We start from the raw sequence: 56,774 nt of genomic DNA on the forward strand, positions 1-56,774 counted from the left end.
CTCCACCACACCCCCATCGGCGTCCTGCGCAGCGTCGAACGACCCGTCTACGACACCCTCATGTCCGACCAGCTCGACACCGCCATCGAACAACATGGCAAGGGAGAACTGGACACGCTCCTCGCCGGCAAGGACACCTGGACCGTCGTGGGCTGACCCGCATCTCCGTATCGTGGGCCTCGGCGGCCTGTGTCGGCCTCCTCGAACAGAGAGGCCCATGGCGTGCACCCGCTCACCGACCCGATGACCGCCGCAATGGCCGAGATCCCCGGCGGCACCGTCGACCTCCGGGACGACCGCCGGGGCACCCGCTGGCAGGCGGAGATCGCGCCGTTCCTGCTCGGCCGGTACCCGGTCACCGCCGGACAGCACGGAGCCGTCACCGGAACGGACCCCGCCCCCTCGGCAAGCGGTGCCGCGCCCGTCACGAACATCAGCTGGCTCGACGCCGTCGAGGTGTGCAACCTGATCTCGGTGCGGGCCGGGCTGGACCAGGCCTACTCCCACGACGTACGGAGCGGGGAAGTGACCTGGGACCGGACGGCCGACGGCTACCGCCTGCCGACCGAGGCCGAGTGGCAGTACGCCTGCAAGGCGGGGACCACCGGATACCGGTACGGCGGGATCGACGAGATCGCCTGGTACGACGCCAACTCCGGGGGCCGCGCCCACGACGTCGGCGGCCGGACACCCAACGCGTGGGGGCTGCACGACATGCTGGGCAACGTCTGGGAGTGGTGCTGGGATCTCTACGACGAGGAGGTCTACGGCGCGTACCGCATCTTCCGCGGCGGCGGCTGGGCCGAGTCGGAGCGGGGCTGCGGCGCCACGGTACGCCGCCGCAGCCACCCCACGTTCGCCATCGACGACCTCGGCTTCCGGCTGGCCCGCGGTGCGGCCTGAGGTCCGGTGGGCCGGAGTGCCGCGCTACGCGGTGGAGCCCATCAGCGCGGAGGCCGCGAGGAAGTAGCCCACGACGAGGGCGGTCTGCAGGACGACAACGCCCCACGGGTGGGCGTGCCACCAGGCGAGGCGGACACGGGGGAAGGCGCTCCTCAGCTCCTTGAGCGACGAGGCGTCGGATGCCGACACCGGTACGTTCCGCAGACGTCGCGTGAGCCGCTCCACGTCCGCCTGCTGCCAGGGCCGCAGGTCGAGCACGTACGGGCGCGTCACCGCCGAGGTGATGACCACACGCCCCGGCGTCGGGGTGAGGGGCCCGGCGCCGAAGACGATGGGATGCAGACCGGTCAGGAACTCCACGGGGACGGAGTAGAGAGCCGCACCGAAGGCGTTGTCGACCCGGAGTTCGTCCCCGATCACCGTGATCTGTGCCAGGGAGGAGCGCAGCGCCATCATCACGACGGTCGCCAGCAGGGGTAGGACGATCAGCACGAGCATCGGAACGAGCCAGCCGATGCCGAACTCACCGATCGTCAGGGCTCCCAGCGAGCACAGAGCGGGAACACCGATCACTCCGTAGAGTGCCAACCGCCTGCGGTAGATCGCGTTGTCCGGCCGCACCACGATGCGTGCGCCTGTTCCCGCCATGACATCCCCCCTGGATCCCCCTGGCCCGACCGCGTCATCATGACCCCGATTCCCACTCGATGACAGAGGGGCGGCGCACCGGGCGGCGCGAAAAACCGTACGGACGATCGACACCAGGTGAGGTACGTTCCTCTGGTCCGAAGGGGGGCGAAGTGGCGAAGCTCAACCAGATCATCGCCGTGGAAAAGGGTGTCAAGAGCAAGTCGCTCCAGGACATCACCGCGGCACACCACAAGGTGCAGAAGCCCGTACAACTGGCCGGCATCTCGCGTACGTACCAGCCGAAGGACGAGGAGGGCGAGCAGCTGCCGCCCGAATCCACGCGCGTACAGGTCAAGACCGAGGACGTGCTGCGTGAGATGTCCGCGTCGCTGACCCGGCTGTTCGACGTGACCGCCACCAAGGACTGGGCCAACTGCTCCGCCCGCGCGGACGTCACCGTCGACGGACGGACGATCGTCCGCGAAGTGCCGGTCAGCTACCTGCTGTTCCTGGAGAAGCAGCTCACCGACCTGCACACCTTCGTGAAGAAGCTCCCCGTGCTCGACGCCTCCGAGTCCTGGTCGCTCGACCCGTCGACGGACTGGTGGAAGACCGACCCGGTCCGCACGATCCGGACGAAGAAGGTCCCGCGCAACCACGTCAAGGCCGAGGCGACCGAGAAGCACCCGGCGCAGGTCGACGTGTACTACGAGGACGTGCCGATCGGGTACTGGACGACCGTGAAGTTCTCCGGATCGCTTCCGGCGAAGCGGGTGAACGAGCTGCTGGAGCGGGTCGAGAAGCTGCAGCACGCGGTCAAGTTCGCCCGCGAGGAGGCCAACAGCGCCGAGGTCACCGACCAGCGGGTCGGCGACGCGGTGTTCGGCTACCTGTTCGGCTAACACCGGACGCAGGTAGCATCCACAGACGCCCCCGCGCACAGTCGTGGGGGTGCGCAGCATCACGCGGCCGGTTGAGGTCCGGTCCGTGTGACGAGCGCAGACTGAAACTGACGTTCAGCCTGAAGACGCGGCACAGGTGAAGGTTCGAGTCCTTCCCCCGGCACCACCGGCCGGGGTGGCCCAACATGGCAGAGGCAACCGCGATCACACTCAGACTCTCGCTCAAGCTTCAGTATCGCCACCGACTGCCAGATCGACCGAGTACGGACGAACACCGTTGAATGCTGGTTCGAATCCGGCCTGCACCTCTTCATGGCGCGGTAGTTCAATGGAAGAACGCGACGGTCTGACGACTGATCCGCACTCTTAAACGGCGCTGGCAAGCGCAATTGGGTGGCATCCCCAGGGGCCCGGGAGCTGGATACGACTCCCGGGCTCCGCCACGTCCGGGCCTCGGCCGGCAGGGACGGGCGACATACCCGGGTACGGAGTGCGGTCATCATGGCGATCCGGATCCGCGCCTCGGGTGGTGAAGGTATACCGATGGACGTACCTGACCTTCAGAACGCTGTTGAACTTCGAAGCCACACGCAGCCGCAGAGCGGGCCCGACGGCGCAGGTGCCGAGCCGGGGCAGGGCGTCCTGCGGTCTTGCACTCCACCAACCATCCTCGCTCGCGTGTCGGCATCGGTTGTCACCGCGCACGCGGAAACCGTAAGTCCGCCACGAGACGCCTGCGGCCGACCGGTCTGTCAGACCGGTCGGCCCGGCCAGCGTGCCCAGCGCAGGGACTCGGCCTCCTCGGGAGGCAGGAGGCCCGAGGCGATCAACGCCGCCCGGCCTGCCTGCCGGCCCGCGATCCGGTAGCCGTACTCGGAGGAGTCGACCTCGCTGAACGAGCCTTCCGTGATCAGGACCGCCGCCGCCACCCCGTCCAGCCCTTCCAGCAGCCCCGCCCGCAGGGCAGGCAGGTACTCCGCGGGCAGCTGCCTCTCCGGGGCCACACTGACCAGCTCGAACTCACCGTCGGGGCCGGGCGGTTCGAAGTGCGCCAGGACGTGCGCGTACGGCCCGCAGGCGCCGATGCTCATCAGCACGCGGACGCGGACGTCGGGTACGGGGGAGGGGAGGCCGGTCATCGGATGGGTCCCCTCCGGCAGGTCAAGGTACGGCGAGCTGCCGTGATCGCCGAGCAGCCTAGTACGCCACTCGCCGCTCACTCGCGATCGATGGAGAACAACGACAAAGAGCCGGACCCAGTGAGACTGGGTCCGGCTCTTGAAGTCTGGCACTTCACCTGCTCAGCGAGTTGATCGCTGTGCTCCGGCGGAAGTGCCCCCGGCAGGATTCGAACCTGCGCACCCGGCTCCGGAGGCCGATGCTCTATCCCCTGAGCTACGGGGGCGATATCGCTGCACTTGGCGGCGACGAGTGAAACCCTACCAGCTTCGGTGGGGTGTCCGGGAACAGGTATTTCCGCGTCGGCGCACCGGTTCGTGGCCGGTTGGCCGCCGGTCGGCCGCCGGTCGGACGCCGGTTCGGGGGACGGGACGCGGAGCTCGGGGGACCGGACGCGGAGACCGTGCGGCGCCTCCCGGGGACCTGGGGTCGAATCCGGGCCGTGGGGCGCCGGGCCACCCCTCCGGGGGCGGAAGTGGGCAAAACCCGGACGCAGCCCCTCCGGCGGACCTACTCTCGAAGGGTGTCAGGGGCGTACGGCCGCGTGCTTGTTGTGGACGACAACAAGGTCATCCGGCAGCTGATCAGGGTCAATCTCGAGCTGGAGGGCTTCGAGGTCGTGACCGCGGCCGATGGTGTCGAGTGTCTGGATCTGGTCCACCGGGTCTGCCCGGATGTGATCACGCTCGATGTGGTGATGCCCCGGCTCGACGGAATCCAGACCGCTGTCCGGCTGCGCGCCGATCCACGGACCCGCCATCTGCCCGTCGCCGTTGTCAGTGCCTGCACGCCGTACGAGGTGGACTCGGGGGTGGCCGCCGGGATCGACGCCTTCCTGGCGAAGCCGTTCGAGCCGAGCGAGCTGGTGCGGATCGTCCACCGCCTGATGCGCAGGAAGGACTCCCCGTCGGTCGACGGCAGACACGGCGCCGGGAGGGCCGGGAGCACCGCCGGATGACGGCATCAGCGACCGCCGCCCGCCCGCGTCCCGGGCCGCACGGGTGACCGGATGGCGAAACGGGGTCGCGAAGTGCCCCCCTTCCTCCCATACGCTTGTCCCGTGACCCCCGCAGAGCTCTCCCGAACCGTGCTGCGCGCTGTGCGCCGCGCGGTCGACGAGGACGTCCTGCGCGCGCCCGTGCCCGCGCGCGTGCGGGTGGAGCGGACACGGCCCGGCGGCAGCGGCGACTACGCCTGCGCCGTCGCCCTCCAGCTGGCCGGTCCCGCCGCGCTCCCGGCCCGGGAGGTCGCGAGCATCCTGCGCGACCGGGTGGCGGCGCAGCCCGGCATCGGACGGGTCGAGATCACCGGGCCCGGATTCCTGAACTTCACGCTCGACGCGTCCGCCGACACGTCCGCCCGCGCCGCGCTCGTACGCGACGTACGGGAGCAGGGCCTCCGGTACGGGCGGAGCGCCACGGACGCCGGGCGGCTCCACCGGCTCCACCATCCGCCCGAGGTCCGGGCCGCGGTCCACGCCCAGGCGGTCGGGCGCATCCTGAGGACGCAGGGCGGCCAGGTGCTCATCGGCTGCACCGGAGCGGCCGACCCCGCCTGGGAGCGGCTGGGCGTCGTGGCCGGCCCCCGTCACGGGCCGGAGGAGAGCACCGAGATCCGTCCCGTGCCCGCCCGCGCCACCGCCGCCGAGCTGCTGGAACGCCTGGGGCGGGACGCCGCGCTGTGGGGCCTGCTGCGGCCCGCGGCCCATGATCACGCCCCGCTGGGCGACGAGCTTCTCGTCCAGGGCGAGACCAACCCGCTCTTCCTGGTCCGCTACGCCCACGCGCGCGCCCGCGCACTGACAAGGAGTGCGGAGCAGCTCGGTTTCGCCGCCGCGTACGACGAGGACGTGGACGCACCCGCGCTGCACGCCGCGCTCGCCGACCACCCCGGCGTACTCGCCTCCGCCGCCCGCCACCACGCTCCCGACCGGGTCGCCCGGCACCTGGAGACGCTGGCGCGCGCCTTCTTCGACCTCCACGACACGAACCCGCCGCTCCCCGTCGGCGACGAGAAACCCTCGGCCGCCCACCGCTCCCGGCTGGCTCTTGCCGAAGCCGCCGGGAGGGTGCTGGCAGGCGGCCTGTTCCTGCTCGGCATCAGCGCGCCCGAACACCTCTGAGACCTGAGAGAACAGAACGATGAGCCGATCCGCACACCCCGCCGGGCCCCGTCACGCCGATGTCTTCACCGAGGGCCACTACAGCGCCCCCGCGACCGACCTGAACGTGCTGGACGAGAAGGTCTGGGCCCGCACGGTCACCCGCGACACGGACGGTGCGCTCACCGTCGGCGGGATCGAAGTCGCCCGGCTGGCCGAGGAGTTCGGAACTCCGGCCTACTTCCTCGACGAGAGCGACTTCCGGGCGCGCTGCCGCGCCTGGGCCGATGCCTTCGGGCCGGACGCCGATGTGTTCTACGCCGGGAAGGCCTTCCTGTCGCGCGCCGTCGTGCGCTGGCTAAAGGAAGAGGGACTGAACCTCGACGTGTGCTCCGGCGGCGAGCTCGTCACCGCGCTGGACGCCGGTATGCCCGCCGAGCGCATCGCCTTCCACGGCAACAACAAGACCGTCGACGAGATCGAGCGGGCCATCACGGCCGGTGTCGGGCGGATCGTGCTCGACTCCTTCCAGGAGATCGTCCGCGTCTCGCACATCGCCCAGCAGCTCGGCAAGCGCCAGCGCGTACAGATCCGTGTGACGGTCGGCGTCGAGGCCCACACCCACGAGTTCATCGCGACGGCGCACGAGGACCAGAAGTTCGGTATCGCGCTGGCCGACGGACAGGCCGCCGAGGCGGTGCGCAGGGCGCTCACCCTCGACGGGCTCGAACTCATCGGCATCCACTCGCACATCGGCTCGCAGATCTTCGACATGGCCGGCTTCGAGGTCTCCGCGCGGCGCGTGGTGCAGCTGCTCGCCGAGATCCGCGACGAGCACGGCATCGAGCTCCCCGAGATCGACCTCGGCGGCGGCCTCGGTATCGCGTACACCTCCGAGGACGACCCCCGCGAGCCGCACGACATCGCCAAGGCGCTCAGGGACATCGTGACCCGCGAGTGCGAGTCGGCGAAGCTGCGGACCCCGCGCATCTCCGTCGAGCCGGGTCGCGCCATCGTCGGACCCACCGCGTTCACGCTGTACGAGGTCGGCACCATCAAGCCCCTCGAGGGCCTGCGTACGTACGTCAGTGTCGACGGCGGCATGTCGGACAACATCCGCACCGCGCTGTACGACGCCGAATACAGCGTCTCCCTCGTCTCGCGCAGCTCCGACGCCGAGCCCATGCTCGTGCGTGTCGTCGGCAAGCACTGCGAGAGCGGCGACATCGTGGTCAAGGACGCTTTCCTGCCCTCGGACCTGGCCCCCGGCGACCTGATCGCCGTGCCGGCCACCGGGGCGTACTGCCGCTCCATGGCGAGCAACTACAACCACGCCCTGCGCCCCCCGGTCGTCGCCGTGCGCGACGGCGAGGCGCGGGTGATCGTCCGGCGCGAGACGGAGGAAGATCTTCTGCGTCTCGATGTCGGCTGATGAAATAAGGGTCTCAGGATCCGGACGGGTGACAGAAACTCCCGTCCGGTGAGTGAGACTGTTCCACACATCTGAAGTATGAGAAACGAGGTCGGATGATGCGTACGCGTCCGCTGAAGGTGGCGCTGCTGGGCTGTGGTGTGGTCGGCTCAGAGGTGGCTCGCATCATGACGACGCACGCCGACGACCTCGCCGCGCGCATCGGTGCGCCCGTCGAGCTCGCGGGTGTCGCCGTGCGCCGTCCCTCCAAGGTGCGGGAGGGAATCGACCCCGCGCTGATCACCACGGATGCGACCGCCCTGGTCAAACGGGGTGACATCGACGTCGTCGTCGAGGTGATCGGGGGGATCGAGCCTGCTCGGACCCTCATCACGACCGCCTTCGAGCACGGCGCGAGCGTCGTCTCGGCCAACAAGGCGCTCCTCGCCGAGGACGGCTCCGCCCTCCACGCCGCCGCCGGGAAGCACGGCCGGGACCTCTACTACGAGGCGGCCGTGGCCGGCGCCATTCCGCTCGTACGTCCGCTGCGCGAGTCGCTCGCCGGGGACAAGGTCAACCGGGTGCTCGGCATCGTCAACGGCACGACCAACTTCATCCTCGACAAGATGGACACGAGCGGAGCGGGCTACTCCGAGGCGCTCGACGAGGCCACCGCGCTCGGCTACGCCGAGGCCGACCCGACCGCGGACGTCGAGGGCTTCGACGCCGCGGCGAAGGCCGCGATCCTCGCGGGGATCGCCTTCCACACCCGGGTGAAGATCGGCGAGGTGCACCGCGAGGGCATCACCGAGGTCACCGCCGCCGACATCGCCTCCGCCCGCCGCATGGGCTGCACCGTCAAGCTCCTCGCCATCTGCGAGCGCGCCGCCGACGGCAGGTCCGTCACCGCCCGCGTGCACCCCGCGATGATCCCGCTCAGCCACCCGCTGGCCTCCGTCCGCGAGGCGTACAACGCGGTCTTCGTCGAGGCCGAGGCGGCCGGGCAGCTGATGTTCTACGGTCCCGGCGCCGGTGGCGCCCCGACCGCGTCCGCGGTCCTCGGCGACCTGGTCGCCGTCTGCCGCAACAAGATCGGCGAGACCACCGGCCCCGGTGAGTCCGCGTACACGCGTCTGCCGGTCAGCCCGATGGGCGAGGTCGTCACGCGGTACCACATCAGTCTCGACGTGGCCGACAAGCCGGGCGTACTCGCCCAGGTGGCAACGGTCTTCGCCGAACAGGGCGTATCCATCGATACGGTCCGCCAGCAGAGCCGACAGGACGGAGACGGCGAGGCATCCCTCGTCGTCGTCACCCACCGCGCGCCCGACGCAGCCCTCTCCGGGACCGTCGAAGCGCTGCGCAAGCTGGACACCGTGCGCGGTGTCGCCAGCATCATGCGTGTTGAAGGGGAGTAAGGACCCATGACCAGCAAGGGCACCCACCAGTGGCGCGGCATCATCGAGGAGTACCGGGACCGTCTTCCGGTCACGAGCACGACGCCGGTCGTCACGCTCCGTGAGGGTGGCACGCCGCTCGTTCCGGCGCAGGTCCTCTCCGAGCGCACGGGCTGCGAGGTGCACCTCAAGGTCGAGGGCGCCAACCCCACGGGGTCGTTCAAGGACCGCGGCATGACGATGGCGATCACCCGGGCCAAGGAGGAGGGCGCGCAGGCCGTCATCTGCGCCTCCACCGGCAACACCTCCGCATCCGCCGCCGCGTACGCGGTGCGGGCCGGCATGGTCTGCGCCGTGCTCGTACCGCAGGGCAAGATCGCGCTCGGCAAGATGGGGCAGGCCCTCGTCCACGGCGCGAAGATCCTCCAGGTCGACGGCAACTTCGACGACTGCCTGACCCTGGCCCGCAGCCTCTCGGACAACTACCCGGTGGCGCTGGTCAATTCGGTCAACCCGGTCCGGATCGAGGGCCAGAAGACCGCCGCGTTCGAGATCGTCGACGCGCTCGGCGACGCCCCCGACATCCACGTCCTGCCGGTCGGCAACGCGGGCAACATCACGGCCTACTGGAAGGGCTACAAGGAGTACGCGGGAGACGGGCTGTCCACGCACACCCCGCGCATGTGGGGCTTCCAGGCATCCGGCTCCGCGCCCATCGTGCGCGGCGAGATCGTCAAGGACCCGGCGACCATCGCCACCGCGATCCGTATCGGAAACCCGGCCTCCTGGCAGTTCGCCCTGGACGCCCGGGACGAATCGGGCGGTTTCATCGACGAGGTGACGGACCGGCAGATTCTGTCCGCGTACCGCCTGTTGGCCTCCCAGGAGGGTGTTTTCGTCGAGCCCGCGTCGGCCGCCTCCGTGGCCGGTCTGCTCAAGGCCGCCGAGGAGGGCAAGGTCGACCCCGGCCAGAAGATCGTCTGCACCGTCACGGGCAACGGCCTCAAGGACCCCGACTGGGCCGTCGCGGGCGCTCCGCAGCCGGTCACGGTCCCCGTGGACGCGGTCACCGCCGCCCAGAAGCTGGGCCTGGTGTAACCGGTACTTTTCGCAGCTCAGCCGCCCTTTTCGGGCGGAGAGCGCATGGGAGGCGTGCGACACGCATCGTGCGCCTCCTGTGCGCCCTATGTCGCCACAGAACCTTCCTTCGATAAGCTGTAGTCAACCCGCCCCGCGCATGCGCCGCGGTGCAGTCGCCGTCGTGGCTGCCGGGTACCCCCATTCCGGCACTTCGGCGCCCCACGCACGCCGAGGGCCCCGCCCGCATCACCCCGCACGACATCCCCGCCGCCGTACAGGAAGAGTCGTCCAACCGATGGCCGGTCCCGCGTTCCGAGCTGCCGCCGTCCGGGTGCGCGTCCCCGCAACCAGCGCCAACCTGGGCCCCGGTTTCGACGCCCTGGGCCTCTCGCTGGGGCTCTACGACGACGTCGTCGTCCGGGTCGCCGACTCCGGGCTGCACATCGACATCGCGGGTGAGGGCGCCGAGACGCTGCCCCGCGACGAGAGCCACCTGCTCGTACGCTCCCTGCGCACGGCCTTCGACCTGCTCGGCGGACAGCCCCGCGGCCTCGAGATCGTCTGCGCCAACCGCATCCCGCACGGCAGGGGCATGGGCTCCTCGTCCGCCGCGATCTGCGCCGGCATCGTCGCCGCGCGTGCCGTGACGACGGGCGGCGACGCCCGCCTCGACGACGCGGCCCTGCTGGAGCTGGCCACCGAGATCGAAGGGCACCCCGACAACGTCGCGGCCTGTCTCCTCGGCGGTTTCACGCTCGCGTGGATGGACGGCGGAGCGGCCAGGGCCATCAGGATGGATCCCGCGGATTCCGTCGTTCCGGTGGTTTTCGTCCCGGCCACGCCGGTACTCACCGAGACGGCACGCGGTCTGCTGCCGCGCACCGTTCCGCACGTGGACGCCGCTGCCAACGCCGGTCGTGCGGCCCTCCTCGTAGAGGCCCTGACCAGGCGTCCCGAGCTGCTGCTCGCCGCCACCGAGGACCGGATCCACCAGGAGTACCGGGCCCCCGCGATGCCGCAGAGCGTGGAACTCGTGAACCGGCTGCGCGCCGACGGCGTCCCTGCTGTCATCTCCGGAGCGGGGCCGACCGTGCTCGCGCTGACGGAGGAGGGCTCGGCCGACAAGGTCACCCGGCTGGCGGGTGAGGGATGGGCCGCGAACCGGCTCGCGCTCGACACCACGGGCGCGAGCGTGCTGCCGCTCGCCGGGTAACCGCACGTGATTGCCGGTGCATGAGAGGGGGAATGTTTGTTGGAGCCGGTAGTGTTAACCTCAAGTCAGCAATCGACGTCTTTGTGGCGCGTTGCTTCGTGTCCCCCTTCGGGACCACCACTCTTCCGGGAGCCTCCCCGACTGCCTGAGCAGCCTGCCTGAGCAGTTTCGAGCACGCTCCGGAACCGGCACGACACCCTCTTGCTCGTCCAGGAGTGGGCCGAGCAGGGGGATCTCGAGCCGGAACCCCGCACATTCATCTCTCCGCCGTACCCGGCGGACCACCGCCCCGGCAAGGTCCGCGATCGAAAAGATCAACAGACCGTAGTCGGACAGCACAACCGGTCGCCGAGCCAGAAGGCCGACGTCCGCTCCAGGGAAGGACCCTTCGTGAGCGACACCACCGATCTGATGGGCGTGACTGCCGACAAGAGCGTCGACAGCTCTGCGCCCGCCGAAGGTGCTGCCACTGGCACCACCGCACGGCGCCGCCGCTCCGGCACCGGCCTCGAGGGCATGGTCCTGGCCGAGCTGCAGCAGGTCGCGTCCGGCCTCGGCATCAGGGGAACTGCGCGGATGCGCAAGAGCCAGCTGATCGAGGTCATCAAGGAGGCGCAGGCCGGGAGCTCCTCCGCACCCAAGACTGCCTCCAAGGCTGCTGCCGCCCCCGCCGGTACGGACGCCGAGAGCAAGCCCAAGCGGCGTGCCACGTCCAAGTCGCGTACGGGGGACGAGTCCGCCGCCGCGGCCGAGAAGCCCGCGGCCCAGCAGCAGATCGACATCCCCGGTCAGCCGGCCAGCGACGACCAGCCCACGGGCGAGCGTCGTCGTCGCCGGGCGACCGCGCAGGCGGGCAGCCCCGACACCAAGGGCGACGTCAAGGCCGAGGCCAAGGCGGAGCCGCAGGCCGAGCCGAAGAGCGAGGGCCGTCAGGACCGCGGCGACGAGCGCGGCGAGGCGAAGGGCGACGCGAAGGCCGAGTCCGCCGCCGACACCGCCGAGGGCCGTCGCGGAGACCGCCAGGACCGCGGCCAGCGCGGTGAGCGTGGCGAGCGCGGTGACCGCCGTGACCGTCAGCGCGACCGGCGCGGCAAGGGCGACGACCAGGGCCAGCAGGGCGGCGGCCAGCGCCGTCAGGGTCAGGGCCAGAGCCAGGGCCAGGGTGGTCAGGGCCAGAGCCAGGGCCAGGGCCAGCAGGGCGGCGGCGGTCAGCAGGACGACGCCTACGACGACGAGGGCGGCCGGCGCGGCCGTCGGGGCCGTTACCGCGACCGCCGTGGCCGTCGTGGCCGCGACGACTTCGCGACCGACGTCCAGGTGGCCGACGACGACGTCCTGATCCCCGTCGCGGGCATCCTGGACATCCTCGACAACTACGCGTTCATCCGGACCTCCGGCTACCTGCCGGGACCGAACGACGTGTACGTCTCGCTCGCCCAGGTCCGTAAGAACGGCCTGCGCAAGGGTGACCACGTCACCGGTGCGGTGCGCCAGCCCAAGGACGGCGAGCGCCGCGAGAAGTTCAACGCGCTGGTCCGCCTCGACTCGGTGAACGGCATGGCGCCGGAGACCGGCCGCGGCCGTCCCGAGTTCCAGAAGCTGACCCCGCTGTACCCGCAGGACAGGCTCCGTCTGGAGACCGACTCCAACATCCTGACCACCCGGATCATCGACCTGGTCGCCCCGATCGGCAAGGGCCAGCGAGGCCTGATCGTGGCCCCGCCGAAGACCGGTAAGACCATGATCCTGCAGGCGATCGCCAACGCGATCACGGTCAACAGCCCCGAGTGCCACCTGATGGTCGTCCTGGTCGACGAGCGTCCGGAAGAGGTCACCGACATGCAGCGGTCGGTGAAGGGCGAGGTCATCTCCTCGACCTTCGACCGTCCCGCCGAGGACCACACCACGGTCGCCGAGCTGGCCATCGAGCGCGCGAAGCGCCTCGTGGAGCTGGGTCACGACGTGGTCGTCCTGCTGGACTCGATCACCCGCCTGGGCCGTGCGTACAACCTGGCGGCACCGGCCTCGGGCCGCATCCTGTCCGGTGGTGTCGACTCGACCGCGCTGTACCCGCCGAAGCGCTTCTTCGGTGCCGCGCGGAACATCGAGGACGGCGGCTCGCTGACGATCCTGGCCACCGCGCTCGTCGAGACCGGCTCGCGCATGGACGAGGTGATCTTCGAGGAGTTCAAGGGCACCGGCAACATGGAGCTCAAGCTCGACCGGAAGCTCTCGGACAAGCGCATCTTCCCGGCGGTGGACGTGGACGCGTCCAGCACCCGTAAGGAAGAGATCCTGCTCGGCAGCGACGAGCTGGCGGTCGTCTGGAAGCTGCGCCGGGTGCTGCACGCACTCGACCAGCAGCAGGCGATCGAGCTGCTCCTGGACCGCATGAAGAAGACGCAGTCCAACGCGGAGTTCCTGCTCCAGATCCAGAAGACGACGCCGGGTAACGGCAACGACTGACGTCGCTTCAGGAGTCACGCAGAACTGCCCTCGTCACACCGGTGACGAGGGCAGTTCTGCGTTGTAGGATCAGCTGGCTGTATGTGGGGGGGAACGTATTTTCGATGCGCCCACTGTGTGGTGTTCCAGTGGGCGTTTTTCTCTCTCCTTCGAGTGCAACTACCCGGCGCCGTACTCGCGTTGCGCCGCGTCGATCGAAGGGATTCTTGAGTGACATCTGGCAGACGGAAGGGCTTCATCACCTTCCCCGCGGCGGTCGCCGCGCTCGCGCTGGGAACCGCGGCCCTGTCCGCAGTCCCCGCGCAGGCCACCGACACGCCCCAGCCGGCCGGAAAGCAGAGCGTTCAGCAGCGCTCGACGGCCTCGCAGGCCGAACTGCGCGAAACCGTCAAGGGTTCGGTCGCGGAGCTGCAGCAGGGCGAGTCCGGTACACCCGCAGAGGCGGACAACGGCTCGGAGCCCACGCCGGAGGCTTCGGGGCGGACCATCGACCCGAAGATCATCGGTGGTACTCCCGCCACGCTCACCGAGGCCCCGTGGATGGTGCAGCTGCACTACTACGACGACAAGGGCACCGCCGACGAGTCCGATGACGAGGGCTACTTCTGCGGGGGCACGCTCGTCGCCCCGGCGAAGGTCCTCACCGCCGCGCACTGCGTGGACGGTCTGGACTGGCAGGCGAACGGAGCCGTCCTCGGCGGCACCGCGCAGCTTCCGGTCGGCGACGACCTCCACGGCGGTACGGCGGTCGGCGTCTGGCGTCAGTGGGTCAACCCGAACTACGACGCCGCCGCCATCAAGGGCGACGTCGCCGTTCTGACGCTCGGCTCGGCGCTCCCGTACAAGACGCTGCAGCCGGCAGCGTCCGGTGACACGGCGCGCTACAAGAGCGGTACCCCGGCGACCGTCTACGGCTGGGGGCGCACCAGCTCCACCAGCGACGACATCTCGCCGACCCTGCTCAAGGCCTCCGTGCCCGTGCAGGCGGACTCGGCGTGCTCCGGTTACTTCGGCAGCGACTTCGTCGCGGGGCAGATGGTCTGTGCCGGAACGCCGGCCAGTGGCCAGGACGCCGGTACGGTCTCGCCGTGCAACGGCGACTCGGGCGGGCCGCTCGTGGTCAACGGCCGGATCGCCGGTGTCGTCTCGTGGGGAACGATCGACTGCGTGGCAGCGGGTGCGTACGGCGTGTACGCCAAGACCGCCACCTTCGCCGGGCTGGTCAACCCCCGCATCGACGACGCCAACCTCAACTTCGACGACAAGGCGGACCTGTTCGCCCGCGCGTCGACGGGCGAGGGCTTCAACTACTACTCGCGGGGCACCTCGGTCGGCAGCCGCGAGTCGGTGGGCAACTGGGAAGGCATCAACCTGGTCCGCCAGGCCGATGTCAACCGTGACTTCTTCCAGGACTACGTCTACCGCACCACGGCGGGCGAGCTCTGGTGGTGGGGTTACGACAGTGCCGCCGATGCGTACACCGAGCACAAGATCGGTACCGGCTGGACCAACCTGCGCAACATCACCTTCACCGGTGATGTGACGGGCGACGGTCTGGTGGACCTGACGGCCAACGACTCGGCCGGCAAGCTGTACCTGTGGACGGGCCGGGGCAACGGCACGTTCGCACCCAAGGTGCAGATCGGTGTCGGCTGGAGCACGTACCAGGTGTACGGCAAGGGCGACTACAGCGGGGACGGCAAGCCGGACCTGATCGCCCGCGACGGCCAGGCGGTGCTCTGGATGTACAAGGGCACCGGTTCCGCCTCCGCCCCGTTCTCCGGACGCGTCAAGGTGGGCAGCGGCTGGAACTTCACCGCGTACGCCACGACCGGTGACGTGACGGGTGACGGCCGCGCCGACTTCATCGTCCGTGACACCGCGGGCGAGCTCTGGGCGTACAAGAGCACGGGCTCGGCCACGGTTCCGTTCGCCACCGCGGCGAGGATCAAGCTCGGCACGGGCTGGAAGTCCTACAGCCTGCTCGGCTGATTGTTCATCGCAGGCCGGAACCGGCCCCGGACCTTCGTGGTCCGGGGCCGGTTCCTCTTTCCCCGGCCCGCTTCCCCGGCCCGCTTCCCGGCCTGCTTCCCCGGACCGCCGGACTGCCCCGGTCGGTCATGAACTGTCCGTATATTTCTTGACTTTTGCCCTGTTCGCTCCCACCGGGAGACCTTTCCCACAGCGGTGCACCCGGTGACCCGCCGGGCCGCGTCCCGGTGCCGCGCGGAGAACGCGCAGGTGAGGCCCTCGATTCGAGGGCGCGCCCGGAGCGGGGGAGGCCCTCGTGGCGCCGGGACCACTCACCCGGGCCCCACGTCCGCCTGTGCAACTCTTTTCCCTGCTTCGGGGTCCGACACGGTGTCGACACGGCCACAGCCGAGCCTCTTCGCGAGGCGGCAGGGCAGCAGGGAGCAGCCGACGACCGAGGGAGTCGCATGAGCGAGCAGAGCAGGAGCACCGGCCGAATACGCGGCACCGGCAGCCGCCGCAGGAAACCCTCGCGGGGCCGCCGGATGAAGGCCGTGGCGCTGTGGACCGCCGCCGCGGTGGTCGTGGCCGGAGGATCCGGGCTCGGCTACGCGTACTTCAAGCTCAACGGCAACCTCAAGGGCGTCAACATCAACGCCGCCCTGGGTACCGAGCGACCCGACGACGTGGACAACGGTTCGCAGGACATCCTGGTGCTGGGGTCGGACTCCCGCTCCGGCGCGAACTCCGCGTACGGCGCCGACCAGGGCTCCGCACGTGCGGACACCGCGATGATCGTCCATGTCAACGAGGGGCACACCTCCGCGAGCGTGGTCTCCGTCCCGCGGGACACCCTCGTCGACCGTCCCGCCTGCACGAGCGACACGACCGGGAAGCAGGTCGGTGCGGAGCACGAGACGATGTTCAACTCCGCCTACCAGGTCGGCGGACCCGCCTGCGCGGTGAAGACGGTCGAGTCGATGTCGGGCATCCGCATGGACCACTACGTCGAGGTCGACTTCACCGGGTTCAAGAAGCTCGTCGACGAGCTCGGCGGCGTCAGGATCACCACCTCGCAGGCGATCGACGACCCCGACAGCCATCTCGCGCTGAAGCCCGGCCCGCACACCCTGAGCGGGGAGCAGTCGCTCGGCCTCGTCCGTACGCGCCACGACGTCGGCGACGGCAGCGACCTGGGCCGCATCCAGCTCCAGCAGGCCTTCGTGAAGGCGCTGATGGACCAGGCGAAGAGCGTCGGGGTGTTCTCGAACCCCAAGACGCTCTTCGGCCTCGCCGACACCGCGACGAAGGCCGTCACCACCGACTCGGAGCTGGCGTCGGTCAAGAAGCTCACCGGCTTCGCCAACGGCCTGAAGGGCCTCGGCTCCGAGAACGTCCGCATGGTCACGCTGCCCGTCGAGTACGACCCGGCCGACCCGAACCGTGTGCTGCCGCAGGAGAAGGCGGACCAGCAGGTGTGGGCGGCGCTCAAGAAGGACCTGCCGATCCCCGCGTCCGCCACCGCGAAGTCGGCCGGCGACAAGGGCGAAGCGGGAGACGTCGTACGGTAACGGCGTTTTCCGTCACCGGCCGGTCGCGGAGTGTTCCCGCAAGCGTGCGGGAATATGCGCGGCCGGTCCCCCGTTTTGGGAGATACGGCCGGTCCTGGCAGACTGGTACGTCGGCCCCGGTTCACGGACGCGCAATCCGCGCGTACGACCCGGCGCCCTCCCGAAACTAGGAGACACCTTGAAGCGCGACATTCACCCCCAGTACGTCGAGACCCAGGTCAGCTGCACCTGCGGTGCGTCGTTCACCACCCGGAGCACCATCGACAACGGTGCGATCCGCGCCGATGTCTGCTCCGAGTGCCACCCGTTCTACACGGGCAAGCAGAAGATCCTCGACACCGGTGGCCGTGTGGCCCGCTTCGAGGCCCGCTTCGGCAAGGCTGCCGGCTCCGCCGCCAAGTAGCGAGCCAATGCGCCGGTTCCCGGCGCCCTCTCACGGGGGCGCCGGGGCCGGCGTTTTTTCCGGCTGTGCGGTCCGGGGCGTCCTCCGGGCGCACGGTCGGCAGCACGCCGTCCAGCAGGCCCGCAGACGTATGACGCACGGAACCAGGAGCCCGAAGATGTTCGAGGCGGTCGAGGAACTGATCGGCGAACACGCCGATCTCGAGAAGAAGCTCGCCGACCCGTCGGTCCACGCCGACCAGGCCAACGCGCGCAAGCTCAACAAGCGCTACGCGGAGCTGACCCCGATCGTCTCCACGTACAGGTCCTGGAAGCGGACCGGTGACGACATCGGAACCGCGCGCGAGTTCGCCGCCGACGACCCCGACTTCGCCGCCGAGGTCAAGGTCCTGGAGAAGCAGCGCGAAGAGATCACCGAGAAGCTCCGGCTCCTCCTGGTCCCGCGCGACCCCAGTGACGACAAGGACGTGCTCCTGGAGATCAAGGCGGGCGCGGGCGGCGACGAGTCGGCCCTGTTCGCCGGCGACCTGCTGCGCATGTACCTGCGGTACGCGGAGCGCGTCGGCTGGAAGACCGAGATCATCGACTCCACCGAGTCCGAGCTCGGCGGCTACAAGGACGTCCAGGTCGCCGTGAAGACCAAGGGCGGCAACGGTGCCACCGAGCCCGGCCAGGGCGTCTGGGCCCGGATGAAGTACGAGGGCGGCGTGCACCGTGTGCAGCGCGTGCCCTCCACCGAGTCCCAGGGCCGTATCCACACCTCCGCCGCCGGTGTGCTCGTCACGCCCGAGGCGGAGGAGGTCGACGTGGAGATCCACGCCAACGACCTGCGCATCGACGTCTACCGCTCCTCGGGACCCGGCGGCCAGTCCGTCAACACCACCGACTCCGCGGTCCGCATCACGCACCTGCCGACCGGCGTCGTCGCCTCCTGCCAGAACGAGAAGAGCCAGCTCCAGAACAAGGAGCAGGCCATGCGCATCCTGAGGTCCCGGCTGCTGGCCGCCGCCCAGGAAGCGGCCGAGCAGGAAGCCTCCGACGTCCGCCGCAGCCAGGTCCGTACCGTCGACCGGTCCGAGAAGATCCGCACGTACAACTTCCCGGAAAACCGGATCTCGGACCACCGCGTCGGCTTCAAGGCGTACAACTTGGACCAGGTGCTCGACGGGGACCTCGACGCCGTCATCCAGGCCTGCGTGGACGCCGACTCCGCCGCCAAGCTCGCCGCCGCATAAGCTGCGCCCCGCCCCGCACGTGAACCTGTACGGAGAACCGCGATGAACCTGCTGCTCGCCGAGGTGGCCCAGGCCACCCAGCGGCTGGCCGACGCCGGTGTCCCCTCGCCGCGATTCGATGCCGAGGAACTCGCCGCATTCGTGCACGACGTCAAGCGGGGCGAACTGCACCATGTGCCGGACGCCGACTTCGACGCCCGCTACTGGGAGACCATCGCCCGCCGCGAGGCCCGCGAACCGCTCCAGCACATCACCGGCCGCGCCTTCTTCCGCTACCTGGAGCTCCAGGTCGGCCCCGGCGTCTTCGTGCCCCGCCCGGAGACCGAGTCGGTCGTCGGCTGGGCGATAGACGCAGTCCGCGCGATGGACGTCGTCGAACCGCTGATCGTCGACCTCTGCACGGGATCGGGCGCCATCGCCCTCGCCATGGCGCAGGAGGTGCCGCGCTCGCGCGTGCACGGCGTGGAGCTGTCCGAGGACGCCCTGCGCTGGACGCGGAAGAACGCCGAGGGGTCCAGGGTCACCATCCACCGGGGAGACGCTCTGAGCGCCCTTCCCGAGCTCGACGGCCAGGTCGACCTCGTGATCTCCAACCCGCCGTACATCCCGCTCACCGAGTGGGAGTACGTGGCGCCCGAGGCCCGCGACCACGACCCCCAGATGGCGCTCTTCTCCGGCGAGGACGGCCTCGACACCATCCGGGGCATCGAACGCACCGCGCACCGCCTGCTGCGGCCCGGCGGTCTCGTCGTCATCGAGCACGCCGACACCCAGGGCGGCCAGGTGCCGTGGATCTTCACCGAGGAGCGGGGCTGGGCCGACGCGGCCGACCACCCCGACCTGAACAACCGGCCCCGGTTCGCCACGGCACGCAAGGCCATGCCGTGACCACCGGGACACCGGAAGCGCACGACCCCTACCCGCCAGACCCGTACATGTCCGAGGAGGCCGGCTGATGGCACGGCGATACGACTGCAACGACGCGACCGACCGTACGACCGGCCTGCGTGAAGCCGCGTCCGCCGTCCGCCGCGGCGAACTGGTCGTGCTGCCCACGGACACCGTGTACGGGATCGGCGCGGACGCCTTCAGCTCCGAGGGCGTCGCCGACCTTCTCGACGCCAAGGGCCGTGGCCGCAACATGCCGACGCCCGTGCTGATCGGCTCCCCGAACACCCTGCACGGCCTGGTCACCGACTTCTCCGAGCAGGCGTGGGAGCTCGTCGACGCCTTCTGGCCCGGCGCCCTCACCCTCGTGGCCAAGCACCAGCCCTCGCTGCAGTGGGACCTCGGTGACACCCGGGGCACCGTCGCCATCCGGATGCCGCTGCACCCGGTCGCGATCGAGCTCCTCACGGAGGTCGGCCCGATGGCCGTCTCCAGCGCCAACCTCACCGGACACCCCTCGCCCGAGGACTGCGACGCGGCCCAGGAGATGCTCGGCGACTCCGTGTCCGTCTACCTCGACGGCGGTCCGACCCCCGGCATCGTCCCGTCCTCCATCGTCGACGTCACCGGGAACGTCCCGGTGCTGCTGCGGGCCGGTGCGCTGTCCGTCGAGGACCTGCGGAAGGTAGTACCTGACCTCGAGGTGGCCAATTGACCGCCCCTGAGGGGCGTGGCATAGCGGGACGACACGACACTTTCCGCATCCTCCACGTCAGCACCGGCAACGTCTGCCGCTCGCCCATCACCGAGCGGCTGACCCGCCATGCCCTGGTGGACCGCCTCGGCGATCCGCTCAGTGGCGGCCTGATCGTGGAGAGCGCGGGCACCTGGGGGCACGAGGGCGCGCCCATGGAGGCCAACGCCGAGGTCGTTCTCGCCGACTTCGGCGCCGACGCCACCGGTTTCGTCGGCCGCGAGCTGCTCGACGAGCACGTGATCCGCGCCGACCTGGTCCTCACCGCCACCCGCGACCACCGCGCCCAGGTGATCTCCATGGGCCACTCGGCGGGCCTGCGGACCTTCACGCTCAAGGAGTTCACCCGGCTCGTCCGGGCGATCGACCCCGCGACGCTGCCCGACGCCCGCGAGGAGGGCGTCGTCGAGCGCGCCCGCGCGCTGGTGCGCGCCGCGGCGGCTCTGCGCGGATGGCTGCTGGCGCCCACCGCCGAGGCGGACGAGGTCTACGACCCCTACGGCGCCCCGATCACGTTCTTCCGCTCCATCGGCGACGAGATCAACCAGGCGCTCGATCCCGTGGTGACCGCGCTGACGGGCGTGCGCGACCCGCACTGACACCGCTTGGCGCCGCGGGATCCGGCCCCGCGCCCGCCCACGGCTACGCGGACCCCTACCTGCGGGCACCCCGGGCGCCGAGTGCGCCCGACCGGCGTACGGCGCCGCACGGCGGCAGGCAAGGGGCCCGGAGCGGGCCTACATTGGATCTGAAGCCAGCGCACCCCTTCCCAGGCCCGGAGCCGTCAGATGCCGGTCACCACTCCAGCCGCACCCGCAGCCGTGCCCCCGTCCGACACCGCGCTGCCGCAGGACTTCGGCGCGCTGGCCCGACAGGATCCGGAGATCGCCGCCATCCTGCTGGGTGAGGTCCGGCGCCAGTCGAGCACGCTGCAGCTCATCGCCGCCGAGAACTTCACCTCGCCCGCGGTCCTCGCCGCCCTCGGCTCCCCGCTCGCCAACAAGTACGCCGAGGGCTACCCGGGCGCCCGCCACCACGGCGGCTGCGAACAGGCCGACGAGGCCGAACGTGTCGCGGTCAGGCGGGCCATGTCGCTCTTCGGCGCCGAGCACGCCAACGTGCAGCCCCACTCCGGCTCCTCGGCGGTCCTGGCCGCCTACGCGGCGCTGCTGCGCCCCGGTGACGCGGTGCTGGCCATGGGACTCCCGTACGGCGGGCACCTCACCCACGGCGCCCCCGGCAACTTCTCCGGCCGCTGGTTCGACTTCACCGGATACGGCGTCGACCCCGACAGCGGAATCATCGACTACGCACAGGTCCGCGCCCTGGCCCGCGCCCGCCGCCCCAAGGCGATCGTCTGCGGCTCCATCTCGTACCCCCGCCACCCCGACTACGAGACGTTCCGGGAGATCGCCGACGAGGTCGGTGCGTATCTGATCGCCGACGCAGCCCACCCGATGGGCCTGATCGCCGGGGGAGCGGCGCCCAGCCCGGTCCCGTACGCGGACGTGGTGTGCGCCACGACGCACAAGGTGCTGCGCGGGCCCCGCGGCGGCATGATCCTGTGCGGCGCGGAACTGGCCGAGCGGATCGACCGCGCGGTGTTCCCGTTCACCCAGGGCGGCGCCCAGATGCACACCGTCGCGGCCAAGGCCGTCGCGTTCGGGGAAGCGGCGACCCCGGCCTTCGCGCTCTACGCCCACCAGGTGGTCGCCCACGCGCGGGTGCTCGCCGCCGGCCTGGAGGCCGAGGGCTTCGAGATCACCACGGGCGGTACGGACACCCATATCGTCGTCGCCGACCCCGGCCCGCTGGGCGTCGACGGCCGCACGGCCCGGGAGCGGCTCGTCGCGGCGGGCATGGTGCTCGACACCTGCGCCCTGCCGTACGGGGACGCCCGCGGGATCCGGCTCGGCACCGCGGCCGTCACCACCCAGGGCATGGACGAATCCGACATGGCGCGGATCGCCGCCCTGTTCGGCGCGGCCGTACGGGAGGGGGCCGACGCCGAAGGCCTGCGGGCCGAGGTGCGCCGACTCACAGAGCGGAATCCGCCGTACCCGGGGTAGGCGATGTCTGTGCAACCATCACCCGTACCTTGGAGTCCTTGTTCATGAGACTAGGGTGTGGGGCTGAGATGGCCGGCGAAATCTGTGGGGCAGCCCGTGCGTGATTACCTGCTGACGCTCTGTGTCACGGCCGCAGTTACCTATCTGCTGACCGGGCCGGTGCGGAAGTTCGCCATCGCGGTCGGGGCGATGCCCGCGATCCGTGCGCGTGACGTACACCGAGAACCGACACCGCGGCTCGGTGGCATCGCCATGTTCGGCGGACTGTGTGCGGGACTGATCGTCGCGGACCACCTGTTCAACCTGAACGGTGTCTTCGAGCTCTCCAACGAACCGCGTGCGCTGCTGTCCGGCGCCGCCCTGATCTGGCTGATCGGCGTCCTGGACGACAAGTTCGAGATCGACGCCCTGATCAAGCTCGGCGGACAGATGATCGCCGCGGCGGTCATGGTCATGCAGGGTCTGACGATCCTGTGGCTGCCCATCCCCGGCGTCGGCACGGTCGCCCTCACCCAGTGGCAGGGCACGCTGCTCACGGTCGCGCTGGTCGTGATCACCATCAACGCGGTCAACTTCGTCGACGGCCTGGACGGCCTCGCGGCCGGCATGGTCTGCATCGCGTCCGCGGCGTTCTTCCTGTACACCTACCGCCTCTGGTACGGGTACGGAATCGAGGCGGCGGCCCCCGCGACGCTCTTCGCCGCGATTCTGATGGGCATGTGCCTGGGCTTCCTGCCGCACAACATGCACCCCGCCCGGATCTTCATGGGCGACTCGGGGTCGATGCTGATCGGCCTGGTGCTGGCCGCGGGTGCGATCTCCGTCACCGGACAGGTCGACCCGGACGCCATGAAGCTCTTCGAGGGCAGTGAGCGGCAGGCGACCCACGCGATGCTGCCCGTCTTCATTCCGCTGCTGCTGCCGCTGACGATCATCGCGATCCCGGCTGCCGACCTGGTGCTCGCGATCGTGCGGCGCACCTGGAACGGACAGTCGCCGTTCGCGGCCGACCGCGGGCACCTGCACCACCGGCTGCTGGAGATCGGGCACTCGCACAGCAGGTCCGTGCTGATCATGTACTTCTGGTCCGCGCTGATCGCGTTCGGCGCGGTCGGCTACTCCGTGCACTCGGCGTCGCTGTGGATCGTCCTGGTGATCGTGGGGCTCAGCGCCGTGGGTCTCGTGCTGCTGCTCATGCCGCGCTTCACCCCGCGCGCTCCCCGCTGGGCGGAGGCCTTCGTGCCGCCGCGCTACCGGCGCCGCGGCGCGGGCGAGGCGGAGGAGCAGGGTTCGCACACCGCTGCGGGGGAGGCCCCGAAGGATCAACAGGGGCCCGCAGGCTCGCAGATGGCCTCCGGGACCCCGGAACAGGTCCCCGTGGCCGTGGGCGTCTCCGGCGTCAACGGGGCGACCGCGATCGGCTCCCGTTCTCGGTTCAGCAATCGTGACCGCGCCGATTCGCCGCGTTGACGATTCGGACCCTGAGGCTCATTACCAGGCAAAGTGCCGTGTTGTCCTGCACACACGCGCGGAGTAACTCTCATGTGTGACAGTTGGCACACTTTCCAGGTAAAGACCTCATCAAATAGTTTGTGATACCGTTCACTAAGCCCGGTGACGGAGCCGAAGGACCCTAGTGAGACGGTCCATTGGCCCGAGGCATCGACTCGGACCGGGCCTACGCTCGTCCATGACGACACCACTGCCCACCCCCTGCACAAGCGGAGTTGCCGCCATGCCGTCCAACGACGTCCGGACTCTCCTCCAGGCCGCCGTGCCCACCGCTGTCGCCGGCGCTGTTGCCGCCGCGATCAGCGCCGGCATCGCCGGTGGCAAGGGAGCCCTGGGCGCGGTCGTTGCGACGCTGGTGGTGATCCTCTTCATGGGGATCGGACTCGTGGTCCTGCAACGGACCGCGAAGTCCCTGCCGCACTTGTTCCAGGCGATGGGGCTGATGCTGTATACGGCTCAGCTCCTGCTGCTGTTCATTTTCGTCGCCGTGTTCAAGGACACCTCGCTGTTCAACCCGAAGGCCTTCGCGATCACGCTGGTCGCGACGACTCTCGTGTGGATCGGCGCACAGGCGCGTGCGCACATGAAGGCCAAGATCCTCTACGTCGAACCCGAGTCCAGCGAGGGTGACAAGCCCAAGAAGACGGGCCCGTCGACGTGAAGGGTAGGGGCGGAATAAGGGCGCTCCCCGGACCCTGCTATCGTCCGGTTTCAACTGCGGCACTGCGGGCGCGGGCATGTGAGCTGACGCCTGCTCGATCGCGAGGCTCAATGCCTGACTGCCGCTCACACATTCGTAACACCAGTCCAGTGCCGAACCGCGGCCGTGCGCCGCGCCGACACATCGAGGTTGCCGTACCTATGCGCCACGCTGAAGGAGCCCGCGGTGAGTGCTGACCCGACACAGGTGCTCGCCTTCGAGACCGATTGCCACATCTTCGACGGTTGTGGTTTCCCGGCACCCGGCTTGCACTCGTTCCTGTTCGAGCCGCTGTGGGGTGACCCGGACAGCAACTTGTACTTCAACAAGCCGATGCTGCTGGCGCTCCTCGGCTCGCTCATCATCGTCGGTTTCTTCTGGGCGGCGTTCCGGAAGCCCAAGATGGTCCCCGGCAAGCTGCAGTCGGTCGCGGAGATGGGCTACGACTTCATCCGTCGCGGCATCGTCTACGAGACCATCGGCAAGCGCGAGGGCGAGAAGTACGTCCCGCTGGTCGTGTCGCTGTTCTTCTTCGTCTGGATGATGAACCTCTGGTCGATCATTCCGGTCGCCCAGTTCCCCGTGACGTCGATCATCGCGTACCCGATCGTGCTCGCACTGATCGTGTACGTGCTCTGGGTCAGCCTGACCTTCAAGCGGCACGGGTTCGTCGGCGGCTGGAAGAACATCACCGGCTACGACAAGTCGCTCGGCCCGGTGCTCCCGCTGGCGATGCTGATCGAGTTCTTCTCGAACCTGCTGGTCCGGCCGTTCACTCACGCGGTGCGACTCTTCGCGAACATGTTCGCCGGTCACACCCTCCTGCTGCTGTTCACGATCGCCAGCTGGTACCTGCTCAACGGCATCGGTATCGCCTACGCCGGCGTCTCGTTCGTGATGGTCATCGTGATGACCGCGTTCGAGCTCTTCATCCAGGCGCTTCAGGCGTACGTCTTCGTGCTCCTGACCTGCACCTTCATTCAGGGCGCGCTCGCCAAGCACCACTGAGCACCCGCACCCTGTCCCTCAGTCGTCCGGTGGCCAACCCCCACCGGTCCGTGAAAGAGAAGGAAGAACTGGCATGTCCCAGACCCTTGCTGCCGTCAGCGGCTCCCTCGGTTCCGTCGGTTACGGTCTCGCCGCCATCGGCCCCGGCGTCGGCGTCGGCATCATCTTCGGTAACGGCACCCAGGCTCTTGCCCGTCAGCCCGAAGCTGCCGGTCTCATCCGCGCCAACCAGATCCTCGGCTTCGCCTTCTGTGAGGCGCTCGCCCTCATCGGTCTGGTCATGCCGTTCGTCTACGGCACCTGATCCTCGGATCAGCAGACCGCCCACTAGACGAAAGGCACTGATATGAGCCAGCTGCTTACGGTCGCGGCTGAGGAGATGGAAAATCCCCTCATCCCGCCGATTCCAGAGCTCGTCATCGGCCTCATCGCCTTCGTCATCGTCTTCGGCTTCCTCGCCAAGAAGCTCCTCCCGAACATCAACAAGGTTCTGGAAGAGCGTCGCGAGGCCATCGAAGGCGGTATCGAGAAGGCCGATGCGGCCCAGACCGAGGCCCAGAGCGTTCTTGAGCAGTACAAGGCTCAGCTCGCCGAGGCCCGCCACGAAGCCGCCCGTCTGCGCCAGGAGGCGCAGGAGCAGGGTGCCGTCATCATCCAGGAGATGAGGACGGAAGGTCAGCGGCAGCGCGAAGAGATCATCGCCGCCGGCCACGCCCAGATCGAGGCCGACCGCAAGGCCGCGGCTTCCGCGCTGCGCCAGGACGTGGGCACGCTCGCCACCGCCCTGGCCGGCAAGCTCGTCGGCGAGTCCCTCGAGGACCACGCCCGGCAGAGCGGCACCGTCGACCGTTTCCTCGACGAGCTCGAGGCGAAGGCCGAGGCCGTCCGATGAACGGAGCGAGCCGCGAGGCACTGGCTGCCGCACGTGAGCGTCTCGACGCGCTGACCGACAACACGTCGGTCGACGCGGCGAAGCTCGCCGAGGAGCTGGCAGCCGTCACCGCGCTGCTCCACCGCGAGGTATCGCTGCGCCGGGTCCTCACCGACCCGTCGCAGGGCGGCGAGGCGAAGGCCGAGCTGGCCGGACGGCTGCTGCGCGGTCAGGTGGGCGGCGAAGCCGTCGACCTGATCTCCGGCATGGTCCGTTCCCGCTGGTCGCAGTCGCGTGACCTGGTCGACTCGGTCGAGGAGCTGGCGAACACCGCAGACCTCACCGCGGCCCAGCGCAGCGGCGCGCTCGACGACGTCGAGGACGAGCTGTTCCGGTTCGGCCGGATCGTCGGTTCCGACAAGGGACTGCGCTCCGCGCTGACCAGCCGGACGGCGTCCACCGCCGCCAAGGGCGAGCTGCTCCGCAGCCTGCTCGGCGGCAAGGCGCAGCCCGTCACCGAGCGCATCGTCACGCGTCTCGTGACCCAGCCCCGTGGACGTAGCCTGGAAGCGGGACTCGACTCCCTGTCCAAGCTCGCCGCGGAGCGCCGGGACCGCATGGTCGCCGTCGTCACCTCGGCGGTGCCGCTGTCCGATCGCCAGAAGCAGCGCCTCGGTGCCGCCCTGGCGAAGATCTACGGCCGGCAGATGCACCTGAACCTGGACGTGGACCCCGCGGTCCTCGGCGGGATCTCGGTGCGCGTCGGTGACGAGGTCATCAACGGCACGATCGCGGAGCGCCTCGAAGAGGCGACCCGCCGGATGGCCGGCTGACAGCGAGCAGCGCAACCGCACCAACTGAACGAGCAAGAACAGCGGCCCGGTTGGGCCGTGCAGAAATTGCAGAAGATTCCTGGGGGTCGCCCCCAGACCCCCTTAAGAAACTTCGGGCCCAACAAGGAGAGCAGGGAACCCAGATGGCGGAGCTCACGATCCGGCCGGAGGAGATCCGGGACGCACTGGAGAACTTTGTCCAGTCGTACCAGCCGGACGCGGCCTCGCGCGAGGAGGTCGGTACGGTCAGCGTTGCCGGCGACGGCATCGCGAAGGTGGAGGGCCTGCCCTCCGCCATGGCGAACGAGCTGCTGAAGTTCGAGGACGGCACCCTCGGTCTCGCCCTCAACCTCGAGGAGCGCGAGATCGGTGCGATCGTCCTCGGCGAGTTCAGCGGAATCGAGGAGGGCCAGCCGGTGCAGCGCACCGGTGAGGTGCTCTCCGTCGGCGTCGGCGAGGGTTACCTCGGCCGCGTCGTCGACCCGCTCGGCAACCCGATCGACGGTCTCGGCGAGATCGCGACCGAAGGCCGCCGCGCCCTCGAGCTGCAGGCCCCTGGCGTCATGGTCCGCAAGTCGGTGCACGAGCCGATGCAGACCGGCTACAAGGCCGTCGACGCCATGGTGCCGATCGGCCGCGGCCAGCGTCAGCTGATCATTGGTGACCGTCAGACGGGTAAGACCGCTCTGGCTGTCGACACGATCATCAACCAGCGCGACAACTGGCGCTCGGGCGACGTGAACAAGCAGGTGCGCTGCATCTACGTCGCCATCGGTCAGAAGGGCTCCACCATCGCCTCCGTGCGAGGTGCCCTGGAAGAGGCCGGCGCGCTCGAGTACACGACCATCGTCGCCGCCCCGGCGTCCGACCCGGCCGGCTTCAAGTACCTGGCGCCGTACACCGGTTCGGCCATCGGCCAGCACTGGATGTACGACGGCAAGCACGTTCTGATCATCTTCGACGACCTTTCGAAGCAGGCCGACGCCTACCGCGCCGTGTCGCTTCTGCTGCGCCGTCCGCCGGGCCGTGAGGCCTACCCGGGCGACGTCTTCTACCTGCACTCGCGTCTGCTGGAGCGCTGCGCCAAGCTCTCCGACGACATGGGCGCCGGTTCGATGACGGGCCTCCCGATCGTCGAGACCAAGGCGAACGACGTGTCGGCGTTCATTCCGACCAACGTCATCTCCATCACCGACGGCCAGTGCTTCCTGGAGTCCGACCTGTTCAACGCGGGTCAGCGTCCGGCGCTCAACGTCGGTATCTCGGTCTCCCGAGTCGGTGGCTCCGCCCAGCACAAGGCCATGAAGCAGGTTTCCGGCCGTCTGCGCGTGGACCTCGCCCAGTACCGCGAGCTGGAGGCGTTCGCCGCCTTCGGTTCCGACCTGGACGCGGCCTCCAAGGCTTCGCTGGAGCGCGGTAAGCGCATGGTCGAGCTGCTGAAGCAGCCCCAGTACGCCCCGTTCCCGATGGAGGAGCAGGTCGTCTCCGTCTGGGCCGGCACCACGGGCAAGATGGACGACGTCCCGGTCGAGGACATCCGCCGCTTCGAGGGCGAGCTGCTGGAGTACCTGCGCCGTGAGCGCAAGGACCTCCTGACCAGCATCGCCGAGGGCGGCAAGATGTCCGACGACACGCTGCAGTCGATCGCTGACGCGATCGCCGCCTTCAAGCAGCAGTTCGAGACCTCGGACGGCAAGCTTCTGGGCGAGGGCTGATCGATGGGCGCTCAGCTTCGCGTTTACAAGCGCCGCATCCAAGCCGTCACCGCGACCAAGAAGATCACCAAGGCGATGGAGATGATCGCCGCCTCGCGCATCGTCAAGGCGCAGCGCAAGGTGACGGCGTCGATGCCGTACGCGACCGAGCTCACCCGCGCGGTGACCGCGGTGGCGACCGGCTCCAACACCAAGCACCCGCTCACCACCGAGGCCGACGCCCCGGTGCGGGCCGCGGTCCTGCTCCTCACGAGCGACCGCGGTCTGGCCGGCGGCTACTCCTCCAACGCCATCAAGGCGGCGGAGCGGCTGCGGGAGCGGCTGGCGGCCGAGGGCAAGGAGGTCGACACGTACATCGTCGGCCGCAAGGGTGTCGCCTACTACGGGTTCCGTGAGCGCAAGGTCGCGGAGTCGTGGACCGGCTTCACCGACAGCCCGGAGTACGCGGACGCCAAGAAGATCGCCGCGCCCCTGATCGAGTCCATCCAGAAGGACACGGCCGAGGGCGGCGTCGACGAGCTGCACATCGTCTACACCGAGTTCGTGTCGATGATGACGCAGAACGCGGTCGACGGCCGGATGCTGCCGCTCTCGCTCGACCAGGTCGCGGAGGAGAGCGGTGCGAAGGACGAGATCCTTCCGCTGTTCGACTTCGAGCCGTCGGCCGAGGACGTCCTCGACGCTCTTCTGCCGCGCTACGTCGAGAGCCGCATCTACAACGCACTGCTGCAGGCAGCCGCTTCCGAGCACGCTGCCCGCCGCCGCGCGATGAAGTCGGCGACCGACAACGCCGGGGATCTGATCAAGAGCCTTTCCCGGCTTGCCAACGCGGCCCGCCAGGCCGAAATCACCCAGGAAATCAGCGAGATCGTCGGCGGTGCAGGTGCGCTGGCCGACGCGTCCGCGGGGAGTGACAAGTAATGACGACGACAGTTGAGACGGCCGCTGCCACGGGCCGCGTCGCCCGGGTCATCGGCCCGGTCGTCGACGTGGAGTTCCCCGTCGACGCGATGCCGGAGATCTACAACGCCCTGCACGTCGAGGTCGACGACCCGGCCGAGGCCGGCGCTCGTAAGACGCTGACCCTCGAGGTCGCCCAGCACCTGGGTGACGGCGTGGTCCGCGCGATCTCGATGCAGCCCACCGACGGTCTGGTCCGCCAGGCCCCGGTGACCGACACCGGCAAGGGCATCATGGTGCCGGTCGGTGACATCACCAAGGGCAAGGTGTTCAACACCCTCGGTCAGATCCTGAACGAGCCCGAGGCCGAGTCTCAGATCACCGAGCGCTGGCCGATCCACCGCAAGGCCCCGGCCTTCGACCAGCTCGAGTCCAAGACCGAGATGTTCGAGACCGGCCTGAAGGTCGTCGACCTGCTGACCCCGTACGTCAAGGGCGGCAAGATCGGTCTGTTCGGTGGTGCGGGCGTCGGCAAGACGGTCCTCATCCAGGAAATGATCATGCGTGTGGCGAAGCTGCACGACGGTGTGTCGGTGTTCGCCGGTGTCGGCGAGCGCACCCGTGAGGGCAACGACCTCATCGACGAGATGACCGACTCGGGCGTCCTGGAGAAGACCGCGCTGGTCTTCGGCCAGATGGACGAGCCGCCGGGCACCCGTCTTCGGGTCGCGCTGTCCGCCCTGACCATGGCGGAGTACTTCCGCGATGTGCAGAAGCAGGACGTGCTGCTCTTCATCGACAACATCTTCCGCTTCACGCAGGCCGGTTCCGAGGTCTCCACGCTGCTCGGCCGTATGCCGTCCGCAGTGGGTTACCAGCCGACCCTGGCCGACGAGATGGGTGTGCTCCAGGAGCGCATCACCTCGACGCGTGGTCACTCGATCACCTCGATGCAGGCGATCTACGTCCCCGCGGACGACCTGACCGACCCGGCCCCGGCCACCACGTTCGCCCACCTCGACGCGACGACGGTTCTTTCCCGTCCGATCTCCGAGAAGGGCATCTACCCGGCCGTGGACCCGCTGGACTCCACGTCCCGCATCCTGGACCCGCGCTACATCGCGCAGGACCACTACGACACGGCCAGCCGCGTCAAGGGGATCCTGCAGAAGTACAAGGACCTCCAGGACATCATCGCGATCCTCGGTATCGACGAGCTGGGCGAGGAGGACAAGCTCGTTGTCCACCGTGCCCGTCGCGTCGAGCGCTTCCTGTCGCAGAACACCCACGCCGCCAAGCAGTTCACCGGCCTGGACGGTTCGGACGTGCCGCTCGACGAGTCGATCGCCGCGTTCAACTCGATCTGCGACGGTGAGTACGACCACTTCCCCGAGCAGGCGTTCTTCATGTGCGGTGGCATTGAGGACCTCAAGGCCAACGCCAAGGAGCTCGGCGTCTCCTGAGCCTCCGGCTCACCGAGGGGGGTGGGTGTGTCCCGCCCCCCTCACCACGCCCCGTAGAATTGACCCAACACCCGGCATGACCGCCGGGTGGTGACCCGAGGAGCCACCCTTGGCTGCTGAGCTGCATGTCGAGCTGGTCGCCGCGGACCGCAGTGTCTGGTCCGGCGAGGCCACCCTCGTTGTCGCACGTACCACGTCCGGCGACATCGGCGTCATGCCCGGTCACCAGCCGCTCCTGGGTGTGCTGGAATCGGGCCCGGTGACGATCCGTACGAGCGACGGCGGGACTGTTGTCGCCGCTGTGCACGGCGGTTTCATCTCGTTCGCTGACGACAAGCTCTCGCTGCTGGCGGAGATTGCCGAGCTTGCGGACGAGATCGACGTCCAGCGCGCCGAGCGTGCGCTGGACCGTGCGAAGTCGGACACGGACGCCGCCGCCGAGCGGCGTGCCGATGTGCGACTGCGTGCGGTGGCGGTGCACTAGCACCCCCACGATGTGTTTTTTAACTCAGCCGCGGCCCGAGCTGGAATTATCCAGACCGTGCCGCGGCTGAGGCGATGCAGGTGCAGTTCGGTTCGGCTCGGTTCGGTATCCGTTACTCGACGATGCGAGGAGGTCGGTGGAGATGGTCCTCGCTTTGTGGGTGGGCGGTCTGGTAGTCGTACTGGTCGCGGTGGGTCTGTTCGTCTTCGGTCTGCGCCGGCGGCTGATCCAGCGTTCCGGCGGGACCTTCGACTGCAGTCTGCGCTGGGACATCTCGCAGGAACCGGACCCGTCCGGCAAGGGCTGGGTGTACGGCGTCGCGCGCTACAGCGGTGACCGCGTCGACTGGTTCCGGGTCTTCTCCTACGCGCCCCGCCCGCGCCGCGGCCTGGAGCGCTCCGCGATCGAGGTGGTCGCGCGCCGGCTGCCCGAGGGCGAGGAGGAGCTGGCGCTCCTGTCCGACTCCGTCGTGCTCGGCTGTCTCCACCGTGGGATCCGCCTGGAGCTGGCGATGAGCGAGGACGCGCTGACCGGCTTCCTCGCCTGGCTGGAGGCGGCTCCGCCCGGCCAGCGGGTGAACGTGGCCTGAGGGCCGCAGGCATACGAAAACCGGGGAGACAGGGGGCGGACCTGTCTCCCCGGCGCTTTTTCGGGGCGTGCGTGCCTACGGCGTGGGGATCTAGTTGAGTCCGTTGTCCATGGCGCTCACGAGCTCGCCGTTGGTGGTGTCACCACTGAACTCCCAGAAGAACGCGCCTCCCAGGCCCTGGCTGTTCGCCCAGGCCATCTTGGACGTGATCGTCGCCGGGGTGTCGTAGCTCCACCAGTTGGTGCCGCAGTGTGCGTAGGCGGTGCCGGCGATCGTGCCGGTGGGAGGGCAGGTGTTCTTGAGGACCTTGTAGTCCTCGTTGCCCGCCTCGTAGGTGCCCGGGGCCGCACCGGTCGCCGTGCCGCCGGGGGCGGACTGGGTGACGCCGGTCCAGCCGCGGCCGTAGAAGCCGATGCCGAGGAGCAGCTTCGAGGCGGGGACGCCCTGGGCCTTCAGCTTGGCGATCGCGGCGGCGGAGTTGAAGCCCTCCTGCGGGATGCCGGTGTACGAGGTCAGCGGCGAGTGCGGGGCCGTCGGGCCCTTGGGTGCGAAGGCGCCGAAGAAGTCGTACGTCATCACGTTGTACCAGTTCATGGACTGCGCGGCGCCGGCGTAATCGGCGGCGTCGATCTTGCCGCCCGTCGAGCCGTCCGCGGTGATCGCCGCGGTGACCAGGTTGTTGGCGCCGAACTTGGTCCGCAGTGCGGAGGCGACGTTCTTCAGTGCCGCCGGACCGCTGGTGTCACAGGTGAGACCGCAGGCGTTGGGGTACTCCCAGTCGATGTCGATGCCGTCGAAGACATCGGCCCAGCGGGGGTCCTCGACCAGGTCGTAGCAGGACTGGGCGAAGGCGGCCGGGTTCTGGGCTGCCTGCGGGAAGCCGCCGGACCAGGTCCAGCCGCCGAAGGACCAGAGGACCTTGATGTGCGGGTACTTGGCCTTGAGCTTGCGCAGCTGGTTGAAGTTGCCGCGCAGGGGCTGGTCCCACGTGTCGGCGACGCCGTCGACCGACTGGTCGGCGGTGTAGGCCTTGTCGTAGTCGGCGTAGGAGTCACCGATGGTGCACCTGCCGTTCTGGACGTTGCCGAACGCGTAGTTGATGTGCGTGATCTTGGCGGCGGAGCCGGAGGTCACCAGGTTCTTGACGTGGTAGTTGCGCCCGTAGACGCCCCACTCCGTGAAGTAACCGAGGTTGATCTTGTCGCCGGTGCCGGGGCCCGGGTCCGTGGTGCCGGTGGTGCGGACGGCCACCGAGGAGCTGACCGGACCGGTCTGGTCAGCGGTGTCGCGGGCCTGCACCGTGTAGGAGTAGTCCGTGCCCTTGGTGAGACCGGTGTCCGTGTACGTCGTCGTGGTGACCGTGGCGACCTTGGCACCGTCGCGCAGGACGTCGTAGTTCTTGATGCCCTTGTCGTCCGTGGCGGCGGTCCAGGTGAGCTTCGCCGAGGTGTCCGTCACGTTGCTGGCGGTCGGGGTGCCGGGCTTCGACGGGGCGTTGTCGCCGGGGACGCTGCCGCCGTCACAGGAGGCGCCGTTCAGCTTGCAGCCGGAGGGGGAGCCGGTGCCGGTGCCGTTGAAGCCGAAGCTGATGCTGGCTCCCGGGGCGACCGTGCCGTTCCAGCTGAGGTTCTTGGCGGTCCAGTGGGTTCCGGAGCTGGTCACGGCGGCGTCCCAGGCGGAGCCGACCGCGGTGCCGGAGGGGAAGTCCCACTCGATCGTCCAGGAGGAGAGGGCCGTGGTGCCGGTGTTCTTGACCGTCCACTGGCCCTCGAAGCCGGTGCCCCAGTCGGACTTCTTGACGTAGGTGGCCGTCGCGGAGGTGGCTGCCTCGGCGGGGGAGGCCAGGCCGACCATCGCGGCGAGCGGCAGAAGCAGCGCGGTGAAGCCCGCGACAGCCTTCGATCTGGTGGCTCCGCCGGCTCCGAGTCTCCATCTGAGTCTGGATCGGCGTAGGGGGGTTTCAGTGCTCAACGGTGCTCCTCGGGTGAGGTCCGACAAACGGGGGTGGTCCGTGGACTGCAAACCCTGCGTCGCCCTGAGAGCGCCTTGTCATGGCGTACTCACCGCAGTGTGCGTGTTCGGTGAGATTAGGAAGGTCTGGACCAATCGTCAAGAGGTCCAGACCAAAGATCAGAGCTAAACCTCAGAGATCCAACTCCTGCGCGAGTACTGCCGCTTGGACCCGGCTCCGCAGTTCCAGCTTCCCCAGCAGCCTGCTGACGTGCGTCTTCGCCGTCGCCTCCGCCATCGAGAGCCGCACCGCGATCTCCGCGTTCGACAGCCCCTCACCGAGAGCGCACAGCACCTCGCGTTCCCGCCGGGTCAGCGCATCGAGCACCGCCGGATCCGGTGCGCCCGGACGGCGCGCGGGGGCGGTCACGGCGAACTCCGCGATCAGACGCCGCGTCACGGCCGGCGCGATCATCCCCTCGCCGCGCGCCACCGTACGTACCGCGTCCAGCAGGTCGTGCGCGTCGGTGTCCTTCAGCAGGAAGCCAGCCGCACCCGCCCGCAACGCCCCGAAGACGTACTCGTCCAGATCGAACGTCGTCAGCACCAGGACGTCGGCGAGCTGCTCCGCGACGACCTGCCGCGTGGCCGACACACCGTCGAGCCTGGGCATCTGGATGTCCATCAGCACCAGATCCGGGCGGAGTTCGCGGGCCAGGCGCACTGCGCTCTCGCCGTCGCCCGCTTCGCCCACGACCTCGATGTCGGGTGCGCTGCCAAGGATCAGTACCAGCCCCGCGCGCACCGCCGCCTGGTCCTCGGCGACCAGTACCCGGATCGTCATTTCCCCGACGCCCCTTCCTCGACGGGCAGTTCCGCCCGCACCTGCCAGATCTTCGTGCCGTCCGCCGCGGTGACGGGCCCCGCCTCGATCGTTCCGCCGAGCAGCGCCACCCGCTCCCGCATCCCCACGAGGCCGGCGCCCGAACCGGGCGCACGCGGTCCCGGGCGGCTGCCGAACACGCTGGTGACCTCTACCGTCAGCAGGTCGCCCGAGCTGCCGAGGCCGACCGTCACCGGGCCCGGCGCGGCATGTTTCAACGCGTTCGTCAGGGACTCCTGGACGATGCGGTACGCGGCCAGCTCCACCGGTGCCGGCAGCGGCCCAGGATCCTCGCGGGCGTCGGTGAGCGTGACCGTCAGTCCGCTGGACGCGGAGTTCGCCCCCGCCTGATCGACGAGGGCGTCCAGGGACGCCAGGGTCGGTGCCGCGCTCGGCCGGGTGTCACCGCCGCCTGCGCGCAGCAGCCCGATCAGCCGCCGCATCTCCGCCAGGCCGTCGACGCTGTTCTGCCGGATCACCCCGAGGGCGCTGCGCGAGGTGTCCGGGTCGTCGATGGAGAGCGCGGCGGTGGAGTGGATGGCGATCGCGGAGAGGTGGTTGGCGACCATGTCGTGCAGTTCGCGCGCCATCCGGGAACGCTCGGCGGTCACCGCCTGGGCCCGGTCCATCTCCGCCAGCAGCGCCGTCTGGTCGGCGCGCAGCCGGGCGGTCTCGGCCGCGTCCCGGTGGTTGCGGACGCTGACGCCGGTGATGGCGGGACAGAACGAGACCAGCCCGGTGACGACGCCGATCAGCAGCGCCTCGGCGGTGCGGAACCAGGCGAGGAAGCCGATCGTGACCGCGACGGTGACCAGGAACGTGGTCACCGGGATCCGGCGGGCCGCGGCCGCCGTTCCGTACAGCACCGCGGCGTACATGATGTCGGTGAACATCAGCACCGTGGCCAGGCTGCCCGTCGTGAACTGATCGGCGACCAGGGTGAGCGTGCCGACGACCAGCGCCGTCTGCGGTGCGCTCCGCCGGAGCAGCTCCATCCCGGCCATCACCGCGAGCGGCACCAGGGCCACCCAGTGCGCGTCGAGGAGCCGGCCGTTCTGCGTGTGCAGGCCCGCCAGCCAGAGCACCAGACCGCCGGACAGCCCGATGACCGCGATCAGTACGTCGTGGCGGTGCGGGCGCGCGAAGGTGGACACCCGTCCATCCAACACGTCGGGACGGCGCCGGACGTCCGTACGAGGGGTGAGGCGCGGCTACATCGAAGGATGCAGTCACGATTCGTCATTGCCGACGACGACCCGGGGCCCCGTGGACGGGAGGCTGGAGGGGACCGGAAGGAGAAGTGCCGTGATCGTCACACTGATCGTGCTCTGCGAGGTCGGCTTCTGGGTGCTGCTCGCCGCCGGACTGGCGCTGCGGTACGTCGCGAGGATGCCCCGCCTGGGTGCGGCCGTACTGCTGTGCGAGCCCCTGCTGGAGGTCGTCCTGCTGGTGGTGACGGCCATCGACCTGAAGAACGGCGCGGAGCCGGACTGGAAGCACGGCCTGGCCGCCGTCTACATCGGCTTCACCGTGGGACTCGGCCACTCCACCATCAAGTGGGTCGACGCCAGGGTCGCCCACCGCTTCGCGGGCGGGCCGCCGCCGGTGAGGCCCCCGAAGTACGGGATGGCGCGGGCCGCCCACGAGTGGCGCACCGCGGCCCGCTGGACGGTGGCCGCGGTGACGGCGATGGCCCTGCTCCAGCTGGCGATCTGGTACGTGGGCGGCGACGGGGACATCGGGTCGCTGCGGATGTGGCAGCAGAAGATGCTCTGGGTGATCGGGATCAACGCGATCATCGCCGGGAGCTACACGCTGTTCCCCAAGGCGGAACCCGACAACCCGGCGAAGCGGGTGAAGGTGGACCGCTGATCGCCCGGTGCGGGCTCAGCGCTCGCCGCCCGGCACCCAGAGCACGTCCCCGACCTCCTTGTTCGCCGTCCTCGCCAGGATGAACAGGAGGTCGGAGAGGCGGTTCAGATACGTCGCCGTCAGCGCGTTCATCGAGTCCCCGTGCACCTCGAGCGCCGACCAGGTGGACCGCTCCGCCCGCCGCACCACCGTGCAGGCCTGGTGCAGCAGGGCCGCTCCGGGGGTGCCGCCCGGGAGGATGAAGCTGCGCAGCTTCTCCAGGTCCTCCAGGAACGTGTCGCAGTCCCCCTCCAGCTTGTCGATGTAGGACTGCTCGACCCGCAGCGGCGGGTACTCGGGGTTCTCCACGACGGGTGTGCACAGGTCCGCGCCCACGTCGAACAGGTCGTTCTGGACGCGGACGAGGACCTTCACGACGTCCTCGGAGAGCTGCCCGAGCGCGATCGCGGCGCCGATGGCGGCATTGGCCTCGTTGGCGTCGGCGTACGCCGAGATCCGCAGATCGGTCTTGGCGGTCCGGCTCATGTCGCCGAGGGCCGTGGTGCCCTGGTCGCCGGTACGGGTGTAGATGCGCGTCAGATTGACCATGCGGCCAGCCTAGTGACGCTCCGGCCCCGCGGAGGACCCGTGTGCCGACCGTCACGGCCGGGAGGTCCGAGCGGCGGGCGCACTCAACTACGCGCGGCGCGCCGCCGAATGGCCTCCGCGGGTGTGATGTCCGTCATGTGAGACGTGACGCGCATCTCTTCGCAGCCCCAGCGCCCCTCACGGGTACTAATCTCCGCCGGAGAGCATGTGGAAGAACCGTTGTTGAATGCATAGGGGTGCGAACGTGGCCAGGAAGCTCGCCGTCATCGGCGCCGGACTCATGGGGTCCGGTATCGCGCAGGTCTCCGCCCAGGCGGGCTGGGACGTCGTGCTGCGCGATGTCACCGACGAGGCCCTGGCCCGCGGTCGCGGCGGCATCGAGGCCAGCTACGACAGGTTCGTCTCCAAGGGCAAGCTGGACGCGGCCGACGCCGAAGCCGCACTCGCCCGGATCACCACGACCACCGACCTCGACGCGGTGGCGGACGCCGACGTCGTCGTCGAGGCCGTCTTCGAGAAGCTCGAGGTCAAGCACGAGATCTTCCGGACGCTCGACAAGGTCGTACGGGAGGACGCCGTCCTCGCCTCCAACACCTCCGCCATCCCGATCACCAAGATCGCGGCTGTGACGGAGCGGCCGGAGCGCGTCGTCGGCGTGCACTTCTTCTCGCCGGTGCCCATGATGCAGCTCTGCGAGCTGGTGCGCGGCTACAAGACGAGCGACGAAACCCTCGCCACCGCACGGGAGTTCGCCGAGTCCGTCGGCAAGACCTGCATCGTCGTCAACCGTGACGTCGCGGGCTTCGTCACCACCCGGCTGATCTCGGCGCTCGTCGTCGAGGCCGCCAAACTGTACGAGTCGGGCGTCGCCTCGGCCGAGGACATCGACATCGCCTGCAAGCTGGGCTTCGGCCACGCCATGGGCCCGCTCGCCACGGCCGACCTGACCGGCGTCGACATCCTCCTGCACGCCACCGGCAACATCTACACCGAGTCGCAGGACGAGAAGTTCGCCGCCCCGGAGCTGATGCGCCGGATGGTCGATGCAGGTGACATCGGCCGCAAGAGTGGGCAGGGCTTCTACACCTACTGATCGTTTCCGGGCCCCCGGCCGCCTGATCTGCCGTCGATCAGGCCCGGGAGCCCTGGGCCCCGGCGCGCCGGCCGGGAGCCGGATCCAGTAGTTCCGGCGGACCACTTTCACCCCTCAGGGTGAATTCGGTATCGGTTCGCTTACAGACGGCAACTTCTCCGTCGCTGAGGCAGTCAGTGGTGGCAGAGGCAGAAGAGAAAACCAGACAGACCGACCTTGCTACGGAGTACTTCCGGGGAGCGCATATGTACATCAGGGGCGACCACGCCGAGCTGGTCGTCGGGGGCCGCCTCGACGTCCGAAGCGCGGCGGACGCCCGTACGGTTCTGCACTCGGCCGTCGACGACGGAGCCGGCGACCTCGTGCTGGACCTGACCGAGCTGGACTCGTGGGACGCCACAGGACTCGGCGTCATCATGGGCGCGCACCGCAGAGCCGGCCGGGCAGGCAGGCGGCTGGTGCTGCGCGGTGTGCCGCCGCAGATGCAGCGCCTGCTGGTGGCGACCAGACTGCACCGCATTCTGGCCATCGAGGGCGGAATCGCCGCAGACTCCCTGCCGCGCGTCTGAAGCGGCCGAGCGGCGGATCACGCACAATCCTCACGAGACTGTGATGTCCAGGGCGGCGCGGCCCCCCACTCGTTCGTAGATACTGTGCGAGGGTTTAGGGTTCGGCCGTCTGCCGATTGACAAGACCCAAGGGCAGACACCGGACCGGAAGCGACAGCGGGCGTGCGAGGCCGGGAGGGGCAACCGCGCGCTACGCGTCTGGGGGGCTTTGACGATGGACCCGACCAACCAGGGACCGGAAGAGTACGACCGTTCCGGGGAGGACGCCGCGCGGCGCCGGCAGTCCCGCGATCCTCTGACGCCCGACTTCGGGCATCAGACACCACAGCAGTCACGCACGGTCCAGCTCATATCGGGCGACTTCCTGCTCACGGTCAATCCCGTCGACGGCAGCGAGATCGAGCCCTGCAGGCCGGGCGAGCAGCCCGCCACTCCCGTACGGCACACGGCCGCGGAGCGCGCCGACCGCGAGCGCGCCACCGCACCGCCCGTACCGCCGGGGCCTCCCGGACCGCAGCTGCCTCTGCTGGAGCGCCAGGAGGAGCGGGAGCGACTGGTGCGGCTGCTGGCACGGGGCCGCTCGGTGCGGCTGACCGGCCCCGCAGGTTCCGGCCGCACGGCCCTGCTCGCCGCCGTGGCCGCCGACTGCGCGGACCTGGCACCCGACGGGGTCGTACGCCTCTCCGGCTACAAGCGCACCACCACCGACCTGCTGTACAACCTCTTCGAGGCCGTCCACCAGGCTCCGCTGCACCGGCCCGACCGCGAAGGGCTCCTGGCGCTCGTCCACGGCATCGGCGCCGTCGTCGTCCTCGACGACCTGGAGTTCGGCGGCGCCGCGCTGCAGGAACTCCTCGACGCGACGCCCGAGTGCGCGTTCCTGCTCGGCACGACCCCCGACATCGCCGCGCCCACCGCCGACTCGAACCTCGAAGAGGTCTTCCTCGCCGGACTCGGCCGCAGCTCCTCGATCGAACTGCTCGAGCGCGTCGTGGAGCGCCCGCTCACCGATGACGAGGCGAACTGGGCCGGCGACCTCTGGTTCGAGTCCGAAGGACTGCCGCTGCGCTTCGTCCAGGCGGGCGCGCTGCTGCGCCAGCGCGACGAGCTGCGCACCGACCCGGAGACGTTCGGCGACGGATTCGACGACGAGCCCGGCGACGCCCCCTTCGGCCGGGCCGAGGTCCAGGACATACCGCTGCCCAGCCTCGGGGAAGGCGCCGCGCCCGCCGCCCTGCTCGCCTCCCGGCTGAGCGAGGCCGCGCGGGACACCCTGCACTTCGCCGTCGCGCTCGGCGGCGAGGTGCCGCACCAGGCGCATCTGCCGGCGCTGGTGGGGGACACCCACGCCGACGCCGCGATGGGCGAACTGGCCGCGTGCGGACTGCTCTCCCCGGCGGGCTCCCGCTACCGGCTCGCCGCCGGGATCCTGGCCCAGCTGGAGGCGAGCGGGTACGGCGAGGACGCGGACGTACGCGCCCGTACCGCCGCCCAGCACTACGCCTGGTGGGCGGGTCATCCCTCCGTCACCCCCGAGCGTGCGGTCGCCGAGGCCGACGCGGTCCTCGCGGCCATGGCCCACCTCGTCCTGGGCGACCGGGCAGGGCAGGCCAGTGCGGCGGTCCTGCTGGCCCGCAGCGCCTCTCCGGCCTTCGCGGCGGGGATGTACTGGGGCGCCTGGGAGAAGGCCCTCAGGATCGGCCAGGAGGCTGCGAGGATCGCCGGAGAGGTGGCCGAAGAGGCCTACTTCCACCACGAGTTGGGCGTCCTCGCGCTGTGCACCGGCAATCTGGACCGGGCCAGGGCCGAGCTGGAGGCCTCCATCGGCATGCGCGGCGCGCTCGCCGACAAGTCCGGTGCGGTCGCCGGACGCAGGGCGCTCGCCCTGGTCGCGGACCGCTCCGGCGGTCCGGGACAGAGCGGCCGCACGCCGGCGGGCGAGGAGATACCTGCCGCGCGCCACGACGAGTCGGCCTCGCCGCCCGGCGGCATACCCGCGGCCATGCCCCTGTTCCCCCGCCAGGCGGAGGAGCCGGCCACGCTGGTCTCCCGGCAGAGTGCCCCCGCGGCGGGCAAGGGCGTACTCGGCGGATTCAGCGGCCGTGTCGCGGTACTCCAGGGCGCCCGGCGCAATCTGGTCGCCGTGGGTGCCGGCGCACTGCTGGCCGCCGTGCTCGGCACGGTGGTGACCCTGGGCGCGACGTCCGGCAGCGAGGACCCCGAGGGCCAGAACGTCACGACCGAGCAGTCGGCGAACGAGGACGACAGCGAGAGCGGCCTCTCCGCGGACGAGCCGACCGACGGCACGGCCTCCGGCGACGCCACGCCCGGCAAGGACTCGACCAAGGGCGCGTCGGGCCGGGCCACCCCGTCCGGCAGCGACACCCCGTCCCCGGGCACATCGGGTTCGGACTCGGGCCCGACGACGGGCGCCACGTCCAGCGGCAGTCCCACCGGCCGACCCACGTCCGGCCACCCGTCGCCGACGAAGAAGCCGACGAAGCCGCCGACCACTCCTACGCCCACCACATCGTCGACGACCCCGACCGAGTCCCCTTCGCCGACGGAGACGCCGACCACGGAGCCCCCCACCGAGCCGGCGATGTCCAACTCGGCCAGCGGCCCGGCAACCGCCTCGGCGACGAGTGCGACCGGTCAGGCGGAAACGCCCGACAGCACGCCCACGATGGCCTGAACCAAGAACATCGCCGGACGGAGCACTTGCGCCCGTCCGGCGTTCGAGGGCGCCTGCCCGGCGTTCGGAGGCGCCCGTACAGGCCTCGGCCCGGTGGTGGCCCTGGCCCGTACCGCCGGACGGTCAGGAATTCAAGACCGCCCGGCGACCGAGGACCCCGCCACGGCTCAGAACAGCCGCAGCTTGTCGTCCTCGATGCCCCGCATCGCGTTGTAGTCGAGGACCAGACACCCGATCCCGCGGTCCGTCGCCAGCACGCGGGCCTGCGGCTTGATCTCCTGGGCCGCGAACACGCCCTTGACGGGGGCCAGATGAGGGTCCCGGTTGAGCAGCTCCAGGTAGCGGGTCAGCTGCTCCACACCGTCGATGTCGCCCCGCCGCTTCAGCTCGACGGCCACGGTCCCACCGTTCGCGTCCCGGCACAGGATGTCGACCGGACCGATGGCGGTCGGGTACTCGCGGCGGATCAGAGTGAAGCCCTCGCCGAGGATTTCCATCCGGTCGGCGAGGAGTTCCTGGAGGTGCGCTTCCACACCGTCCTTGATGAGCCCTGGATCGACACCCAGCTCATGGGACGAGTCGTGGAGGATTTCCTCCATCGTGATGATCAGTTTCTCGCCCGCTTTGTTCACCACGGTCCAGACGCCTTCGTTGTCGTCGGCGCCCTCCTTCAGGGTGCACGGCGGGGACATCCAGTTGAGGGGTTTGTAGGCCCGGTCGTCGGCGTGGATCGAGACGCTGCCGTCCGCCTTCACCAGGATCAGACGGGGGGCGGAGGGCAGGTGGGCGGTGAGCCGGCCCGCGTAGTCGACGGAGCAACGGGCGATGACGAGACGCATGGTCGGCAACGCTACTCGACTGCGGGCGGTCCACGCGATTCCCGTACCCGGCAGCAGGCACGCCCCTTGACGCACTCACTTCTGGCTTGCCCCTCTTTGCGACCGTTCGTAATTGGCCGGTTGTGTTCCCAATCTCCTGGTGCGGCCCGGACTGCGCCCTTAACGTGGAAGCAGGAGGTCGCCGTCTGTGTACACAGCGTCGCCGTCCTCCTTCCCTGCCCGTAAGGCCCCGGCCACCTGCCGGGGTCGCGAGAGGAGAACCCATGTCGCTCGACGTCTCACCGGCGCTGTTGGAACAGGCCGAGCGAGGCGAGGTCGACGAAGCCGACTTCGTCGACTGCGTCCGGACTTCCCTGCCCTACGCATGGGAGATGATCAGCTCTCTGGTGGCCCAGCTGAAGGTCGACGGCGGTCAGTTCGCCGACAACCAGACGCCGCCGCCGGACGAGCAGGCACGTGGTCAGCTGCTGCGTGCGCTCGCGAGTGATGCGATACGCGGCGCGCTGCAGCGGCACTTCGGGGTGCGCCTGGCATTCCAGAACTGCCACCGCGTCGCAGTGTTCCCGCTGGACGCCTCGGTCGACGAGCGCTTGGCCCGATTCACCTCGGTGAGGGGCCAGTTGCTCAACCAGTCGCCCGAACTTCGGGACTGCTGAACGCTCCTGCTGCCGCTTCGGGCCGCGGGAGGTGCAACTGGCTCCGGGGCGGCAGCTCCCGTACCACCGCACCACCAGGACAACCTGTATGAACGGATCACTTCAGCAACGGCAGCACTTCGGTCCCCAGCCGTTGCACGTTCTCCTCCGTCGCCGCGAGATCGCCCGAGCCCTCCACGAGGAGCGCGAAGCGGGTGATGCCCGTGCGCTCCGCCGTGGCCGCGAGCCGGTCGGCCGCGAGCCGGGGCGGACCCACCGGATGCAGACCGCACAGGAACTCCGTGTACGCGACGGGGTCGCGCATCACCCGGTGCCTGCCGTCGACCGTCACATGGGCGTCGAGGCCCTGCCGCAGCCAGCCCGGCATCGCCTTCACGAGGGTCTCCACCGCGTCGGCGGGACGGTCCGCGATCTGGGCCACCCCTGCGGACACATGTCCGACCGTCTCCACCACGTCCGCCGGCTGACCGGCCTCCCGGGCGGCCGACCGCCACAGGGCGACCATGTCGGCCTTCTCCTCATCGCCGCAATGCATTCCGAGAAGCATGGGCAAACCCTTTTCAGCGGCGAGTTTCACGCTTTTCGGCGAGGTGCAGGCCACGATCACCTCGGGGCCCGCCGGACCGTCCCCGAGGAGCTCGTCCGCCCGGGGCACGACCGCCACCTCCCGGAAGTCGTAGCGCTCCCCCCGACCGGCCACACGCGGCTTGCCCAGCCAGTCGAGCAGCAGCTCCAGCGACTCGGGGAAGCCCTTCTCGTAGGCGTCGAGGCCGCCTCCGAACACCTCCAGATCCACCCAGGGCCCGCCGCGCCCCACGCCCAGCGTGAAGCGGCCGCCGCTGGTCAGGTGCAGCAGCGCCGCCTGCTCGCCGAGCGCGACCGGATGCTGGGACGGCAGCACGCTCACCGCCGTACCCACGCGGATTCTGCGGGTGCGGCCGAGCAGCAGCGCGGCCAGTGTCACGGCCGACGGGCAGACCCCGTACGGCACGAAATGATGTTCGGCCAGCCAGACCGAATCGAGTCCGGAATCCTCCGCGACCTCGGCGGACCGGACGGCCCGGTGCAGGGCTTCTCCCTGTCCCTGGCCCGGAAACTGGGCTGCCAGTACGAATGTTCCCACGCGCATCGCCTATTGCCTCCTTGCGGCCGACGCGGCTCCCCCTACCCGCAACAACGTCTGACACGTGCCAAAGGCACGGTCCGGAGAGAAGTTGTTGCGATTTTCCGGTAACCCACCCGTCTCGCGGGTGCACTCACGCCACAACCGGACACGAAGGCTCTTCCGATGGCTCTACGCTGGACGGGATCTGCCCGTACCGCCCCGTGAGGTGTCACGTGTCCCCGCGCCGCAACCGCCCCCGAGGCGGCGAGAGTCCCACCGGTAACGCACGAGAGGCGGCCGAGCGGTACGGCGGGGGCGGAGACACCGAGAGCTGGCAGGGCGAGGAGTGGTCGGTGCGTCCGGTGAGCGGCGCGAGCGCGGTGGGCAAGCGCTACCGCTGCCCCGGCTGCGACCAGGAGATCCCGTCCGGTGTGCCGCACCTCGTCGCCTGGCCGGAGTTCGGCGGGATCGACGACCGCAGGCACTGGCACAAGGCCTGCTGGAACGCGAAGGACCGCCGCACCACGAGGGTGCAGCGGTCCAGGAACGCGCCACGCTACTGAGCGCGCGGAGCGTGCGTCACACGTCGCGCCGGTCCAGGGAGGCGAAGGCGCCGGCCATGGCCACCGCGGTCACGCCGAGGATGATCCACAGCGGGTCCCAGCCGGTCGGTCCCGACGAGGTCATCGACTCACCGTAGAACGCGCTGAGCTGGCTCGGGATCGAGTACTCGAAGAGCGCCTGCTGGAGGTCCGCCAGCGTCTCGGAGAACATGAACATCGCCAGCACGAGCGGCAGCAGGACCACCGCGATCATGATCGTGATCGCGCCCGCGGAGTGCCGGATGAGCGCCCCGAGCGCGAGCGAGAGCAGCCCGAGCGTCGCGATGTAGAGGCCGACCCCCACCGTGGCGCGCAGCCAGTCGCTGCCGCTGGGCGTTCCGCCGTCCAGCATCGCCGTCTGCAGCAGCCCGACGATTCCGGTCGTGACGGTGGTGATGGTGAAGGAGAGCAGGAAGAAGACGATCGACTTCGCGATCAGCACCCGCGCCCGGCTGGGGCAGGCGGTGAGCGTCGTACGGATCATTCCCGTGCCGTACTCGGATGCGATGGTCAGCACCCCGAGGGTGATCACGCAGATCGAACCGAGCAGCACACCGAAGAAGCCCAGGCTGAGCACCGGGGTCTCGCCGAGGTCGGCGTCCGAGGCGCTGACGGCGAACGCGGACAGCAGCCCGATGCCGAGCAGCAGCACGATCATCACGCCGAGCGTCCACATCGTGGAGCGGACGGAGCGGATCTTCGTCCACTCGGAGGCGATCGCGTCGCCCAGGCCGGGCCGCCGTACGGGAATGGGCGAGGCGTACTGGCCGACCGGGCCGCCGCCCTGCCAGTTCTGCTGGGCCGGCGGCTGGTGCGGCTGCTGGTAGGGCGCCTGGGGTGCCTGCGGGGACGGCGGGGTTGCCGGCGTAGTCATCGGGAGTCCTCGCTGGTCTCGCTCTTGGTCAGGTCTGCGGGGGCGGCCGGCGCCGGAGCGGCGGCGTACGGGTTCTGTCCCGGCGGCGGCGGTGCGTACCAGCCCTGCTGCGGCACATCCACCGGAGGCTGCTGCGGATGGCCGGGCTGCTGCCCGTAGCCCCCGTACCCCGGCTGCGGACCGTAGCCCGGCTGAGGCCCGTACCCGGGCGGCGGCTGCTGGAGCCCCGCCTTCGCGTCGGCCGTCGAGCGGTAGTCCACAGCGCCCTGCGTCATCCGCATGTACGCCTCCTCCAGGGACGCCTGGTGCGGCGAGAGCTCCCACAGCCGGACGTCCGAGGCATGCGCCAGATCACTGATGCGGGGCAACTGGAGCCCGGTGACCCGCAGGGCCCCGTCCGGCTCCGACATGACCTGGCCGCCCGCCTCCGTCAGCGAGGCGGTCAGCTTCTCCCGCTGCTCCGGCGCGTCCGCGGGAACCCGGACCCGGGCGAAGTCCGCGGAATTGGCCGAGATGAAGTCCTTGACGCTCATGTCGGAGAGCAGCTGGCCCCGCCCGATCACGATCAGATGGTCGGCGGTGACCGCCATCTCGCTCATCAGGTGGCTGGACACGAAGACCGTGCGGCCCTCGGAAGCCAGCTGCTTCATGAGATTGCGGACCCAGAGGATGCCCTCGGGGTCGAGACCGTTGACCGGCTCGTCGAAGAGGAGCACCTGGGGGTCGCCGAGCAGCGCCGCCGCGATGCCGAGCCGCTGCCCCATACCGAGGGAGAAGCCCTTGGACCGCTTCTTCGCGACGTCCTGCAGACCGACGACACCGAGGACCTCGTCCACCCGGGCGCTCGGGATCCCGGCCAGCTGCGCCAGTGACAGGAGGTGGTTACGGGCACTGCGCCCGCCGTGCACGGCCTTGGCGTCGAGCAGCGCGCCCACCTGGCGCGGTGCGTTCGGAAGGCTGCGGAAGGCGTGGCCGCCGATCGTCACGTGCCCCGAGGTCGGCCGGTCCAGGCCGAGCATCATGCGCATGGTCGTGGACTTGCCCGACCCGTTGGGACCGAGGAACCCCGTGACCGCCCCCGGCCGCACCTGAAAGGAAAGGTTGTACACGGCTGTCTTGGCGCCATAGCGCTTCGTCAGGCCGACTGCCTCGATCATTCTCCAGCCCCATCGACTTATCTGTCGGTCGGGGCCCAGGCCACCCGGCCGCACGCCCCCGTAAGAGTTAGGAGGATAACCAGGCCGTGACGGTTCCGGCCAAGTCGTTGTGCGGAACATCGGATCTTCCCGCAGGGCTGACGGCCCCGGGCTACGCGTCCCGCTTCTTGAGCACGAGGTAGCCGCCGGCCACCGCCGCCACCACCCACAGGGCCATGATGCCGAGCCCGCCCCATGGCCCGTACGGCGCCGGATCGCTGTTCATGGCGTCGGGAACCACCTGCATGATCTTGGATCCGGCCTGGTCGGGGAAGTAGCGGGCCACGCTCTTGGCACCCGGGACCGCCGACAGGATCTGCGAGACGAGGAAGAAGAAGGGCATCAGGATGCCGAGCGAGAGCATCGAACTGCGCAGCATCGTGGCCACGCCCATGGAGAAGACCGCGATCAGGCCCATGTAGAGCCCGCCGCCGACGACCGCGCGCAGCACGTTGTCCGCGCCGATGTCCGTACGGTGGTCGCCCAGCAGGGCCTGGCTCAGGAAGAAGGTCACGAAGCTGGTGGCGAGGCCGACCACCAGGGCCAGGCCGCCCGCCACCGCGATCTTGCTGAACAGGAACGAGCCCCGCTGCGGTACGGCCGCGAGCGAGGTGCGGATCATTCCGGAGCTGTACTCGGTGCCGACCACGAGGACACCGAAGACGACCATCGCGAGCTGGCCGAGGATCATCCCGGAGAACCCGACGAACGTGGGGTCGAACGTGGCGCGCTCCGCATCGGACAGGTCGTCGAACTGGGCGTTCAGCAACGCGCTGAGCGCCGCCCCCATCGCGATGGTGACGGCGAACGCGGAGATCAGGGTCCAGGTGGTCGAGGAGACCGTACGGATCTTGGTCCATTCGGAATTGAGGACCGCGGGCACCGATGCCATCGCCGTCACACCCCCTTCGCTTCGTCGCCGGGAGCAACGCTGCCGGGCTGCTGGTTCCACTGGTCGCCCCAGTGCGGGCCCACGGGCGGGGGCTGCTCCTCGTCCCGGTCGGAATGTGCGTGGTACTCCACGGAGCCCGCGGTCATCTGCATGAAGGCCTCCTCCAGCGAGGCCCGCTGGGAGCTGAGCTCGTGCAGGACGAACCCGTGCCCGGCGGCGAACTCGCCGAGCTGTTCCGTGGTGGCGCCGTCGATCTCCAGCGTGCCGTTGCCCGACTCGACCGCCACGATGCCCTCGGCGTGCAGCGCGTCGCGCAGCCTCTCCTGCTCCGGGGAACGCATCCGCACATAACTGCGGGAGTTCTCGTGGATGAAGTCGGCCATGGAGGTGTCGGCGAGCAGCCTGCCCTGGCCGATCACGATCAAGTGATCCGCGGTGAGGGCCATTTCGCTCATCAGATGGGAGGAAACGAAGATCGTCCGGCCTTCCGAGGCGAGGGCCTTCATCAGATTCCGGATCCAGTGAATTCCCTCGGGGTCCAGACCGTTGACCGGTTCGTCGAACATCAGGATCTCGGGATCACCGAGCAGCGCCGCCGCGATTCCCAGCCGCTGGCCCATACCGAGGGAGAAACCCTTGGACTTCTTCCTCGCCACCGCGCTGAGACCGACCGTGTCGAGCACGTGGGAGACCCGGCTCGCGGGGATGCGATTGCTCTGTGCGAGACAGAGGAGATTGTTGTACGCGCTGCGCCCGCCGTGCATCGACTTGGCGTCCAGCAGGGCCCCGATGTGCTTCAGCGGCTCCTGCAGCTCGCGGTAGTGCTTGCCGTCGATGCGCACGGAACCGCTGGTCGGATTGTCGAGGTCGAGCATCATGCGCATGGTGGTGGACTTGCCCGCCCCGTTCGGGCCGAGGAACCCCGTCACCATTCCCGGTCTGATCCGGCATGACAAATGGTCGACGGCAACCTTGTTGCCGAAGCGCTTGGTGAGGCCGTCGAGCTCGATCATGCGTTCACGCTAGAACGGCCGCGCGCCCGGCGCCACCACAAAGGCGGAACCGGGCGCGCAAGGGGTACAACTGATGTACGGACGGGTCAGCGGGTCTGCTGGGCCGGGACGCCTCGGGAGGCGGGCTCCTCGTCGGCGGGGGAGCCGGCGGCGGCCACGGCGGCACCGGTCAGCGTCGCCAGCATCTCGCGGACGTTGGTCAGCTGCGCGTTGATCGAGTCGCGGCGGTTGGTGAGCGCAGCCAGCTCGCGCTCGGACTCGCTGCGGATCCGGTCGGCCTTCGCGTTCGCGTCGGCGACGATGTCCTCCGCCTGGCGCTGCGCGGTCTCCACCGTCTGGCGGGCCCGGCGCTCGGCGTCCGTGCGGAGCTTCTCGGCCTCGAGGCGGAGCTGCTCGGCGCGGTGCTCGATCTCGGCCAGACGCTTCTCGGCCTTCGCCTGACGGGACGCGAGGTCGCGCTCCGACTGCTCGCGGCGCTTGGCGAGGTTCGTCTCGAAGTCCGCGGCGGCCTGGGCGGCCTTGGCGCGGGTCTCCTCGAAGAGGGCGTCCGCCTCCTCGCGCTTCTGCTGGGCGTCCTTCTGGGCGTCGGTGCGCAGCGTGCTCGCTTCGCCCTTGGCCTTCTCGACGATGCGAACGCCCTCGTCCTCGGCCTTCGACTTGCGCTCGGCCGCGAACGACTCCGCGTCGTTGCGCACCTGCTGGGCGGCCGACTCGGCCAGCTCGCGGTGCTGCTCGGCCGCGCGACGGGCCTCCTCACGCAGGTCCTTCGCCTCCTCCTCGGCGAGGCGGAGGATCTTCTCGACGCGGGCACCGAGACCGGCGTACGACGGCTCGGCGTCGTTGACCTGGGCCTGGGCGTTCTGCGTCTCGAGGTGAAGCTCCTCGATGCGCTTTTCCAGAGAGGTGATGCGGGCGAGAGCACTGTCACGGTCGGCGACGAGTTTGGTAATGCGGTCGTCCACCTGACCGCGGTCGTATCCACGTCGCACGAGCTCGAAGCCGAAGGGGGAGGAAGGGTCGCTCATGGGGTTCCTGTCGAATGAGACCGGTGAGGTGTTAGAGGGAATCCTAGGGGCCTGGGCGGCGTGTCAACGTGAAGATGCCGCTTTGGTATGGAGAATGACACCCCTTTTGAGTGGCTGACCTCGGGAGCGCTTGCCACCCGAACGTTTGAATGTTCATGCCGAAGTGCGCGATGCGGCGGACCGGTCACCCGTCCGAGGCCTTGCCACCCGCTCGTGTACCTGCGGCGGCGCCCGCCTTGACGCCCGCGGCGTTGCCGCCCGCCGCCTTGCCGGTCCCGCCCGGAGCCTCGAAAGACTCCAACGCCTCGAGCACGTCCTGGACACGGGAAATTTCCGTATTGATGTCCTCGCGTCTGCGGACGAGTAGATCCAGCTCGCGACGGCCCTCGTCCACCATCTGCTTCGCTTCCACCTCGGCGTCGGCGCGCAGCTTCTCGGCCTCGCGGGTCAGCCCGGCCTTCTTGAGCTCGGCTTCCTTCAGGAGCGACTCGGCGCGCTTCACGGCGGCGATACGCACCTTGCTCGCCTCCGAATTCGCGTCCGACAGCAGCTCCTTGGCCTTCGCCTCGGCCTCCGCGCGCTGCTCTGTCGCCGCCTTCATCAGCTTGTCGACGCGCTCGCCGGCCGTCTTCATCTGCTCGGACGTCTCCCGGCGGGCGCGCTGGTGCAGCTCCTCGATCTCGCTCTCCAGCCGGGCCCTGAGCTCCTCCGCCCGCTCCCGCGTCGCGGTCGCGTCCCGGCGGGCGCCGACCAGCAGCTCGTCCGCGTCGGTACGGGCCCGCTCCACCAGGGAGTTGCCCTCGACCGTCGCCTCCGAGGTGATCCGTACGGCCTCGTTGCGCGCGGCCCCGACCATCCTGTCGGCCTGTCCCTCGGCCTCGGTGGCGGCGCGCAGCGCCTCCTCCTGGGCCTTGTTGACGAGCTGGTCGGCCTGTTCGGCCGCCTCGGTGCGGCGCTTCGCCGCGGCGTCGCGCGCCTCGTCCAGCATCCGATCCGCCTCCTGGCGGGCCTCCGCGCGCATCTGCTCGGCCGCGGACTCCGCGTCGGCGCGCACCCGCTCCGACTCCTCGCGGGTACGGGCCGCGTGCTCCTGCGCCGAACCCACGGTCTGCGCGGCCTCCGCGCGCAGCCGCTCCGCCTCGTCGGTCGCCTCGCCGAGGAGGCGCTCCGACTGCTCAGCGGCCTCGGTACGGACGTGCTCGCTCTCGTTCGTCGCCTCACCGATGAGCCGGTCGGCCTGGGCCGCCGCCTCGGAACGGATCCGGTTGGCGTCCTCGCGGGACTCGGCGCGGGCGCGCGAGGCGTCCTGTTCCGCCGAGGCGAGCGCGTCGGATGCCTCGGTACGGACCCGCTGGCTGTACTCCGCGCTGTCCGAGCGCAGCTTCTCCGACTCGGTGATCGCCTCGGAGACGGTCCGCTCGGCCAGCGACTTCGCGGCCTCCGACTCCTCGTGCGCGACCTGGCGGATCCGGTTGGCGTCCTCGGTGGCCCGCTCACGCTCGGCGTAGGCGTCGGCGCGTACCCGGTCCGCCTCCTCCTGGGCCTCGGTCCTCGTACGTTCCGCGGAGTGCTCCGCGGCGGACCGCAGTCCGGCGATCTCCTGCTCGGCCTGCTCCTGGAGCCCGGTGACGGAGTCCCGCACCTGCTGGGCGGTCTGCTCGGCCGCGGAGACCATCTCGGTCGCCCGGGAGTCCGCCTCCTCGACCAGGCGCTGCGCCTCGGCCTGCGCCTCCTCGACCCGCTTGCGGGCGGATGCCAGCAGCTCCTCGCTCTGCTCGCGGGCCCTCTCGCGCTCCTGCTCCGCCTCGGCGCGCGCGGCACCGAGCGTCTCCTCGGCCTCGCGGCGGCGCCGGTTCGCCTCCTCCTGTGCGGCGGAGAGGGCCTCGGCGGCCTCCGTACCCACGCGCTCGGCGGCGGCTGCGGCCTCGGAGCGCACCCGGTCGGCGCTCTCCTGTGCCTCGGTCCTGAGCCGCTCCGCCTCGGTGGCGGCCTCGGTGCGCAGCCGTACGGCGACGGACTCGCCCTCGGCGCGGGACTGGGCGGCCTCGGCGGCGGCCTCGTCCCGCAGCCGGTCGGCCTCGGTCGCGGCCTGCTCCTGGAGCGTACGCAGCCGTTCGGCGGCCTCCGCGCGCAGCCGCTCGGACTCCTCGCTCGTCTCGCGGCGGATCCGCTCCGCCTCCGTACGGGCCTCGCTCAGCGCCTGCTCGGCGGCGGTGACCCGGGTCTCCGCCTCCGTGTGCAGACGGGTCAGCTCTTCGGCGGCGTCGTCCTTGCGGGCCTCTATGGCGCGCTCGGTCTCCGCGCGAAGGCCCTCCGCGGCCTCCTCGGCCGCGGCCGTCAGGGAAGCGGCCTGCTCCTCGGCCTCGGCGCGCAGCTTGTCCGTCTCGGTACGGCTGCGCTCCAGCGCTTCCTCGGCCTGCTTGCGCAGGGTGGCGGCGCGCTCGACCGCCTCGGTCCGCACGCGCTCGCTCTCCGCCCCCGCGGAGGTACGCAGCTCGTCGGCGTCCGACCTCGCCTTGGTCAGCAGCTCCTCGGCGGTGCGGGCACCCTCCTCGATCTGCTGGACGGCCTCGCGGCGCGCCTCGCCGCGGATGCGCTCGCCCTCGGCGACCGCCTCGGAGCGCAGCTGCTCGGCCTCGCCGCGCAGCCTGCGCGCCTCCTCCTGCAGCTCGACCGTCTTGGCCCGGTACTCCTTGGTGTCGTCCTTGGCCGCGCCCTTGAGCTGGTCGGCCTGCTCGGCCGCCTCGCCGCGCAGCCGGTCCGCCTCGGACTCCGCCTCGCGGCGGATCCGCTCGGCTTCCTCGCCGGCCGCCTTGGTGGTGGACTTGGCGTCGTCGGAGGCCTTGGTCAGGACCTCCTCGGCGGAGCGGGCCGCCTTGGCGAGCTGGGCCGCGGCGTCCTCGGCGGCCACCGTGCGGGCCTTCTCGCCGGCCTCGGCGACCAGCCGCTCGGCCTGGGCGCGGGCGTCGGCGAGCGCCTGCTCGGCCTCTTCCTTGAGCGTCTCGGCGTTCTTCGTGGCCTCGCCGACCAGCCGTGCGATCTCGGACTTGGCCGTGCGGGTGCGCTGCTCGTTCTGCGACTCGGCGCCGGCCAGCCGCTTGACCGCGGCCTCCTTCGCCTCGGCGACGACCTTCTCGGCCTCCAGCCGGGCCTCGCGCAGCCGGGTCTCGGCCTCCTGCATGCGCTGCTCGGCGGCGCGGTTCAGCTCCGCGGTCTGCTGCCGGGTCTGGTCGGTCTCGACGGTGGCCGACGAGCGCAACTGCTCGGCGTGACTGGTGGCTTCCTGGGCCTGCGTGGAGGCGGCGTTGAGCAGCCGTTCGGCGTCCCGGCGGGCCCGCAGCAGCGTGGCCTCGGCCTCGGCGCGGGCCGACTCGGACTCGGATCCGACGCGCTGGCGGGTCTCCTCCGCGAGCCGGGCCGCCTCGCTGCGGGCGGCGGCCAGCGACTGCTCGGCCTCGGCGCGCGACTCCTCCAGGAGCCTGCGGGCCTGGGACTCGGTGCGGGCCCGCAGCTGCTCGGCCCAGGCGACGTTCTCGTTGACGTGGGACTCGACGGTCTGGCGGCGCTCCGCCAGCTCCTGGTCGAGCCGCTGACGCCGCTGCACCGCCTCGGTGTGCAATTCGGCCTGCAGGCGGGCCTGGTGCTCCGCGTGCTCCTGCAGGATCCGCTGGGTCTGGGCCCTGGCCTCGCGCAGCTCGCGCTCGGCGTCGGTGCGCAGCTGGTCGGCCTGGATCTGGGCATTGCGGAGCAGTTGTTCGGCCTGATAGCCGATGTCCGCGCTGTCGTGCGCGGGACGGGTCGCGAGATTGCGCCGGGCCTCGTGCAGCTTGGCACGCAAAACCTCGACCTGGTAACCGAGGTCCTCGGCGTGCTGGACGGCCTTCTCCCGGTCGGTCTTCAGCCGGTCCATCTCGGCTTCGAACCGCGAGAGATGGTCGTCGTCAGCTCGGTGGCTCTGCTGGCTTTCGTAGCCCCGCACTGCGCGGTCCCATCCTTCCCCGAGCTCTCAACTTCGTTCGAGCAGGGGAGACCCCAACCCTGGTCGCAACTCCATACGAGTACCGCTCGCCGGCGAACGGTCCCCCGGGGAATGGTGACAGATCAACGGCGAGGACGCGGCGCGGCCCCGACCCGGCCCCGGCCCGGAGCCGCCCACTCTACCGGGCCGGGTATCGGTCAGGTCAGTGCTCTGCCCGGGCAGTGACCAGTTCCGTCAGTACGCCGTGGCAGTCCTTGGGGTGCAGGAAGGTGATCCTGGACCCCATCGACCCGGTCCTGGGCTCGTCGTACAGCACCCGGACGCCCTTCTCGCGGATGTCCGCGGCGTCCTCGTCCACGTTCGCGGTCCCGAACGCGATGTGGTGGACACCCTCCCCATTCTTTGCCAGCCACTTGCCCACGGCCGAGTCCTCACGGGTCGGTTCCAGCAGCTGGAGGTACGAAGCCCCGCCGTCCGAGGTGTCGTTGATCTTGAGCATGGCCTCCCGGACACCCTGCTCCTCGTTGACCTCGGAGTGGTGCACCTCGAACCCGTAGGTCGCGCGGTAGAACTCCACCGTCTTGTCGAGGTCGAAACAGGCGATTCCGATGTGGTCGATTCGCGTCAGCATGGAACCAGTGCAGCGCTCCGGGGATGGTTACGCAACGTGCGCGCGATCACACCCGCTGCCGGATGACGGGCGCGGTACTGCTCAGTACATTCAGGTAAACCCTCGTTCACAATCAATCCAAGGGGCTGCGCCTCATGTCAGGAACGACCGGTACCACCTCAGTGATCGTCGCGGGCGCCCGTACGCCCATGGGCCGTCTCCTCGGCTCGCTGAAGACCTTCTCCGGAGCCGACCTCGGAGGCGTCGCCATCAAGGCCGCCCTCGACCGGGCCGGCATCGGCGGCGACCAGGTCGAGTATGTGATCATGGGCCAGGTGCTCCAGGCCGGGGCAGGGCAGATCCCGGCGCGCCAGGCAGCGGTCAAGGCCGGAATCCCGATGAACGTTCCCGCGCTCACCATCAACAAGGTGTGCCTGTCCGGGCTCGACGCGATCGCTCTCGCCGACCAGCTGATCCGCGCCGGTGAGTTCGACGTCGTGGTGGCCGGCGGCCAGGAGTCGATGACCAACGCCCCGCACCTGCTGCCGAAGTCCCGCGAGGGCTACAAGTACGGCGCGATCGAGATGCTCGACTCCATGGCGTACGACGGTCTGACCGACGCCTACGAGAACATCCCGATGGGTGAGTCCACCGAGAAGCACAACACCCGCCTCGGACTGGACCGTGCGGCCCAGGACGAGATCGGTGCCCTGTCCCACCAGCGCGCCGCGGCTGCCCAGAAGAACGGGATCTTCGAGGCCGAGATCACCCCGGTCGAGATCCCCCAGCGCAAGGGCGACCCGGTCCTCTTCTCCAAGGACGAGGGCATCCGCCCCGAGACGACCGCCGAGTCGCTCGGCAAGCTGCGCCCCGCGTTCGCCAAGGACGGCACGATCACCGCGGGTACCTCCTCGCAGATCTCCGACGGCGCCGCCGCGGTCGTCGTCATGAGCAAGGCCAAGGCCGAGGAGCTGGGCCTGGACTGGATCGCCGAGATCGGCGCCCACGGCAATGTGGCGGGCCCGGACAACTCGCTCCAGTCGCAGCCGTCCAACGCGATCCGGCACGCCGTGAAGAAGGAGGGCATCGGCGTCGAGGACCTCGACCTCATCGAGATCAACGAGGCCTTCGCGGCCGTCGCGGTCCAGTCGATGAAGGACCTCGGCGTCACCCCCGACAAGGTCAACGTGAACGGCGGCGCCATCGCCCTCGGCCACCCGATCGGCATGTCCGGCGCCCGTGTGGTGCTGCACCTGGCGCTGGAGCTGAAGCGGCGCGGCGGTGGCACCGGTGCGGCCGCACTGTGCGGCGGCGGCGGTCAGGGCGATGCGTTGATCATCCGCGTTCCGGGCAAGTAGTCAGCCGTACGTATGAGCGAGCGAGGAGACCGAGCGTGATGGTGGACGTCCCCACCCTGGTCGAGCAGGCACGCCGGGGCAGGCCGCGTGCGGTGGCCCGGCTCATCTCCCTGGTGGAGGGGGCCTCGCCCCAGCTGCGCGAGGTGATGGCGGCCCTGGCACCGCTCGCGGGTCATGCGTACGTCGTCGGGCTCACGGGTTCGCCGGGTGTCGGCAAGTCCACCTCGACCTCGGCGCTGGTCTCCGCCTACCGGAAGGCCGGGAAGCGGGTCGCGGTCCTGGCCGTCGACCCGTCGTCCCCGTTCTCCGGGGGCGCGCTCCTCGGTGACCGGGTCCGGATGTCGGAGCACGCCTCCGACCCGGGCGTCTACATCCGCTCGATGGCCACCCGCGGCCATCTGGGCGGCCTCGCCTGGTCCGCTCCGCAGGCGATCCGGGTGCTGGACGCGGCGGGCTGCGACGTGATCCTCGTGGAGACGGTGGGCGTCGGCCAGTCGGAGGTGGAGATCGCCTCCCAGGCCGACACCTCCGTCGTCCTGCTCGCCCCGGGCATGGGCGACGGCATCCAGGCGGCGAAGGCCGGAATCCTGGAGATCGGCGACGTGTACGTCGTCAACAAGGCCGACCGGGACGGCGCGGACGCCACCGCCCGCGAGCTCAACCACATGCTGGGGCTCGGGGAGTCCAGGGGGCCGGGCGACTGGCGGCCGCCGATCGTGAAGACGGTC

51 protein-coding genes, 1 tRNA gene and 1 pseudogene (1 of these 53 running past the window's edge) are annotated in these 56,774 nt (G+C 69.9%); 37 read left to right on the plus strand and 16 right to left on the minus strand.

Features of this window, described 5'->3' with window-relative positions; all coding sequences use genetic code 11:
• Positions 1-156, plus strand: a pseudogene (locus ACFQ6X_RS30500) (2-oxoacid:ferredoxin oxidoreductase subunit beta); the annotation flags it as partial.
• A gap of 99 nt (positions 157-255) precedes the next feature.
• The gene (locus ACFQ6X_RS30505) at positions 256-903 is read left to right on the plus strand and encodes a formylglycine-generating enzyme family protein (protein WP_383186267.1); all 648 of its coding nucleotides are present in this window, start codon (positions 256-258) and stop codon (positions 901-903) included.
• A 24-nt stretch (positions 904-927) separates the two neighbouring features.
• Here ACFQ6X_RS30505 and ACFQ6X_RS30510 read toward each other — a convergent pair whose 3' ends face one another.
• Positions 928-1,551, minus strand: a complete 624-nt coding sequence (locus ACFQ6X_RS30510; protein ID WP_383186176.1) for a hypothetical protein — start codon at positions 1,549-1,551, stop codon at positions 928-930.
• Positions 1,552-1,703: 152 nt separating this feature from the next.
• Between ACFQ6X_RS30510 and ACFQ6X_RS30515 the strand changes: the two genes are divergently transcribed.
• A complete protein-coding gene (locus ACFQ6X_RS30515; protein WP_383186178.1) occupies positions 1,704-2,435 on the plus strand; it encodes a hypothetical protein in 732 nt (243 codons plus the stop codon).
• Positions 2,436-3,187: 752 nt separating this feature from the next.
• Here the strand turns inward: ACFQ6X_RS30515 and ACFQ6X_RS30520 are convergent.
• A complete protein-coding gene (locus tag ACFQ6X_RS30520; RefSeq protein WP_383186180.1) occupies positions 3,188-3,574 on the minus strand; it encodes a hypothetical protein in 387 nt (128 codons plus the stop codon).
• Between the two features lie 194 nt (positions 3,575-3,768).
• Positions 3,769-3,840 (minus strand) — tRNA-Arg (locus ACFQ6X_RS30525).
• A gap of 249 nt (positions 3,841-4,089) precedes the next feature.
• Here ACFQ6X_RS30525 and ACFQ6X_RS30530 point away from each other — a divergent pair.
• The 26 genes from ACFQ6X_RS30530 to ACFQ6X_RS30655 all read left to right on the plus strand — a co-directional run bounded on the left by ACFQ6X_RS30530 (position 4,090) and on the right by ACFQ6X_RS30655 (position 32,247).
• Positions 4,090-4,572, plus strand: coding sequence for a response regulator (locus tag ACFQ6X_RS30530; protein ID WP_383186181.1), 483 nt, complete (start codon positions 4,090-4,092; stop codon positions 4,570-4,572).
• Positions 4,573-4,674: 102 nt separating this feature from the next.
• Complete coding sequence (gene nrtL / locus ACFQ6X_RS30535; protein ID WP_383186183.1) at positions 4,675-5,736, plus strand: ArgS-related anticodon-binding protein NrtL; 1,062 nt, start codon at positions 4,675-4,677, stop codon at positions 5,734-5,736.
• A gap of 19 nt (positions 5,737-5,755) precedes the next feature.
• Entirely contained in the window at positions 5,756-7,147 is a 1,392-nt protein-coding gene (gene lysA / locus ACFQ6X_RS30540; RefSeq protein ID WP_383186184.1) for a diaminopimelate decarboxylase, read from the plus strand.
• 95 nt (positions 7,148-7,242) lie between these two features.
• The gene (locus ACFQ6X_RS30545; RefSeq protein ID WP_383186186.1) at positions 7,243-8,544 is read left to right on the plus strand and encodes a homoserine dehydrogenase; all 1,302 of its coding nucleotides are present in this window, start codon (positions 7,243-7,245) and stop codon (positions 8,542-8,544) included.
• Positions 8,545-8,550: 6 nt separating this feature from the next.
• Complete coding sequence (thrC, locus tag ACFQ6X_RS30550; RefSeq protein ID WP_329207338.1) at positions 8,551-9,621, plus strand: threonine synthase; 1,071 nt, start codon at positions 8,551-8,553, stop codon at positions 9,619-9,621.
• A 277-nt stretch (positions 9,622-9,898) separates the two neighbouring features.
• The gene (thrB, locus tag ACFQ6X_RS30555; protein WP_329207336.1) at positions 9,899-10,816 is read left to right on the plus strand and encodes a homoserine kinase; all 918 of its coding nucleotides are present in this window, start codon (positions 9,899-9,901) and stop codon (positions 10,814-10,816) included.
• A gap of 390 nt (positions 10,817-11,206) precedes the next feature.
• Positions 11,207-13,282: a transcription termination factor Rho gene (rho, locus tag ACFQ6X_RS30560; RefSeq protein WP_383186189.1), complete on the plus strand. Its 2,076-nt coding sequence runs from the start codon at positions 11,207-11,209 to the stop codon at positions 13,280-13,282.
• 210 nt (positions 13,283-13,492) lie between these two features.
• A complete protein-coding gene (locus ACFQ6X_RS30565) occupies positions 13,493-15,274 on the plus strand; it encodes a trypsin-like serine protease (RefSeq protein WP_383186190.1) in 1,782 nt (593 codons plus the stop codon).
• Positions 15,275-15,720: 446 nt separating this feature from the next.
• The gene (locus ACFQ6X_RS30570; protein ID WP_383186193.1) at positions 15,721-16,824 is read left to right on the plus strand and encodes an LCP family protein; all 1,104 of its coding nucleotides are present in this window, start codon (positions 15,721-15,723) and stop codon (positions 16,822-16,824) included.
• 178 nt (positions 16,825-17,002) lie between these two features.
• Positions 17,003-17,227: a 50S ribosomal protein L31 gene (gene rpmE / locus ACFQ6X_RS30575; protein ID WP_328905900.1), complete on the plus strand. Its 225-nt coding sequence runs from the start codon at positions 17,003-17,005 to the stop codon at positions 17,225-17,227.
• A gap of 157 nt (positions 17,228-17,384) precedes the next feature.
• Positions 17,385-18,461 carry a peptide chain release factor 1 gene (prfA, locus tag ACFQ6X_RS30580; RefSeq protein ID WP_205022357.1) on the plus strand — a complete coding sequence of 359 codons (1,077 nt, stop codon included), beginning with the start codon at positions 17,385-17,387 and terminating at the stop codon, positions 18,459-18,461.
• A 42-nt stretch (positions 18,462-18,503) separates the two neighbouring features.
• A complete protein-coding gene (gene prmC / locus ACFQ6X_RS30585; protein WP_329207327.1) occupies positions 18,504-19,349 on the plus strand; it encodes a peptide chain release factor N(5)-glutamine methyltransferase in 846 nt (281 codons plus the stop codon).
• A gap of 67 nt (positions 19,350-19,416) precedes the next feature.
• Positions 19,417-20,064 (plus strand): L-threonylcarbamoyladenylate synthase, encoded by a 648-nt coding sequence (locus tag ACFQ6X_RS30590; protein ID WP_383186195.1) that lies wholly within the window; start codon positions 19,417-19,419, stop codon positions 20,062-20,064.
• On the plus strand, positions 20,061-20,702 hold the full coding sequence (locus ACFQ6X_RS30595) for a protein-tyrosine-phosphatase (protein WP_351165903.1): 642 nt from the start codon (positions 20,061-20,063) through the stop codon (positions 20,700-20,702). Before ACFQ6X_RS30590 ends, ACFQ6X_RS30595 begins: the two co-directional genes overlap by 4 nt.
• A gap of 189 nt (positions 20,703-20,891) precedes the next feature.
• The gene (gene glyA, locus ACFQ6X_RS30600) at positions 20,892-22,172 is read left to right on the plus strand and encodes a serine hydroxymethyltransferase (RefSeq protein ID WP_383186197.1); all 1,281 of its coding nucleotides are present in this window, start codon (positions 20,892-20,894) and stop codon (positions 22,170-22,172) included.
• Between the two features lie 84 nt (positions 22,173-22,256).
• Positions 22,257-23,642 (plus strand): MraY family glycosyltransferase, encoded by a 1,386-nt coding sequence (locus ACFQ6X_RS30605; RefSeq protein WP_383186199.1) that lies wholly within the window; start codon positions 22,257-22,259, stop codon positions 23,640-23,642.
• A 265-nt stretch (positions 23,643-23,907) separates the two neighbouring features.
• Entirely contained in the window at positions 23,908-24,345 is a 438-nt protein-coding gene (locus ACFQ6X_RS30610) for a hypothetical protein (protein WP_329207318.1), read from the plus strand.
• A gap of 225 nt (positions 24,346-24,570) precedes the next feature.
• The gene (gene atpB / locus ACFQ6X_RS30615; RefSeq protein ID WP_383186202.1) at positions 24,571-25,392 is read left to right on the plus strand and encodes a F0F1 ATP synthase subunit A; all 822 of its coding nucleotides are present in this window, start codon (positions 24,571-24,573) and stop codon (positions 25,390-25,392) included.
• A 73-nt stretch (positions 25,393-25,465) separates the two neighbouring features.
• Positions 25,466-25,696: an ATP synthase F0 subunit C gene (gene atpE / locus ACFQ6X_RS30620; protein WP_073889576.1), complete on the plus strand. Its 231-nt coding sequence runs from the start codon at positions 25,466-25,468 to the stop codon at positions 25,694-25,696.
• Between the two features lie 42 nt (positions 25,697-25,738).
• The gene (locus tag ACFQ6X_RS30625; protein ID WP_329207314.1) at positions 25,739-26,284 is read left to right on the plus strand and encodes a F0F1 ATP synthase subunit B; all 546 of its coding nucleotides are present in this window, start codon (positions 25,739-25,741) and stop codon (positions 26,282-26,284) included.
• The gene (locus ACFQ6X_RS30630) at positions 26,281-27,096 is read left to right on the plus strand and encodes a F0F1 ATP synthase subunit delta (protein WP_383186204.1); all 816 of its coding nucleotides are present in this window, start codon (positions 26,281-26,283) and stop codon (positions 27,094-27,096) included. The genes ACFQ6X_RS30625 and ACFQ6X_RS30630 overlap by 4 nt, the downstream gene beginning before the upstream one ends.
• A 143-nt stretch (positions 27,097-27,239) precedes the next feature.
• Positions 27,240-28,811, plus strand: coding sequence for a F0F1 ATP synthase subunit alpha (gene atpA, locus ACFQ6X_RS30635; protein WP_329207311.1), 1,572 nt, complete (start codon positions 27,240-27,242; stop codon positions 28,809-28,811).
• Between the two features lie 3 nt (positions 28,812-28,814).
• Complete coding sequence (locus ACFQ6X_RS30640) at positions 28,815-29,732, plus strand: F0F1 ATP synthase subunit gamma (protein WP_329207309.1); 918 nt, start codon at positions 28,815-28,817, stop codon at positions 29,730-29,732.
• Complete coding sequence (gene atpD, locus ACFQ6X_RS30645; RefSeq protein WP_329207307.1) at positions 29,732-31,174, plus strand: F0F1 ATP synthase subunit beta; 1,443 nt, start codon at positions 29,732-29,734, stop codon at positions 31,172-31,174. Before ACFQ6X_RS30640 ends, atpD begins: the two co-directional genes overlap by 1 nt.
• Before the next feature lie 109 nt (positions 31,175-31,283).
• A complete protein-coding gene (locus ACFQ6X_RS30650; protein WP_329207305.1) occupies positions 31,284-31,658 on the plus strand; it encodes a F0F1 ATP synthase subunit epsilon in 375 nt (124 codons plus the stop codon).
• A gap of 142 nt (positions 31,659-31,800) precedes the next feature.
• Positions 31,801-32,247, plus strand: a complete 447-nt coding sequence (locus tag ACFQ6X_RS30655; protein WP_383186207.1) for a DUF2550 domain-containing protein — start codon at positions 31,801-31,803, stop codon at positions 32,245-32,247.
• A gap of 90 nt (positions 32,248-32,337) precedes the next feature.
• Here ACFQ6X_RS30655 and ACFQ6X_RS30660 read toward each other — a convergent pair whose 3' ends face one another.
• From ACFQ6X_RS30660 to ACFQ6X_RS30670, 3 genes are all read right to left on the minus strand, one after another.
• Complete coding sequence (locus tag ACFQ6X_RS30660) at positions 32,338-34,218, minus strand: glycosyl hydrolase family 18 protein (RefSeq protein WP_383186209.1); 1,881 nt, start codon at positions 34,216-34,218, stop codon at positions 32,338-32,340.
• 172 nt (positions 34,219-34,390) lie between these two features.
• Positions 34,391-35,041 carry a response regulator gene (locus ACFQ6X_RS30665; protein ID WP_383186211.1) on the minus strand — a complete coding sequence of 217 codons (651 nt, stop codon included), beginning with the start codon at positions 35,039-35,041 and terminating at the stop codon, positions 34,391-34,393.
• Positions 35,038-36,234, minus strand: coding sequence for a sensor histidine kinase (locus tag ACFQ6X_RS30670; RefSeq protein ID WP_383186213.1), 1,197 nt, complete (start codon positions 36,232-36,234; stop codon positions 35,038-35,040). Before ACFQ6X_RS30670 ends, ACFQ6X_RS30665 begins: the two co-directional genes overlap by 4 nt.
• Before the next feature lie 151 nt (positions 36,235-36,385).
• Between ACFQ6X_RS30670 and ACFQ6X_RS30675 the strand changes: the two genes are divergently transcribed.
• Positions 36,386-36,952: a hypothetical protein gene (locus ACFQ6X_RS30675; protein WP_383186215.1), complete on the plus strand. Its 567-nt coding sequence runs from the start codon at positions 36,386-36,388 to the stop codon at positions 36,950-36,952.
• A gap of 15 nt (positions 36,953-36,967) precedes the next feature.
• Here ACFQ6X_RS30675 and ACFQ6X_RS30680 read toward each other — a convergent pair whose 3' ends face one another.
• On the minus strand, positions 36,968-37,540 hold the full coding sequence (locus ACFQ6X_RS30680) for a cob(I)yrinic acid a,c-diamide adenosyltransferase (RefSeq protein ID WP_356423850.1): 573 nt from the start codon (positions 37,538-37,540) through the stop codon (positions 36,968-36,970).
• 244 nt (positions 37,541-37,784) lie between these two features.
• Here ACFQ6X_RS30680 and ACFQ6X_RS30685 point away from each other — a divergent pair, with 244 nt between their 5' ends.
• From ACFQ6X_RS30685 to ACFQ6X_RS30695, 3 genes are all read left to right on the plus strand, one after another.
• The gene (locus ACFQ6X_RS30685) at positions 37,785-38,633 is read left to right on the plus strand and encodes a 3-hydroxyacyl-CoA dehydrogenase family protein (RefSeq protein WP_329215049.1); all 849 of its coding nucleotides are present in this window, start codon (positions 37,785-37,787) and stop codon (positions 38,631-38,633) included.
• A gap of 245 nt (positions 38,634-38,878) precedes the next feature.
• Entirely contained in the window at positions 38,879-39,202 is a 324-nt protein-coding gene (locus ACFQ6X_RS30690) for an STAS domain-containing protein (RefSeq protein ID WP_329207290.1), read from the plus strand.
• 214 nt (positions 39,203-39,416) lie between these two features.
• Positions 39,417-41,897 (plus strand): ATP-binding protein, encoded by a 2,481-nt coding sequence (locus ACFQ6X_RS30695; protein WP_383186218.1) that lies wholly within the window; start codon positions 39,417-39,419, stop codon positions 41,895-41,897.
• Between the two features lie 167 nt (positions 41,898-42,064).
• Here the strand turns inward: ACFQ6X_RS30695 and nucS are convergent, their stop codons facing one another.
• Positions 42,065-42,736, minus strand: a complete 672-nt coding sequence (gene nucS / locus ACFQ6X_RS30700) for an endonuclease NucS (RefSeq protein ID WP_356423860.1) — start codon at positions 42,734-42,736, stop codon at positions 42,065-42,067.
• 263 nt (positions 42,737-42,999) lie between these two features.
• Here nucS and ACFQ6X_RS30705 point away from each other — a divergent pair, with 263 nt between their 5' ends.
• On the plus strand, positions 43,000-43,392 hold the full coding sequence (locus ACFQ6X_RS30705; RefSeq protein ID WP_014154035.1) for an SCO5389 family protein: 393 nt from the start codon (positions 43,000-43,002) through the stop codon (positions 43,390-43,392).
• A 97-nt stretch (positions 43,393-43,489) separates the two neighbouring features.
• Here ACFQ6X_RS30705 and ACFQ6X_RS30710 read toward each other — a convergent pair whose 3' ends face one another.
• On the minus strand, positions 43,490-44,521 hold the full coding sequence (locus tag ACFQ6X_RS30710) for an LLM class flavin-dependent oxidoreductase (protein WP_383186220.1): 1,032 nt from the start codon (positions 44,519-44,521) through the stop codon (positions 43,490-43,492).
• 209 nt (positions 44,522-44,730) lie between these two features.
• Between ACFQ6X_RS30710 and ACFQ6X_RS30715 the strand changes: the two genes are divergently transcribed.
• Entirely contained in the window at positions 44,731-45,060 is a 330-nt protein-coding gene (locus tag ACFQ6X_RS30715) for an ATP/GTP-binding protein (RefSeq protein ID WP_383186222.1), read from the plus strand.
• Positions 45,061-45,076: 16 nt separating this feature from the next.
• Here ACFQ6X_RS30715 and ACFQ6X_RS30720 read toward each other — a convergent pair whose 3' ends face one another.
• From ACFQ6X_RS30720 to mce, 7 genes are all read right to left on the minus strand, one after another.
• Positions 45,077-45,973 carry an ABC transporter permease subunit gene (locus ACFQ6X_RS30720; protein WP_329207281.1) on the minus strand — a complete coding sequence of 299 codons (897 nt, stop codon included), beginning with the start codon at positions 45,971-45,973 and terminating at the stop codon, positions 45,077-45,079.
• Positions 45,970-47,130, minus strand: a complete 1,161-nt coding sequence (locus ACFQ6X_RS30725) for an ABC transporter ATP-binding protein (protein ID WP_383186225.1) — start codon at positions 47,128-47,130, stop codon at positions 45,970-45,972. The genes ACFQ6X_RS30720 and ACFQ6X_RS30725 overlap by 4 nt, the downstream gene beginning before the upstream one ends.
• 151 nt (positions 47,131-47,281) lie before the next feature.
• Positions 47,282-48,061 (minus strand): ABC transporter permease subunit, encoded by a 780-nt coding sequence (locus ACFQ6X_RS30730; RefSeq protein WP_383186227.1) that lies wholly within the window; start codon positions 48,059-48,061, stop codon positions 47,282-47,284.
• A gap of 5 nt (positions 48,062-48,066) precedes the next feature.
• A complete protein-coding gene (locus tag ACFQ6X_RS30735) occupies positions 48,067-49,074 on the minus strand; it encodes an ATP-binding cassette domain-containing protein (protein WP_383186229.1) in 1,008 nt (335 codons plus the stop codon).
• An 86-nt stretch (positions 49,075-49,160) separates the two neighbouring features.
• Positions 49,161-50,099, minus strand: a complete 939-nt coding sequence (locus tag ACFQ6X_RS30740; protein ID WP_383186231.1) for a cellulose-binding protein — start codon at positions 50,097-50,099, stop codon at positions 49,161-49,163.
• Positions 50,100-50,283: 184 nt separating this feature from the next.
• Positions 50,284-54,078: a polarized growth protein Scy gene (gene scy, locus ACFQ6X_RS30745; RefSeq protein WP_383186233.1), complete on the minus strand. Its 3,795-nt coding sequence runs from the start codon at positions 54,076-54,078 to the stop codon at positions 50,284-50,286.
• A 202-nt stretch (positions 54,079-54,280) separates the two neighbouring features.
• Complete coding sequence (gene mce, locus ACFQ6X_RS30750; RefSeq protein WP_329207270.1) at positions 54,281-54,709, minus strand: methylmalonyl-CoA epimerase; 429 nt, start codon at positions 54,707-54,709, stop codon at positions 54,281-54,283.
• Between the two features lie 134 nt (positions 54,710-54,843).
• Between mce and ACFQ6X_RS30755 the strand changes: the two genes are divergently transcribed.
• Positions 54,844-56,046, plus strand: a complete 1,203-nt coding sequence (locus ACFQ6X_RS30755; protein WP_329207268.1) for an acetyl-CoA C-acetyltransferase — start codon at positions 54,844-54,846, stop codon at positions 56,044-56,046.
• A gap of 38 nt (positions 56,047-56,084) precedes the next feature.
• Positions 56,085-56,774, plus strand: the 5' portion of a protein-coding gene (meaB, locus tag ACFQ6X_RS30760) for a methylmalonyl Co-A mutase-associated GTPase MeaB (RefSeq protein ID WP_383186269.1). It continues 279 nt past the right edge of the window; 690 of the gene's 969 nt are visible here — the first part of the coding sequence; it begins with the start codon at positions 56,085-56,087; its stop codon lies beyond the right edge, outside the window.

This window comes from Streptomyces sp. NPDC056452 (genome assembly GCF_042796085.1).
Classification (GTDB): domain Bacteria; phylum Actinomycetota; class Actinomycetes; order Streptomycetales; family Streptomycetaceae; genus Streptomyces.

Bases quoted from the DNA above. Each gene is read 5' to 3' on its own strand.
- ACFQ6X_RS30505 (WP_383186267.1), top strand. From the start codon at position 256: ATGGCCGAGATCCCCGGCGGCACCGTCGACCTCCGGGACGACCGCCGG.
- ACFQ6X_RS30510 (WP_383186176.1), bottom strand. From the start codon at position 1,551: ATGGCGGGAACAGGCGCACGCATCGTGGTGCGGCCGGACAACGCGATC.
- ACFQ6X_RS30520 (WP_383186180.1), bottom strand. From the start codon at position 3,574: ATGACCGGCCTCCCCTCCCCCGTACCCGACGTCCGCGTCCGCGTGCTG.
- lysA (WP_383186184.1), top strand. From the start codon at position 5,756: ATGAGCCGATCCGCACACCCCGCCGGGCCCCGTCACGCCGATGTCTTC.
- ACFQ6X_RS30545 (WP_383186186.1), top strand. From the start codon at position 7,243: ATGATGCGTACGCGTCCGCTGAAGGTGGCGCTGCTGGGCTGTGGTGTG.
- thrC (WP_329207338.1), top strand. From the start codon at position 8,551: ATGACCAGCAAGGGCACCCACCAGTGGCGCGGCATCATCGAGGAGTAC.
- thrB (WP_329207336.1), top strand. From the start codon at position 9,899: ATGGCCGGTCCCGCGTTCCGAGCTGCCGCCGTCCGGGTGCGCGTCCCC.
- ACFQ6X_RS30570 (WP_383186193.1), top strand. From the start codon at position 15,721: ATGAGCGAGCAGAGCAGGAGCACCGGCCGAATACGCGGCACCGGCAGC.
- prfA (WP_205022357.1), top strand. From the start codon at position 17,385: ATGTTCGAGGCGGTCGAGGAACTGATCGGCGAACACGCCGATCTCGAG.
- prmC (WP_329207327.1), top strand. From the start codon at position 18,504: ATGAACCTGCTGCTCGCCGAGGTGGCCCAGGCCACCCAGCGGCTGGCC.
- ACFQ6X_RS30590 (WP_383186195.1), top strand. From the start codon at position 19,417: ATGGCACGGCGATACGACTGCAACGACGCGACCGACCGTACGACCGGC.
- glyA (WP_383186197.1), top strand. From the start codon at position 20,892: ATGCCGGTCACCACTCCAGCCGCACCCGCAGCCGTGCCCCCGTCCGAC.
- ACFQ6X_RS30610 (WP_329207318.1), top strand. From the start codon at position 23,908: ATGCCGTCCAACGACGTCCGGACTCTCCTCCAGGCCGCCGTGCCCACC.
- atpE (WP_073889576.1), top strand. From the start codon at position 25,466: ATGTCCCAGACCCTTGCTGCCGTCAGCGGCTCCCTCGGTTCCGTCGGT.
- ACFQ6X_RS30625 (WP_329207314.1), top strand. From the start codon at position 25,739: ATGAGCCAGCTGCTTACGGTCGCGGCTGAGGAGATGGAAAATCCCCTC.
- ACFQ6X_RS30630 (WP_383186204.1), top strand. From the start codon at position 26,281: ATGAACGGAGCGAGCCGCGAGGCACTGGCTGCCGCACGTGAGCGTCTC.
- atpA (WP_329207311.1), top strand. From the start codon at position 27,240: ATGGCGGAGCTCACGATCCGGCCGGAGGAGATCCGGGACGCACTGGAG.
- ACFQ6X_RS30640 (WP_329207309.1), top strand. From the start codon at position 28,815: ATGGGCGCTCAGCTTCGCGTTTACAAGCGCCGCATCCAAGCCGTCACC.
- atpD (WP_329207307.1), top strand. From the start codon at position 29,732: ATGACGACGACAGTTGAGACGGCCGCTGCCACGGGCCGCGTCGCCCGG.
- ACFQ6X_RS30655 (WP_383186207.1), top strand. From the start codon at position 31,801: ATGGTCCTCGCTTTGTGGGTGGGCGGTCTGGTAGTCGTACTGGTCGCG.
- ACFQ6X_RS30665 (WP_383186211.1), bottom strand. From the start codon at position 35,041: ATGACGATCCGGGTACTGGTCGCCGAGGACCAGGCGGCGGTGCGCGCG.
- ACFQ6X_RS30680 (WP_356423850.1), bottom strand. From the start codon at position 37,540: ATGGTCAATCTGACGCGCATCTACACCCGTACCGGCGACCAGGGCACC.
- ACFQ6X_RS30690 (WP_329207290.1), top strand. From the start codon at position 38,879: ATGTACATCAGGGGCGACCACGCCGAGCTGGTCGTCGGGGGCCGCCTC.
- ACFQ6X_RS30695 (WP_383186218.1), top strand. From the start codon at position 39,417: ATGGACCCGACCAACCAGGGACCGGAAGAGTACGACCGTTCCGGGGAG.
- nucS (WP_356423860.1), bottom strand. From the start codon at position 42,736: ATGCGTCTCGTCATCGCCCGTTGCTCCGTCGACTACGCGGGCCGGCTC.
- ACFQ6X_RS30705 (WP_014154035.1), top strand. From the start codon at position 43,000: ATGTCGCTCGACGTCTCACCGGCGCTGTTGGAACAGGCCGAGCGAGGC.
- ACFQ6X_RS30710 (WP_383186220.1), bottom strand. From the start codon at position 44,521: ATGCGCGTGGGAACATTCGTACTGGCAGCCCAGTTTCCGGGCCAGGGA.
- ACFQ6X_RS30720 (WP_329207281.1), bottom strand. From the start codon at position 45,973: ATGACTACGCCGGCAACCCCGCCGTCCCCGCAGGCACCCCAGGCGCCC.
- ACFQ6X_RS30725 (WP_383186225.1), bottom strand. From the start codon at position 47,130: ATGATCGAGGCAGTCGGCCTGACGAAGCGCTATGGCGCCAAGACAGCC.
- ACFQ6X_RS30730 (WP_383186227.1), bottom strand. From the start codon at position 48,061: ATGGCATCGGTGCCCGCGGTCCTCAATTCCGAATGGACCAAGATCCGT.
- ACFQ6X_RS30735 (WP_383186229.1), bottom strand. From the start codon at position 49,074: ATGATCGAGCTCGACGGCCTCACCAAGCGCTTCGGCAACAAGGTTGCC.
- ACFQ6X_RS30740 (WP_383186231.1), bottom strand. From the start codon at position 50,099: ATGAGCGACCCTTCCTCCCCCTTCGGCTTCGAGCTCGTGCGACGTGGA.
- mce (WP_329207270.1), bottom strand. From the start codon at position 54,709: ATGCTGACGCGAATCGACCACATCGGAATCGCCTGTTTCGACCTCGAC.
- ACFQ6X_RS30755 (WP_329207268.1), top strand. From the start codon at position 54,844: ATGTCAGGAACGACCGGTACCACCTCAGTGATCGTCGCGGGCGCCCGT.